58 protein-coding genes, 8 tRNA genes and 1 pseudogene are annotated in these 56,084 nt (G+C 36.6%); 16 read left to right on the forward strand and 51 right to left on the reverse strand.

Going from position 1 to position 56,084, the window contains the following annotated elements; genetic code table 11:
- The 9 genes from V1L66_RS22030 to V1L66_RS22070 form a co-directional block, all read right to left on the reverse strand.
- The coding region (locus V1L66_RS22030; RefSeq protein WP_333006329.1) for a tail fiber protein at positions 1-297 on the reverse strand (297 nt) is incomplete at its 3' end.
- Between the two features lie 142 nt (positions 298-439).
- Positions 440-961 carry a GNAT family N-acetyltransferase gene (locus V1L66_RS22035; RefSeq protein WP_333006328.1) on the reverse strand — a complete coding sequence of 174 codons (522 nt, stop codon included), beginning with the start codon at positions 959-961 and terminating at the stop codon, positions 440-442.
- Positions 958-2,076 carry a hypothetical protein gene (locus V1L66_RS22040; protein WP_333006327.1) on the reverse strand — a complete coding sequence of 373 codons (1,119 nt, stop codon included), beginning with the start codon at positions 2,074-2,076 and terminating at the stop codon, positions 958-960. The genes V1L66_RS22035 and V1L66_RS22040 overlap by 4 nt, the downstream gene beginning before the upstream one ends.
- A gap of 27 nt (positions 2,077-2,103) precedes the next feature.
- On the reverse strand, positions 2,104-3,216 hold the full coding sequence (locus V1L66_RS22045) for a hypothetical protein (RefSeq protein ID WP_333006326.1): 1,113 nt from the start codon (positions 3,214-3,216) through the stop codon (positions 2,104-2,106).
- Positions 3,217-3,235: 19 nt separating this feature from the next.
- A complete protein-coding gene (locus V1L66_RS22050) occupies positions 3,236-4,300 on the reverse strand; it encodes a hypothetical protein (RefSeq protein ID WP_333006325.1) in 1,065 nt (354 codons plus the stop codon).
- A gap of 65 nt (positions 4,301-4,365) precedes the next feature.
- Positions 4,366-4,599 (reverse strand): N-acetyltransferase, encoded by a 234-nt coding sequence (locus V1L66_RS22055; RefSeq protein ID WP_016992394.1) that lies wholly within the window; start codon positions 4,597-4,599, stop codon positions 4,366-4,368.
- A 606-nt stretch (positions 4,600-5,205) separates the two neighbouring features.
- The gene (locus tag V1L66_RS22060) at positions 5,206-5,928 is read right to left on the reverse strand and encodes an amino acid ABC transporter ATP-binding protein (protein WP_312124587.1); all 723 of its coding nucleotides are present in this window, start codon (positions 5,926-5,928) and stop codon (positions 5,206-5,208) included.
- Positions 5,921-6,580, reverse strand: a complete 660-nt coding sequence (locus tag V1L66_RS22065; RefSeq protein ID WP_036075291.1) for an amino acid ABC transporter permease — start codon at positions 6,578-6,580, stop codon at positions 5,921-5,923. Before V1L66_RS22065 ends, V1L66_RS22060 begins: the two co-directional genes overlap by 8 nt.
- A 131-nt stretch (positions 6,581-6,711) precedes the next feature.
- A complete protein-coding gene (locus V1L66_RS22070; RefSeq protein WP_036075293.1) occupies positions 6,712-7,506 on the reverse strand; it encodes a transporter substrate-binding domain-containing protein in 795 nt (264 codons plus the stop codon).
- Between the two features lie 423 nt (positions 7,507-7,929).
- Here V1L66_RS22070 and V1L66_RS22075 point away from each other — a divergent pair, with 423 nt between their 5' ends.
- The 3 genes from V1L66_RS22075 to V1L66_RS22085 are packed head-to-tail and all read left to right on the forward strand — an operon-like array spanning position 7,930 to position 11,665.
- A complete protein-coding gene (locus V1L66_RS22075; RefSeq protein WP_333006324.1) occupies positions 7,930-9,747 on the forward strand; it encodes a sensor histidine kinase in 1,818 nt (605 codons plus the stop codon).
- A 50-nt stretch (positions 9,748-9,797) separates the two neighbouring features.
- Positions 9,798-10,937, forward strand: coding sequence for a response regulator (locus tag V1L66_RS22080; protein ID WP_333006323.1), 1,140 nt, complete (start codon positions 9,798-9,800; stop codon positions 10,935-10,937).
- 5 nt (positions 10,938-10,942) lie between these two features.
- Complete coding sequence (locus V1L66_RS22085; protein WP_409072238.1) at positions 10,943-11,665, forward strand: response regulator; 723 nt, start codon at positions 10,943-10,945, stop codon at positions 11,663-11,665.
- Between the two features lie 231 nt (positions 11,666-11,896).
- Here V1L66_RS22085 and V1L66_RS22090 read toward each other — a convergent pair whose 3' ends face one another.
- Genes V1L66_RS22090 through V1L66_RS22120 form a run of 7 tightly spaced genes read right to left on the reverse strand, consistent with a single transcriptional unit; the run spans position 11,897 to position 17,672 of the window.
- Positions 11,897-12,265, reverse strand: a complete 369-nt coding sequence (locus V1L66_RS22090) for a Na+/H+ antiporter subunit G (RefSeq protein ID WP_016992397.1) — start codon at positions 12,263-12,265, stop codon at positions 11,897-11,899.
- Positions 12,243-12,527, reverse strand: a complete 285-nt coding sequence (locus V1L66_RS22095) for a Na(+)/H(+) antiporter subunit F1 (RefSeq protein ID WP_313870890.1) — start codon at positions 12,525-12,527, stop codon at positions 12,243-12,245. The genes V1L66_RS22090 and V1L66_RS22095 overlap by 23 nt, the downstream gene beginning before the upstream one ends.
- The gene (locus V1L66_RS22100) at positions 12,527-13,009 is read right to left on the reverse strand and encodes a Na+/H+ antiporter subunit E (protein WP_016992398.1); all 483 of its coding nucleotides are present in this window, start codon (positions 13,007-13,009) and stop codon (positions 12,527-12,529) included. Before V1L66_RS22100 ends, V1L66_RS22095 begins: the two co-directional genes overlap by 1 nt.
- On the reverse strand, positions 13,009-14,514 hold the full coding sequence (locus V1L66_RS22105; RefSeq protein WP_312124582.1) for a Na+/H+ antiporter subunit D: 1,506 nt from the start codon (positions 14,512-14,514) through the stop codon (positions 13,009-13,011). The genes V1L66_RS22100 and V1L66_RS22105 overlap by 1 nt, the downstream gene beginning before the upstream one ends.
- The gene (locus V1L66_RS22110; RefSeq protein ID WP_004233143.1) at positions 14,507-14,845 is read right to left on the reverse strand and encodes a Na(+)/H(+) antiporter subunit C; all 339 of its coding nucleotides are present in this window, start codon (positions 14,843-14,845) and stop codon (positions 14,507-14,509) included. Before V1L66_RS22110 ends, V1L66_RS22105 begins: the two co-directional genes overlap by 8 nt.
- Before the next feature lie 3 nt (positions 14,846-14,848).
- Positions 14,849-15,271, reverse strand: a complete 423-nt coding sequence (locus V1L66_RS22115) for a Na(+)/H(+) antiporter subunit B (RefSeq protein ID WP_016992399.1) — start codon at positions 15,269-15,271, stop codon at positions 14,849-14,851.
- Entirely contained in the window at positions 15,261-17,672 is a 2,412-nt protein-coding gene (locus V1L66_RS22120) for a Na+/H+ antiporter subunit A (protein ID WP_333006321.1), read from the reverse strand. Before V1L66_RS22120 ends, V1L66_RS22115 begins: the two co-directional genes overlap by 11 nt.
- 564 nt (positions 17,673-18,236) lie before the next feature.
- Here V1L66_RS22120 and V1L66_RS22125 point away from each other — a divergent pair.
- The gene (locus tag V1L66_RS22125) at positions 18,237-18,923 is read left to right on the forward strand and encodes a histidine kinase (protein WP_333006320.1); all 687 of its coding nucleotides are present in this window, start codon (positions 18,237-18,239) and stop codon (positions 18,921-18,923) included.
- A gap of 28 nt (positions 18,924-18,951) precedes the next feature.
- Here V1L66_RS22125 and V1L66_RS22130 read toward each other — a convergent pair whose 3' ends face one another.
- Positions 18,952-20,157, reverse strand: coding sequence for an MFS transporter (locus V1L66_RS22130; protein ID WP_036075309.1), 1,206 nt, complete (start codon positions 20,155-20,157; stop codon positions 18,952-18,954).
- A gap of 101 nt (positions 20,158-20,258) precedes the next feature.
- On the opposite strand from V1L66_RS22130, the gene V1L66_RS22135 reads away from it, so the two are divergent.
- Positions 20,259-20,978: a DUF421 domain-containing protein gene (locus V1L66_RS22135; protein WP_016992400.1), complete on the forward strand. Its 720-nt coding sequence runs from the start codon at positions 20,259-20,261 to the stop codon at positions 20,976-20,978.
- Between the two features lie 25 nt (positions 20,979-21,003).
- Here V1L66_RS22135 and V1L66_RS22140 read toward each other — a convergent pair whose 3' ends face one another.
- The gene (locus tag V1L66_RS22140) at positions 21,004-21,708 is read right to left on the reverse strand and encodes a CBS domain-containing protein (RefSeq protein WP_016992401.1); all 705 of its coding nucleotides are present in this window, start codon (positions 21,706-21,708) and stop codon (positions 21,004-21,006) included.
- 174 nt (positions 21,709-21,882) lie between these two features.
- Between V1L66_RS22140 and V1L66_RS22145 the strand changes: the two genes are divergently transcribed.
- Positions 21,883-22,653 (forward strand): MerR family transcriptional regulator, encoded by a 771-nt coding sequence (locus V1L66_RS22145; protein WP_409072239.1) that lies wholly within the window; start codon positions 21,883-21,885, stop codon positions 22,651-22,653.
- On the forward strand, positions 22,650-23,303 hold the full coding sequence (locus V1L66_RS22150) for a GAP family protein (protein ID WP_333006317.1): 654 nt from the start codon (positions 22,650-22,652) through the stop codon (positions 23,301-23,303). Before V1L66_RS22145 ends, V1L66_RS22150 begins: the two co-directional genes overlap by 4 nt.
- 50 nt (positions 23,304-23,353) lie before the next feature.
- Here the strand turns inward: V1L66_RS22150 and V1L66_RS22155 are convergent, their stop codons facing one another.
- From V1L66_RS22155 to V1L66_RS22175, 5 genes are all read right to left on the reverse strand, one after another.
- The gene (locus V1L66_RS22155) at positions 23,354-24,136 is read right to left on the reverse strand and encodes an ABC transporter permease subunit (protein WP_312124577.1); all 783 of its coding nucleotides are present in this window, start codon (positions 24,134-24,136) and stop codon (positions 23,354-23,356) included.
- A complete protein-coding gene (locus tag V1L66_RS22160; RefSeq protein WP_312124576.1) occupies positions 24,133-25,017 on the reverse strand; it encodes an ABC transporter ATP-binding protein in 885 nt (294 codons plus the stop codon). The genes V1L66_RS22155 and V1L66_RS22160 overlap by 4 nt, the downstream gene beginning before the upstream one ends.
- Positions 25,014-25,217, reverse strand: a complete 204-nt coding sequence (locus V1L66_RS22165) for a PLDc N-terminal domain-containing protein (protein ID WP_016992404.1) — start codon at positions 25,215-25,217, stop codon at positions 25,014-25,016. The genes V1L66_RS22160 and V1L66_RS22165 overlap by 4 nt, the downstream gene beginning before the upstream one ends.
- A 117-nt stretch (positions 25,218-25,334) precedes the next feature.
- Complete coding sequence (locus V1L66_RS22170; RefSeq protein ID WP_333006316.1) at positions 25,335-25,766, reverse strand: dual specificity protein phosphatase family protein; 432 nt, start codon at positions 25,764-25,766, stop codon at positions 25,335-25,337.
- A gap of 20 nt (positions 25,767-25,786) precedes the next feature.
- The gene (locus V1L66_RS22175; RefSeq protein WP_016992406.1) at positions 25,787-26,734 is read right to left on the reverse strand and encodes a carbohydrate kinase; all 948 of its coding nucleotides are present in this window, start codon (positions 26,732-26,734) and stop codon (positions 25,787-25,789) included.
- 156 nt (positions 26,735-26,890) lie between these two features.
- Here V1L66_RS22175 and V1L66_RS22180 point away from each other — a divergent pair, with 156 nt between their 5' ends.
- The 7 genes from V1L66_RS22180 to V1L66_RS22210 all read left to right on the forward strand — a co-directional run bounded on the left by V1L66_RS22180 (position 26,891) and on the right by V1L66_RS22210 (position 35,056).
- Positions 26,891-27,454, forward strand: a complete 564-nt coding sequence (locus V1L66_RS22180; protein WP_036075326.1) for a GNAT family N-acetyltransferase — start codon at positions 26,891-26,893, stop codon at positions 27,452-27,454.
- Positions 27,455-27,477: 23 nt separating this feature from the next.
- The gene (locus V1L66_RS22185; RefSeq protein ID WP_016992408.1) at positions 27,478-28,392 is read left to right on the forward strand and encodes a DMT family transporter; all 915 of its coding nucleotides are present in this window, start codon (positions 27,478-27,480) and stop codon (positions 28,390-28,392) included.
- Between the two features lie 198 nt (positions 28,393-28,590).
- The gene (locus V1L66_RS22190) at positions 28,591-29,697 is read left to right on the forward strand and encodes an extracellular solute-binding protein (protein WP_036075329.1); all 1,107 of its coding nucleotides are present in this window, start codon (positions 28,591-28,593) and stop codon (positions 29,695-29,697) included.
- Between the two features lie 83 nt (positions 29,698-29,780).
- Positions 29,781-30,851, forward strand: a complete 1,071-nt coding sequence (locus V1L66_RS22195) for an ABC transporter ATP-binding protein (RefSeq protein ID WP_036075331.1) — start codon at positions 29,781-29,783, stop codon at positions 30,849-30,851.
- 12 nt (positions 30,852-30,863) lie between these two features.
- Positions 30,864-32,570, forward strand: a complete 1,707-nt coding sequence (locus tag V1L66_RS22200; protein ID WP_036075333.1) for an iron ABC transporter permease — start codon at positions 30,864-30,866, stop codon at positions 32,568-32,570.
- A 27-nt stretch (positions 32,571-32,597) separates the two neighbouring features.
- Positions 32,598-34,112 carry an argininosuccinate lyase gene (argH, locus tag V1L66_RS22205; RefSeq protein WP_333006315.1) on the forward strand — a complete coding sequence of 505 codons (1,515 nt, stop codon included), beginning with the start codon at positions 32,598-32,600 and terminating at the stop codon, positions 34,110-34,112.
- Positions 34,109-35,056: a BadF/BadG/BcrA/BcrD ATPase family protein gene (locus V1L66_RS22210; RefSeq protein ID WP_333006314.1), complete on the forward strand. Its 948-nt coding sequence runs from the start codon at positions 34,109-34,111 to the stop codon at positions 35,054-35,056. The genes argH and V1L66_RS22210 overlap by 4 nt, the downstream gene beginning before the upstream one ends.
- Before the next feature lie 20 nt (positions 35,057-35,076).
- Here V1L66_RS22210 and V1L66_RS22215 read toward each other — a convergent pair whose 3' ends face one another.
- The 18 genes and pseudogenes from V1L66_RS22215 to V1L66_RS22300 form a co-directional block, all read right to left on the reverse strand.
- On the reverse strand, positions 35,077-36,372 hold the full coding sequence (locus V1L66_RS22215; RefSeq protein WP_409072240.1) for a transglutaminase domain-containing protein: 1,296 nt from the start codon (positions 36,370-36,372) through the stop codon (positions 35,077-35,079).
- A gap of 153 nt (positions 36,373-36,525) precedes the next feature.
- On the reverse strand, positions 36,526-36,786 hold the full coding sequence (locus V1L66_RS22220; RefSeq protein WP_004233098.1) for a metal-sensitive transcriptional regulator: 261 nt from the start codon (positions 36,784-36,786) through the stop codon (positions 36,526-36,528).
- Between the two features lie 84 nt (positions 36,787-36,870).
- Positions 36,871-37,584 carry a glycosyltransferase family 2 protein gene (locus V1L66_RS22225; RefSeq protein ID WP_333006312.1) on the reverse strand — a complete coding sequence of 238 codons (714 nt, stop codon included), beginning with the start codon at positions 37,582-37,584 and terminating at the stop codon, positions 36,871-36,873.
- Positions 37,585-38,335: 751 nt separating this feature from the next.
- Entirely contained in the window at positions 38,336-38,581 is a 246-nt protein-coding gene (locus V1L66_RS22230) for a glutaredoxin family protein (protein ID WP_016992415.1), read from the reverse strand.
- 291 nt (positions 38,582-38,872) lie between these two features.
- Positions 38,873-38,943, reverse strand: a tRNA-Cys gene (locus tag V1L66_RS22235).
- A 104-nt stretch (positions 38,944-39,047) separates the two neighbouring features.
- Positions 39,048-39,305, reverse strand: coding sequence for a helix-turn-helix domain-containing protein (locus V1L66_RS22240; protein ID WP_016992416.1), 258 nt, complete (start codon positions 39,303-39,305; stop codon positions 39,048-39,050).
- A gap of 6 nt (positions 39,306-39,311) precedes the next feature.
- A complete protein-coding gene (locus tag V1L66_RS22245) occupies positions 39,312-39,473 on the reverse strand; it encodes a YvrJ family protein (RefSeq protein ID WP_016992417.1) in 162 nt (53 codons plus the stop codon).
- 26 nt (positions 39,474-39,499) lie between these two features.
- Positions 39,500-40,114, reverse strand: a complete 615-nt coding sequence (locus tag V1L66_RS22250) for a sigma-70 family RNA polymerase sigma factor (RefSeq protein ID WP_128568246.1) — start codon at positions 40,112-40,114, stop codon at positions 39,500-39,502.
- Positions 40,115-40,501: 387 nt separating this feature from the next.
- Positions 40,502-41,434: pseudogene (locus tag V1L66_RS22255) on the reverse strand (S8 family peptidase); the annotation flags it as partial.
- Positions 41,435-41,697: 263 nt separating this feature from the next.
- A complete protein-coding gene (locus V1L66_RS22260) occupies positions 41,698-42,540 on the reverse strand; it encodes a hypothetical protein (RefSeq protein ID WP_312124568.1) in 843 nt (280 codons plus the stop codon).
- Between the two features lie 83 nt (positions 42,541-42,623).
- Positions 42,624-43,022: a hypothetical protein gene (locus V1L66_RS22265; protein ID WP_312124567.1), complete on the reverse strand. Its 399-nt coding sequence runs from the start codon at positions 43,020-43,022 to the stop codon at positions 42,624-42,626.
- A gap of 23 nt (positions 43,023-43,045) precedes the next feature.
- Positions 43,046-43,264 carry a helix-turn-helix transcriptional regulator gene (locus tag V1L66_RS22270; RefSeq protein ID WP_409072241.1) on the reverse strand — a complete coding sequence of 73 codons (219 nt, stop codon included), beginning with the start codon at positions 43,262-43,264 and terminating at the stop codon, positions 43,046-43,048.
- A 249-nt stretch (positions 43,265-43,513) separates the two neighbouring features.
- A complete protein-coding gene (locus V1L66_RS22275; RefSeq protein ID WP_016992424.1) occupies positions 43,514-43,918 on the reverse strand; it encodes a hypothetical protein in 405 nt (134 codons plus the stop codon).
- A 73-nt stretch (positions 43,919-43,991) separates the two neighbouring features.
- Positions 43,992-45,365, reverse strand: a complete 1,374-nt coding sequence (locus V1L66_RS22280; protein ID WP_333006309.1) for a HAMP domain-containing sensor histidine kinase — start codon at positions 45,363-45,365, stop codon at positions 43,992-43,994.
- Positions 45,362-46,033, reverse strand: coding sequence for a response regulator transcription factor (locus V1L66_RS22285; RefSeq protein ID WP_036075344.1), 672 nt, complete (start codon positions 46,031-46,033; stop codon positions 45,362-45,364). Before V1L66_RS22285 ends, V1L66_RS22280 begins: the two co-directional genes overlap by 4 nt.
- A gap of 73 nt (positions 46,034-46,106) precedes the next feature.
- Positions 46,107-47,204 (reverse strand): DUF5808 domain-containing protein, encoded by a 1,098-nt coding sequence (locus V1L66_RS22290; RefSeq protein ID WP_333006308.1) that lies wholly within the window; start codon positions 47,202-47,204, stop codon positions 46,107-46,109.
- Between the two features lie 4 nt (positions 47,205-47,208).
- The gene (locus V1L66_RS22295; RefSeq protein WP_036075346.1) at positions 47,209-47,604 is read right to left on the reverse strand and encodes a GntR family transcriptional regulator; all 396 of its coding nucleotides are present in this window, start codon (positions 47,602-47,604) and stop codon (positions 47,209-47,211) included.
- A gap of 72 nt (positions 47,605-47,676) precedes the next feature.
- Positions 47,677-48,570, reverse strand: coding sequence for a LysR family transcriptional regulator (locus tag V1L66_RS22300; RefSeq protein WP_016992427.1), 894 nt, complete (start codon positions 48,568-48,570; stop codon positions 47,677-47,679).
- A 128-nt stretch (positions 48,571-48,698) separates the two neighbouring features.
- On the opposite strand from V1L66_RS22300, the gene V1L66_RS22305 reads away from it, so the two are divergent.
- The gene (locus V1L66_RS22305; protein WP_333006307.1) at positions 48,699-49,364 is read left to right on the forward strand and encodes an O-methyltransferase; all 666 of its coding nucleotides are present in this window, start codon (positions 48,699-48,701) and stop codon (positions 49,362-49,364) included.
- Positions 49,365-49,638: 274 nt separating this feature from the next.
- Here the strand turns inward: V1L66_RS22305 and aceB are convergent, their stop codons facing one another.
- Entirely contained in the window at positions 49,639-51,237 is a 1,599-nt protein-coding gene (gene aceB, locus V1L66_RS22310) for a malate synthase A (protein WP_258859470.1), read from the reverse strand.
- Between the two features lie 112 nt (positions 51,238-51,349).
- The gene (aceA, locus tag V1L66_RS22315; protein ID WP_004233046.1) at positions 51,350-52,633 is read right to left on the reverse strand and encodes an isocitrate lyase; all 1,284 of its coding nucleotides are present in this window, start codon (positions 52,631-52,633) and stop codon (positions 51,350-51,352) included.
- 214 nt (positions 52,634-52,847) lie between these two features.
- Here aceA and V1L66_RS22320 point away from each other — a divergent pair, with 214 nt between their 5' ends.
- Positions 52,848-53,519 carry a LytTR family DNA-binding domain-containing protein gene (locus V1L66_RS22320; protein ID WP_036075349.1) on the forward strand — a complete coding sequence of 224 codons (672 nt, stop codon included), beginning with the start codon at positions 52,848-52,850 and terminating at the stop codon, positions 53,517-53,519.
- 147 nt (positions 53,520-53,666) lie between these two features.
- Here V1L66_RS22320 and V1L66_RS22325 read toward each other — a convergent pair whose 3' ends face one another.
- The 8 genes from V1L66_RS22325 to V1L66_RS22360 all read right to left on the reverse strand — a co-directional run bounded on the left by V1L66_RS22325 (position 53,667) and on the right by V1L66_RS22360 (position 56,079).
- Positions 53,667-55,235 carry an IS1182 family transposase gene (locus V1L66_RS22325; protein ID WP_333006306.1) on the reverse strand — a complete coding sequence of 523 codons (1,569 nt, stop codon included), beginning with the start codon at positions 55,233-55,235 and terminating at the stop codon, positions 53,667-53,669.
- Positions 55,236-55,450: 215 nt separating this feature from the next.
- A tRNA-Arg gene (locus tag V1L66_RS22330) sits at positions 55,451-55,527 on the reverse strand.
- Between the two features lie 8 nt (positions 55,528-55,535).
- Positions 55,536-55,624: transfer RNA gene (locus V1L66_RS22335), tRNA-Leu, on the reverse strand.
- A gap of 5 nt (positions 55,625-55,629) precedes the next feature.
- A tRNA-Gly gene (locus V1L66_RS22340) sits at positions 55,630-55,704 on the reverse strand.
- Between the two features lie 35 nt (positions 55,705-55,739).
- Positions 55,740-55,824, reverse strand: a tRNA-Leu gene (locus tag V1L66_RS22345).
- A gap of 17 nt (positions 55,825-55,841) precedes the next feature.
- Positions 55,842-55,917 (reverse strand) — tRNA-Lys (locus V1L66_RS22350).
- 7 nt (positions 55,918-55,924) lie between these two features.
- A tRNA-Thr gene (locus V1L66_RS22355) sits at positions 55,925-56,000 on the reverse strand.
- 3 nt (positions 56,001-56,003) lie between these two features.
- Positions 56,004-56,079: transfer RNA gene (locus tag V1L66_RS22360), tRNA-Val, on the reverse strand.
- Positions 56,080-56,084: the final 5 nt, after the last annotated feature.

Raw genomic sequence — 56,084 nt, forward strand, 5'->3', positions numbered from 1 at the left:
CAATGGAGAAAGTGTTACTTTCTCCACACCGCCAGTCTGTACTAAATTATATGGCGTGACCCCTTGTGGTATAGTTCCTCCCATTCCCCATTTCCCACAAGCACCTACTGGTACACGTCCATTCAGGTTTGGTAAGCAAAAAGTATTCTGTCCGTCTCCACCATATCGATTTCCTAATACAGCAAATAAAGCTTGATTCTGTTGAATTGGAAGTTCTTGACCATTGCAAAACGCCCAGTACTTTGGAGCAAATGGTGCTGACCATGCCACAATAGATCCTATATACATTTCGGCCATAATTTATACCTCACTTTAATTTTATTTATTATTACAGTGGGAAAGTTCCTTTAATTCAAATATGCTTGAAAAGGTTCTCCGACACTCACTTTAACTCCAATGCTAAAACTACTTAACAAGTTCAAATTCAAAAAACCATTTATTAATTCCTATGCCACGCCATCATCACATGCGGCACTATCTCTCCGGTAACAACAAACCCACATCTCTCATACAACCTCTGTGCAGGATTTCCCATCAACACATTAAGTTCTATAGGCAACCTCAATTCAGCAGCTACATGCTGAAATTCCCTCAATAGCGCTGTACAGATTCCTCTCCCTCTATATTCGGGAATTATAAAAATATCAATCAGACGTATTGCTTCTTGCTGTATCTCGGTGATCAATCTACCAATTCCTAAACCTTCGTACATTATGATTTCATATTTAGCATTAGGAAATTGTTGCTGATAAAAAGCTTTTTGAGCATCGTATTGCATGCGTAATAAACCTTCTATTTGTTGCTCATCCCATTCTAATATGGCAAATTCACTTTTTCTTGTAGATACAAATAATGAATAAAGGGTATCTTCCTCTTCAGGTAATGCCACTCTCAATTTCACTTTATCTTTCATTTTTGCTAAGCTACTCACCCCTTTTTCCGAAATTTCAATCAATTTCAAGCAACACTCGCTAAAATATCCTTATTTTCTTCTTTTATAGATTCGACTTCGTGGACTTCCATTTCTAAAACTCTTGCTATCTCGGATGGTGTGTGCTTCGTAAATAACATGTACATAGCCTTTATTTTCTTTGCTTGATCTCCAGAAACTTTTAAAGTATTTGAGATTTCAGCTAAATCCGTATGGTTCTCAATCAAATACGAGCCTAATAAAGTATTAGTGACTTTTTGTAGCTCATTTTGGTCCACAGCGTTTTTACATAATGCTTCTGCAGCTATACTCGCTGCCACAGATAAATCCATCCCTTTTTCATGCATCCGTTTCATAGCACTAAATTGATCCGACCATTTGCGTAAAGTATAGTTTTGCTCCTTTACTAAGAAAACTAGCTCTCGATGATTTACATCCCTATCGTGTAAAAGTCCTGTCTCCTTAAAAGTCTTTGCAAGATCTTTAAAGAAAGCATTAACTTGGCTTTGCCCACGATTAATCTCTTCTTTTGTCTTAGTTAAATCCTCTTTTGCCTTATTTGTTTCTGCTTGAATATTTTCAAAATACTCTTTCCGTAATTCCCCTTGAATAATACCTGTAATAAGATAAAGGACAGCGGCTATTGCACCAACCGTACCAAGTTTTGCAACTAAGCTATCCAGCACTTTTATTTTTCCAATCCATTGATTAACTACAAATAATGTAAGCGCGACGTATTTATCTAAAGTGATTTTTTTATAAGAAGGCACAACGATTGATAAGGAAATTAGTGGCAGCGTATTTTTAAAGCACTTTCGCCATTCTAGAAATTCCATTAGCAAACTATTTAAATCATCTTGGATATCATGCTTTAAAATATTTAAGTCAATTGCTGTTCCGCTTAACTCACTTTTCAGCTCTTTTAAAAGCTTAATTGCTTGTGCCTTTCGCTCTGGGTTATCTGTACGAAATATATGGTCACCAATCCAAGCACTAATCTCTAAATCCTCGTCCAATAGCTTAGAAATGATACTATCAATTCCCTCCTTACATTCAGCCAGCTTGTCTTCTACCTCATAAATATTTTTTAGGGAAGGTTGTAATTCTTCTACATAGGTTGCTAATGTCGCTTCTGTAATCGCCATATTATCCATCCATTCTAAAATTATTTTTTAACTAACAATTGCTATTAAATCGCTATTCGTCTCTTGAATTGTCATGACTTCGTTTACATCCATTTCCAAGACTTGTGCAATTTCAGCTGGCGTATGCATTTTAAATAACATGTAGGTTGCTTTTACTTTTTTAATTCTTTCTAGGGACATATCAAGCTTTTGAGAAACAACACTATTTTGCTCTCCCATTTCAATAAGGTAGGCACCCATTAACAGTTTGCTGTAATTGTCTAATTCATTTTCATCATCTTGTTTATTTACTAGATTTGCAGCAACAACTTCTGCTGAAAATTCAATATCTAAGCCTTTATTAATCATTCGCTTCATCGAATCATATTGATCCGACCAACGTCTTAATGTGCCAGCCTGTTGTTTAACGAACGATACTAGCTCCTGATGGTTTGTATATGGCTTTGTTAACAAGCCTGTTTCTTGAAAGCTCTTTGCCACATCTTCAAAAAAGGCATTTACTTGCACCTGCACATCATTGATATCCTGTCTTAACTTTTTAACATCCTCCATCGCAGCTTTTGTTTCTTTTTGGATATTTTCAAATAGCTCCATTCTTTTTTCGCCTTGAATTATTCCATCTATTAACACCACCACAACAATAAGACCTACAACACCTAACCCTAATACCTCGAATATAGGTAGTAATATATCTTTCAATACGACGGTTAATACGAACCCTAGCATTAATCGATGAAAGGGATTAAAAGCCTGGAATTTAGGTACAGCTATGGAAAACGCAATAAATGGTAACCTATTATCAAAGTAAGTTTTCCAGTCCCCATACTCTTTTAATAAAGTATTTAATTCATCTTGGATATCATGCTTTAAAATATTTAAATCAATTTTTGCATTACTTAATTCATTGTTTAAGTCATTTAACAGTTGAATAGCTGTTTCTTTCCTTTTCGGGTTATCTGTCCGAAATAGATTGTCACCAAGCCATGCACCTAGGTCAAATCCTTCATCTTTTAATTTAGATAAAATATTGTCTATATCTCCACCGGCTTTTCCAAGCTTGTCTTCTAGTTCAATTATATTTTTAATACTGGGTTGAAGTTCCTTTACATAGTTGTCTAATTGATATTCCGAAATTGGCATAGCATTTTCTCCTTTCTGATTAGGAAATAATTAAAGAAAATAATTCTTTATTTTCATTATAAAAAGCTTCAATCTCCATAAATTCTAAATTCACTTGTTCAGCAACTACTGCTATGCTCTCTTGGTTTAGCAATAAGTATGCTGCTACTAACAGCTTTGCCTGTTGTTCTGATAGCTTTACATCTTGTGCTAGTGTCATATAGTTCGCACCTGTTTCGAGTAGATAAGCTCCTTGTAAAACTCTCTGGTTTTGATAGATTTGTGCTGGTTCCTCTAAACTTTCGCTTAATACTTTTGCCGTTAGATGTAAAGCTTCTTGGAATTCCATATCTTTTTCAAACATTGTATGAAGCATTTGATAATGGTCCGCCCATATTTTCAACTGCTCTCCCTTGCTCTTAATCTCAGTAATGACATCCTGTTGCGTATAGGGCGATTCTGACAACTTATCACTTTGATTTAAATTAGAGACGACATCGCCAAATAGTTTGTCCAATTCATTTTCAGTATCCGTTATGATTGACATTAATTTAGCAACACTGCTTTTGGCTTCATTTATTTGCTCTTTAATGTTCACATCAAAATTTTCTAGGGTTACTATTATTTCATTCACTTGACTCGATTCAATTGTTGCAGTTAGGAGGGGTAATTTTGTTACTATCTCTTTTTCAATTAAGAGGGACAGCAATATGTTGAATTGAACATTTGAAGAAAGACTTGTCTTCAAAGGAAAGCTTGATACTGCAAATGGAAGTAAGGGAAGCATCTCCTTAAATGTTTGCTGTAATTCTCTGTTATTTTTTAGCAAAGTGTTTATTTCATTGACTAGTAGCTGTTTGACATGCGCTATACCAATTAAGGATTTTTGTAAATCCGATTGTAGTATTCTTAATTCTTCGAGATGTTTTTCTTTCTTTTTACTTGCTAATAAAAATCTTCTTTCTTTTTTTTGAATATATTTTTTGATATTGCTGTCAATGTGTACAATGACACTTTCGACTTGTCCCTCTAAATTGAAAAAGCACTGAATCGTTTGCCGTAAATTTTCTTCATATGTCTGTAAAGCCGTATTTGATATTGGCAATTCACATTCACCTCACTTTAGATTTTAATAATGGACGGGAATCAGCTTCAAAAGACTTGATACGTTTATTGCCACCTCATTTTTAAATAGAGTTCATCAGTTGACACTACATGAAATCCTAGTCTCTCATATAGATTTCTTGCAGGATTTGTATGAAGAACTTGCAATATCACTGGTTTATTTTCTTCTTTTGCCTTTTGCTGAAGATTGCTAATTAGATAAGTTCCTCCTCCATTACCTTGGAAACCTGGCAAAATCCTTTTATTGAAAATCTTAATGATTATAGAATCATAAACCATGTGTGGCATATCTCCATCACTTCATTTATCTAAAAATTCAGATTTTATAAACCCTATTAATAACTAATCCTTAATACCCAAGTAAAAAGACTATTATTGCATTTATTTGGTGACTTTTAGCCTTTTTTTCATTATATTATAGGTCAATAGATTTCACTATGAAATCATTCCATTTTTTAGGTTAATTTTTCTTAACCTTTTATTATGATTAGTGAAGCTAGGAGCATTCTTTTTTAACTTCAACAATGTTCAAATACAAGTTTGCTATTGGCGAAGCTCCATGCTTTATAAAGGAATAAGCGAGAAGTAGGGTGGGTTTGCGACAATTCTCCCCAATTTAAAACACATATGATTGACGCTTTAGTCGCTTTTAAGAGAGAAACTACTAAATGAAAAATAGGAATAGCTAATCATCGGGGCTATGATGAGGTGGGTGGGGAAATTGCAAAGTTATTGTTACAAATTTATCCCAATATAATATGAATTGCCGGAAGACTCCTTAACAATAAACTTCCTGCAGGAGCCTATTTCTATTTGAAATGTTCTTTTAAATAAAAATGGCATTTAGCTCTCGTCTAAACAGGGAAGCTAAATGCCTTTTGTATTTTATAAAACTTTCTCTAAAAAATCCTTTGCACGCTGTGTTGATGGCGCTGTAAAAAACTGATCTGGTGAAGCATCTTCTATTAGCTTGCCGCCATCTAAGAAAAGGATACGATCAGCAACCTCTCGAGCAAAGCCCATTTCATGTGTCACAATCAACATGGTCATACCAGAATCGGCGAGGTTTTTCATAACGGCTAATACCTCTTTAACCATTTCAGGGTCAAGTGCCGATGTAGGCTCATCAAATAATATAACTTTAGGGTCCATGGCAAGTGCTCGCGCAATGGCAACACGCTGCTTTTGTCCCCCCGATAAGCGATTTGGATATTCTTGACGCTTCTCAAACAGACCTACTTTCTTTAGTAATTCTTCTGCTTTGTTGATAGCAGTTGCCTTATCCATACCCTTCACATTGATTGGCGCATAGGTTAAATTTTCAAGCACCGTTTTATGTGGGAAAAGATGGAAATGCTGAAATACCATACCTACTTCTTCACGTATTTTCATTATATTTGTCCCTTTATCTGTAAGGACATCCCCTGCAATCGTTACTTTTCCACTTGTAGGAGTTTCCAATAAGTTTAAGCAACGAAGAAATGTCGATTTACCTGATCCAGAGGGTCCAATAATCGCAATTACTTCTTTTTCTTTAACTTCAGTTGATATACCCTTTAATACTTCATTCTGTCCAAAGGATTTGTGTAAATCTTCAATTTTAATCACTTTTTCTCATTCCTTTCTCGATTCGTTTACCAAGGAACGTTAAAACAAGCGTCATGATGTAATAGATTACCCCTGCAAAAAGTAATGGCTCAAGATAACGATATGTCGAACCCCCTACAATGTAGGCACGGCGCATAATATCTAATGCACTAATTACTGTCACAACTGCCGTTTCTTTATTTAATGTAATAAATTCATTTACTAAGGATGGTAAAATATTTTTTACTGCTTGGGGAATAATAATATCCTTCATCATTTTTGCATATGGAATCCCCAGTGCTTGTGCCGCTTCCATTTGTCCTTTATCAACTGCATTGATACCAGCACGGATAATCTCTGAAATATATGCACCTGAGTTTAAACCAAAAGCAATAATAGCTGTTGGAATAGGCTCAATTTGGATATCTAGTAATTGTGGTACTGCATAATAAATAATTAATAATTGTAATACAAGTGGTGTACCGCGGAAAATCGACGTATAGAAATCGGCAAACCAACGTAAAAAATTCACTTTACCAATTTTACATAATGCTAAAAGTATACCTACGATAAAACCGATGATGGATGCACCGATTGCAATTTGAAGTGTAACACCTATCCCTTTTAAAATATAAGGAATAGAGGGAACGATAGCTGTAAAATCTAAATTCACAGCGCTCCCTCCTTTCTTTTCATCATGATGTAGCTGTGTTTTTGTACCCAACACAAATTTGATAGAGGCTTAAAGGATAATAATGAAAAGCACAAGCGATAGCCCAAAAGTAGAGCTATCGCACGCGATTATTATTCAACTTTTTCTAACCATTTTTCTTCTAGCTCTTGGATTTTGCCTTCTTCAGCTAGCTCTTTTAAAGCTTGGTTAATTTTATCTTTCAAATCGCTTCCCTTTGGAACAGCGATTGCTTTGAAATCTTCAGGCTGTTCTTCTACAGGGAAAGCTTCTAATTGATCATTCGTTTTTAAATACCCTTTCGCCACGCCACCCTCTAAAATACCTGCGTCTAAACGTTTAGACATCATATCTTGAACGATCTCAGGGATACGTGTACGTCCTTCTACTGCTACATCAACCTTTTTCGCAATTTCATTACCTAAGTTTTCCTGGATAGATGCTGTTTGTACACCTATTTTTTTACCAGCTAAGTCCGCTTCTTTTTTAATACCGCTATCCTTTTTAACAAGGATTACTTGCTCTGTTTCATTATATTTATCTGAGAAATCAACTACTTTTTCACGCTCTGGGTTCGGTGTCATACCAGAAATAACGACATCGATTTTTCCTGCTTGTAGTGCTGGCACTAAACTGTTAAAGTCCATATCTTGTACTTGCATATCAACGCCTATTTTTTCTCCAACTAATTTGATTAAATCAATATCAAATCCGATAATTTCTTCACCTTTAGCTGCATCCACATATTCGAATGGCGCATAATCGGCTGATGTACCAACTTTTAATACTTGCTTACCCTCTGTATCCGTAGTAGATCCTGTATTGCTTGCATTATTGTCTTTAGTACCACATGCTGCAAGTACACCTATTACTAGTACTAGCATCATGATGAACAATTTGTTCTTCATATCCTGTAACTCCTTTTATTTATAATTTATTGTGTATGAGAATACATTTCTCTAAAATAATCGATTGGATATTTATTCATATTGAAGAATAAAAAATCTATCTGCTAATTAAGATATACTCTTTTGAAATAATAATCAAGATAAACTAAAAAATTTTCAGCCAAATATTATATACATAATTTTCTGATAAGTCAATTTATTTTTGTTTTCATTTATTTTATAAAGTAACTTTACTATTTTCCGTTTTATCGTTATTTATTCCTCCATTATAAAAACAACTTAATTTCAACAGTTCAGAGATAGAGATTGATCATCATCATTTAAGCTCACAATATTTAGATCTTATCGTTAGTAGGAATTTTATATTAATGGCGTAAGTTATCTTGTATAATCCATATAAATCATTTGAAAGGGATTTTTACGATGAAAAAATTATCGTTGTTGTTCGCAATTATTATTGGTTCAATGCTGATAGCAGGCATTACCTTTTTCTTAACTCAACCTAAGTCGCATGGGCCGCAAGCGATTAAAGGTGTGATGGATTTACGTCATCATACATTTCACGATAATACGCCTATCAAATTAGATGGGGAGTGGGCATTTATCCCGAATCAATTAGTGGATGGTGAAGCCTTTGATGCTTATCAAAGCTATCTTGTTGATGTCCCTTCAGCTTGGACAAAATATACAATTGATGGGAAACAAATACCTGTATTTGAAAGTGGAACTTATCGACTCAAGGTTTTAATCGATGATACCGAAGATATTTTAGGGATTAAAACGAGTAATATCCGAATGTCGAACGCATTGTATATTAACGGAAAGCGAGTTGGCCATAGTGGAGAGCCAGCTGAGGATAGCAGCTATATACCTCACAATACCCCGTATACTGCTTATTTTTCGCCTGATAAAAAAGAACTTGAATTGATTGTACATGTAGCAAATTTCGATTATGCACCGGGAGGAGGAATTATTAGCTCCATTTTTTTAGGGGATCAATCAAGTATTGCAAAGCTTCGAGAGGGTGCCCTCTTCTACGATTTAATTACCTTAGCAGGTTTTTTAACAATGTTTATCTACTTTTTTGGCTCTTATCTTTATTCAAAATTTGGGATAGAGCAGCTTTACTTCTCTTTATTTTGTTTCGCAAGTGGGCTCTACACTCTCACACACGGCGAAAAATTTTTACTAGCCTTGATAAATATGCCCTACGCTCCATTTCAGAAAATACAAATGATCTCTAGTATAGCTGTAGGTCTTTTTATATTGTTGTATTTTTACCGTGCTTTAATCAAATATATGAATCGTTTGGTTGTGAAAGTGTTTTGCGCAATAGGTACTCTTCTTATGCTTGTTGCATTGCTTCCAACATCAATTAATTCACTATTTCAAAATATCAATTCATTGTATGTATTCGCAAATATTGTTTATATTTTCTATGTGCAAATTATAGCAATTTACCGACGTGCAACTGGTGTAATGTATTTAACTTTAAGCTCCCTAGCCATTTTGCTTTATTTTATCGTTGCGACGTTAAATACAAATATTAATCTTGAACTGAGTGCTCTACCACCGTTGTTGCCATTTATTTGCCTAACAATGCTTTCCCTATATATTTCTCATCGTTTTGCAGATTCTTATTTAGAAAAAGGCAAGCTAACAGAGGCACTTATACGTGTAGATAAATTAAAGGATGAGTTTCTCGCTAAAACATCTCATGAATTCCAGACCCCTTTACATGGCATTATAGGCATTTCACAATCTATGCTGAAGGATAATAGTTTACCTATCTCAGCGGACGAACAAAAGGAAAAAGTATCCCTTATTTTTAATATTGCTGAACGTCTCTCCTATTTAGTCAATGATTTACTTGATTTTTCAAAGCTGAAGGAGAATGAATTAACATTGCGGATGACTTCTGTTGATTTATATGCCATTACACATATGACTGTAGAAGTACTCTCCTATACCATTAGCAAGAATGTCAAAATCTACAATCACATTGAGAGGGGAACCTTTGTCCAAGCAGATGAAAATCGTCTTCGCCAAATTTTATATAATTTAATTCATAATGCATTGAAGTATACAAATGAAGGAAAAATTGATATAACTTGTTATGAGAAACAGTCATTCTTAGTAATTGAAATTAAGGATACCGGCTGTGGAATCGCGCCAGAAAATTTAAAAACTATTTTTAATCATTCCAACAATTCAATTATTCAATCGGTGGCAGTGGATTAGGTTTACATATTACAAAGGAGCTTGTTGAGCGGCAGGGTGGGAAAATATTTGTGGATTCAATTGTCGGACAAGGTGCAACCTTTTCAATTAAATTACGAAAAGCACAGCCGACAAATGAGGAATTACCATCAATGCCAATCCAAACATACCAACATCCTTTCCTAACATTCCCACATATTGTTGAACAAATAGGAAAGAAAAAAATTCTTATTGTGGATGACGATGCTGTTAATTTAAAGGTGCTAATAGATATATTGACACAAGAAAACTATTCCATTATAGCAATTGATAATGGACACCATGTTTTTGAGTACCTTACACAGCAACCTAGTATTGATTTATTAATTTTGGATATTATGATGCCCACTATTTCTGGCTATGAGATTTGTCAACAGGTTAGACAAAATTACACGTCTACAGAGCTACCTATTCTAATGTTGACTGCGGCGATTCGCCCAGAGGATATGATTGCAGCCTTTCAATCTGGGGCAAATGATTTTTTACATAAACCTTTGGATGCTACCGAGCTTAAGACAAGGGTTCGCAATCTTCTTTTATTGAAGGAGTCCGCAGAAATAGCTGTGAAAATGGAAACCGCGTTTTTACAAGCACAAATTAAACCGCATTTTATTTATAATGTCTTAAATTCCATTCTATCCCTAAGCTATTTAGACTTAGACAAATCAAGGGCAATGATTACAGATTTTGCTACATTTTTACGTAACAGTTTTGCCTTTGAAAATGCCAACAGTCTTGTTCCTTTGGAAAAGGAGCTTAGTCTTATTGAGGCATATGTAAATATTCATCGCACTAGATATCCTGAGCAATTAGAATTTAATATTTGCATGGATGAGCCTATCCAATGCCTTATTCCTCCTTTACTACTTCAGCCTCTAGTAGAGAATGCTCTTCTTCATGGTTTGAAAGTAAGGAAAGAGCGTAGCAAGCTACAATTAGTTATAAGGCAGGAAGAGCATAAGGTGATTTTCCAACTGATAGACAACGGCATTGGTATATCTTCAGAGCTTTTAAGGCAAATTCAAAATGGTGAAAAAACAGCTAGTCAAGGCATTGGCATTCTAAATATTTCTAAAAGATTAAAAAAATTCGATAACGCTACTATCCATTTTGATAGCCTCGAAAACAAAGGAACGACTGTGGAAATAAGATTTCCAATAATCACTATTTAGAGGATGTGAGCAGCTTGTTAAAAGCAATTATTATAGATGATGAAATTTTAGCCATTCGTTTATTAGAATCCATGCTAAAGGCAAGTGGCTCTATTGAGATTATTGGAACCTTCCAGAATCCAAAGGATGGCCTCGTAAATATTGATATATTAAAACCTGATATTTTATTTTTAGACATTGAAATGGCTGAAATGACAGGTCTTGAATTTGCTTCTAAAATAGAAGATGTCTCAAGCTATATAGATATTGTCTTTGTTACAGCGTACGAAAATTATGCTTTAGAAGCCTTTAATGTACAGGCTATAGATTATATTTTAAAGCCCATTGACCAAAACCGACTCTTAAAAACAATTGAGCGACTACTTGAACGAAGGGAGCATAAAAAGTTGATACAACATGTTGATCATGCTTCTGTAAATGAAGGAACCAAAATTATTCATACATTACACTTTCATATACACTCAGGAAAGGTTTCAATCGGTGATACTGTATTAACTTTATCAACAAAGGAGTTCCAAATTTTATTCTTTTTAGCACAGCATTGCAATCAAGCCTTTCCAGCTGATGAGCTGTATCGACTTATTTGGGAAGAGGATAGCTTTGGGCAAACACAAGCCTTACGAGTTCATATCAGCAATTTAAGAAAAAAACTTGAAACCATTCCAGGTCACACAGCTAAAATAGTTATGGTAAGAGGCTCTGGGTATCAATTAGTTTTTCAAGCATAATTTGAAAGGGAAGTTGATTAAACCGCTCAACTTCCCTTTCACTTATTTAAACTCCACTTGAATGTTAAGACTTGTCCAATGTTTACTACCTTCAAGCCACTGCTCTCTCATCTCTCGTGCAGGGATTTCACCACTCTCTTTGAACAATCTATTGATCCATTTTGCAATTCAACTTTTTCATTTTTTTTTGCACTAAAAAGACTGTTTGCTTTCGGGCAAACAGTCCTCCTTCTATTTAACCGTATGTTCTTCAGGGAACAATTTTGATTTTAATTCATCTTCCCCAGAGCCCTTCGCTAATGGAACGCGAGAACGATAGGCTGCACGACAAATTAAATGCCCTGCGACTGGTGCTGTCACAAAGACAAAAAGAATACCTAAAATAAGCCGTACACTAACAAAACCGTCATGCACCCAGAAATAGATAAACGCTCCTAACAAACAGGTTAAAACGGATAATGTAGAGCTTTTCGTTGCAGCATGTGATCGTGTATAGACATCTGGTAAGCGAATCATTCCAAATGCGCTAATAACACTCACTATGGAACCTATAAGAATAAGGATAACTGCTGCCCATTCAATCATTTGATTTACGTTCAACAATCACACCTCTTTCTATATATTTTGTAAATGCAATCGTTCCGATAAACGCTAAAATACCTAAAATAAGGATAGCTTCTAAATATGCTTTAGTCTTCAATATAATAGAGACAATCGCAATAGCCGATAATAAATTAACACCAATTGTATCGAGAGCTATTGCTCGATCAGGCATTGATGGGCCGCAGATAACACGATATAACGACAGCGCAATTGAAATACTAAAGAAAGCAAGTGCAAGAAGTAAGATATTGTTAATCATTAGCGTGTCACCTCCATTATTGCTTGTTCAAATTTTCCAATCGATCGTATAACGGCATCCTTAGACTGCTCTATGTCCATAGCATGGATATAAAAGACATCTCCCTCTTCCGATACCTCCATGACGACAGAGCCAGGTGTTAATGTTAGCAGTAAAGCAAGAGCTGTAATCTCCCAATCACCCTTTAATACAGTTTTATAGGTGAAAATACCAGGTGTAATATTTAGCTTAGGTGTAGTGATTTGTCTTAATACACTATAGCTTGATAAAAATAGCTCCCAGTTAAACAGCCATAATAACTTGATGATGGAAAAGACTCTTCGCATGTAAAATTGAGTACCATAAAAGCGATGCATCGCATATAGAATACCCATACCTACAACAAAGCCCATTAAAAATGTTGAAAATTGTGGTGTCACTTCATCCTGTAGAAGTAACCAAAGTGCTGCGATAAATAAATTTAAAATAAACTGCATCGCCATTATTTATTCACCTCACCTTGCCATTGTTGGCCATCTAAAACTGCATCAATATAAATAGATGGTGTATAAAGTGTTTCAGCTGCATCTGTGACAAATGGTGCCAGTTTTTCTGCCCCAATACCTAAACCAATTGTGCAAACAGCCAGTAATGTTAATGGCAACAATATACGTTTAGGTAACGGTTTTTCATCCTCTAAGCTAATAATGGTTTCACCAAAAAAGGAAGAAAGAAATATCCGTAGTAGTGAATATAAAACAATTAAACTAGAGAAAAAACCTAGTCCTAATAGAACAAAATGGCCACCCTCTATCGCACCTTGCCCGATTAAAACCTTTCCTAAAAAGCCACTTAATGGTGGTATACCAGCTAGTGAACACATCGCTATAAAAAACAACCATCCAAAAAAGGGATAATTACGAATAAGTCCACTCATTTTATCAATTACTGTTTCCCCAGTGACATATATCATCATACCAACAGCTAAAAACAACATAGCCTTCGCTACCATATCGTGCATTAGATAATAGATAACACCTTGTAAGGCTGACTCAGTGCCTACCGCTAGCCCAATTATTATAAAACCAACGCCAATTAGCACATTGTAGGAGGCTATTGTTCTAACATCACGACCAGAAAGTGCACCGATACAACCTGCAATAATTGTAATTCCCGCCATGATGCCAAGTGCTGTGTGTGTGACTTCAGGATTATTAGGGAACAACAGCGTAAAAGTACGTACAAGTGCATACATCCCTACCTTTGTTAATAAAGCAGCAAATAAAGCTGCAATGGCAGTTGGTGGTACGCTGTACGAGCCTGGTAACCAGAAGAATAATAAAAGTCCAGCCTTCAAGCTAAAGACGATTAAGAAGATAAGCGCCACTGTTGTAATAAGCGGATTAGCTCCTGCCTCCATTACACGAATGGATATATGGGCCATATTTAATGTGCCTACTGTTCCATACAGAAAAGCGAGTGCCACCAAGAAAATCCAAGAGGCAACAATGTTGATGAGCACATATTTTAATGCTTCACGTAGCTGAATTTTTTCACCACCTAGACTGATCAGTGCGTAGGAAGCAAGCAACATTACTTCAAAACATACAAATAAGTTAAAAATATCGCCCGTCAAAAATGAGCCATTGACACCTGCTATCATCAGCAGCGTAAATGGATAAAAATACATTTTTTCATATCTTAGCTCCATTGTAAAAATTGCATATAGCATACAAATGAGGGCTACAATATTTGCAGCTAACACTAATAATGTCGCAAAGGAATCGGCTACAAATGAGATTCCAAATGGTGGTGCCCATCCACTAAAATCAATGCGCATCACTCCCTGCTCTTGAATCTCTACTAATAAAATGACGCTAATGATAATAATAAAGCTCAATGTCAATAAGCTGATGATGCGTTGTAGCGTCACATGCTCTTTTAAAAACACCAGTAAAATAGCCGTAATTACCGGTACAATTAATGGTAAAACAATCATATTACTCATCAGGTGTACCTCTCAATTCATCAAAATTCCCTGAACCATTTGTTTTGTACGCACGATACCCTAAAACGAGAACAAAGGCCGTGACAGCAAAGCTAATCACAATCGCTGTTAATATTAATGCTTGAGGTAATGCATCTGTATATGGTCCCTCTGATTCTCCTAATAACGGTACATCCCCTTTTTTTAGACCTCCCATAGTCAGAATCAATAAGTGGGCAGCATGAGATAAAACAGCAGTACCTAAAATAACACGCAGTAACTGCTTCGAGAGGATTAAGTACGTCGCAACAGCTACTAATATACCTACTAAAACAAGTATTAAAGACTCCATTGGCTACTCATCCTCACTTATACTTAAAATAATTGTTACAACAACCCCCACCACCGTTAAAGCAACACCCGCTTCAAAGATAGTGACAGTTGAAAAGCCCATTTTCCCAAAAATAGGAGCATCTATATACGTATGTGCTTGTGTTAAAAATGGCACATCGAAAAACAACGAGCCTATTGCAGTTCCAGTTGCAAGCAATACACCAAGAGCTGCAACTTTTTTAAAGTCGAAAGGCATCCCCTTATGCACAGTTTCTATATCGTAGGCTAGATATAATAAGACAACACCCGAGGCCAACACCAGACCACCTATAAAGCCACCACCAGGAGCGTGATGCCCAGCAAAGAACAAATACACACCGAGTGTTAAAATAATGAAAACGACAACCTTGGTGATGGTCCTTAAAATCACATCATTAATTTTCATGATCTGCTTCCTCCTTTCGTGGCTTAAGCTTTGTCAGAGCATAGACCCCTAAGCCAGCAATTAGAAGAACAACAACCTCAAGCATCGTATCAAAAGCACGGAAATCCCCTAGTATTGTATTAACGATGTTGGAACCGCCAGCCAATTCATAAGCATCATTGAAGTAAGTAGACACTGGTTCAAAGCGATCATAGTGTACTACTGCTAAGCCAACAATTGTTACAGTTGCACCAACAAAAATAGAAATCAATGCTTTTGACCATTGAACCCTTTTACGTGGTACCTCTGGCATTAAATCTGGTAAATATTTGAAACATAAAAGGAATAAAGCTGTTGTAACCGATTCAACAACTAATTGTGTTAAAGCTAAATCTGGCGCACGGAAAATAACAAAGAAGAAGGCAATAGAATAGCCTAATACACCATTTAGCAACATGGCTGTCACTCGACCCTTTGCAAAAATCATCCAAACAGCTGCAAAGATCATAACAAATACAAGAATTAACTCGTAGGATTCTATAGCGGAATCTTTGTCAAAATTAAAGGTCATGGCATCTGACCAAACAAAATAACCAGCTATAAGTGCAACAAAAAATACATATATATAGACAAAATAATGTGTTAAATTACCTGTCATATATTTATTTGTAAGCTTCTGTGAGCCATTTTCACTCATCTCTATCATTCGATTGTAATACGTATTAAACGTATACTTTTGTGAAAATAGACGATAAAGGGGCTTCCAGCTTTTTAATGTTTTAAATAAGATAATTCCAATAATAATGACACCTACTGTCATCAATAACTCTGCATTGACGCCATGCCATGCATGAATATGTGGTGTTAGCTCACTTGTAGTTGGGAATGTAGGATAAATACTTGCCATTGCAGGCTCTAAAATATAGTGACCTAATACATTAGGGAAGAAAAAGATACCAACTACCAACAAGCATAAAATAATCGGTGATAGTAACATGCCAAGTGGAGCTTCGTGTGGTTTTTTATCAATCTTCTCTGGCTGTAGTTTACCCAAAAATGTACGACTAATTAAAATCAAACTATAGACAAAGGTAAAAATACTTGCCACCCATGCTACGATTGGGAAAAATAACCCTATATCAGCAATAGAAAATGCTTCTACATCGCGAATAGCTAATACTGCTGCAAAAAACATTTCCTTACTTAAAAAGCCATTAAATGGTGGTAATCCTGCCATTGAGAAGCTACCAATCACTGCGATTGTAAAAGTGATAGGCATAAAAGACATTAAGCCACCTAGACGACGAATATCACGAGTACCTACTTCATGATCGACAATTCCAACCATCATGAATAAAGCACCTTTAAAGGTCGAATGATTCACAAGGTGAAATAATGCCGCAAAGCTTGCTTGGGTGTATAGAATTGAGTTTTTCTCATAGCCATAATAATGACCAACAGACCCAAGACCAAAGAGGCTCATTATTAAACCAAGCTGACTCACTGTTGAAAAGGCTAATAATGCTTTTAAATCCGTCTGACGGACAGCATTAAATGAGCCCCAGAATAATGTAACTAGGCCGATAACACTAACTAGCCAGAACCACACTGCCTCTCCACCAAAAACGGGTGAAAAACGAGCAACTAAATAAATGCCTGCCTTTACCATTGTTGCGGAATGTAAGTAAGCACTAACAGGTGTTGGGGCCTCCATAGCATCAGGCAACCAAATGTGGAATGGAAATTGTGCCGATTTTGTAAAAGCTCCTAGTAAAATTAGAATAAGCGCTGGGGTAAATAAGGCATGATCTCGTATAACCTCTACATTGGCTACAATTTCACGAATACTAAATGTATGAGAAGCTACATAGAGCATTAAGAAACCCGCAAGCATTGATAGTCCGCCAAAGACTGTAATCATCATCGCTTTTTTGGCCCCTGCCCGAGATGCCTTTCTATGATGCCAAAATGCGATTAATAGGAATGATGACACACTCGTTAATTCCCAAAATGTGTATAATACCATTAGGTTATCTGAAAAAACAACGCCAAGCATAGCGCCCATGAATAGTAATAAATAGCAGTAAAAATGATGAAGAGATTCTTTCGTTGATAAATAAAAAATAGAATATAAAATGACCAAACTACCTACACCTGTAATCAGCAGACCAAAAATCATACTGAGTCCATCTAGGTAAGTGGTGAAATTTATATTAAAAGAGGGAATCCACTCATATGTATGAATAAACGTTTTACCCTCGGCTAATTGAGGAATATAGCGAGCAAGTAAAAGAAACAAAATGAATGGAACAGATAAAACAAACCAGCCAAGATGTGTGACACGCCTTAGTCGCCTGTAAAGCAATGGAATTAGAGCAGCACAAACAAATGGCAAAAGTATCGCAATGAGAACTGTGACCAAATGAAAACCTCCTACTATCAAAATCATCTAGCAAATTTTTGTGGTGATTGACATGTAAAGTGCTAAGACTTTAGAAATTTGTTCAAGCTAAGTAACATATTAGATGTATTCTTGAAATTTTTTAATGGAATGTGGTGGGGTATCAAAGTGCCTAATTGTTTATAAAAATGGTTATTTTAGTTATTTAGTCACTTCTAACCCGATGCAAGCCTAAATAACTTGTGGAAAATCAGATAATTTATACAGTTATAACTCAGTTAATATCAGTACAATGAAGACACTTGACTATCTATTTAACTCACTGCATAATAGTGTGGCATATGAAAGCAAATTAACATAGATGCACAGAATGCATAAATTAAATAATCTCAAATTATTGATTTAAGCTTAATCCTTCAAGGGTTTTCCAATATATTTTCGTTAACTTTTATACATTTTTAAGTATACAATATAAATGAGCATAATGCACTGTAACAGCATTGATTTTAGCTGTTTTAGGATAATTTTTTCATAATCAACAGTGAAATTAACAAAATACCAACAGATAAGAGGTGTACATTTTTTATGAAGCATGTAAAAGGGCGTTTGGATGAAAGTATATTAGTTTGTGTTTACTACGGCTTAAATGGCGAACGTTTGATTCGTCGTGGTCATAAGATGGCCACAATGCTTGATTGCCCACTCTATATTCTTTCAGTCGATTCGCAACCCCTTGATGCATTTGACGCAGAAAAATCTAGTTATATAGAGCAATGGAAAAAGTTATCAGATGAGCTTGAGGTTGAAAAATTTATTTTGCAAGATAATGAAAAACGCCCCATACAAAAAGTTATTGCAGAGGTCGCAAAGAATTATAGTATTTCGCAAATTATCGTTGGGCAAAGCGCACAAAGCCGTTGGGAGGAAATCACGAAAGGTTCGTTCCTAAACGTACTGTTAAAAGAAGTTCCTTTTGTTGATTTTCATATTGTAGCTGTTCAACGCCCAACAGACGATGATGCAAAAGAAACCTATGAAAAAGGAGTACGTGCTTACTTAATTAAAGAACAGGAGAACTTTAAAGTAGCATTTACATGTCCTAAGTATGTATCGATTGAAGGTATATTCTTCAAAGAAATTGGCACAGATTTTGACAACGGCATCTTTAAATTTACTTACAACGATAAAATGCATGAAGTTCATATTTCAGAGGGCTATGTAATTGATCAGGAGAAACTACCAGCAGAATTTTTAGCTCCATTAAGACAATAAAAAAACGCGTATCTACGCGTTTTTTTTATTAGACAGCAGCTGAAGCAGGTTTATCCTTCGGTAAGAAGAAGGCAACTAGTAATAATAAAGGTAATAATGAAACGACAATCATTGTAAAATCAATGCCTTTATGATCCATTAAAACGCCGATAACCATTGCCCCTATTGCGCCCATACCAAATGCAAAGCCCGTAGTTAAACCAGCCATTGTGCCAATTTTTGTTGGGACTAACTCTTGCGCATAGACCACCGTTACGGAGAAGCTAATCATAATCAACGTACCGATAATAACTAAAAATAGCATAGCGGCCCATAATGGTACATATGGCAATGCTAAACAAAATGGCATAGGGCCTACTACAGAAAGAATAATGACATTTTTCCTACCAATACGGTCTGATAAAGAACCTCCAAAAAAGGTACCTACTACACCAAATGCCATGAAGGTGAATATTAATATTTGCCCTAGTCGCAGGCTGACATCATAGTGATCCATCAAATAAAACACATAAAAGCTCGTTATATTTGTTGTATAAAATGATCGTGCAAAAATAATTGTAAATAATAAAGTTAATGCAATTCCAACTTGTTTCTTTGTTAATGGAGGCAATGTTGAGACGAGTACTCTCTTTTTCTTAGTGGTACGCTCCTGCTCCAACTGTTTTTTATACCATGTAGCAATTTTACTTAATAAAATGATACCAAATGTTGCAATGACTAATATGATCGCAGCCCCACGTTGCCCAAGAATATCAAAGATGTAAGCACTAATTAATGGTGCAAGTGCTTGCCCTGAATTTCCCCCCACTTGATAAATAGACTGCGCAAGACCTCGTTTAGATCCAGCTGCCATAAAGGAAACTCTCGATCCCTCAGGGTGAAAGATAGCTGACCCAAAGCCTATAAATAATACCGCAATAATAATAATCCAATACTGCGTTGTGAATGCTATAATGGCAATCCCTATAAACGAACTAATCATACCGATGGGTAAAGCATAGGGCATTGGTTTTTTATCACTGATAAAGCCTACAGCAGGCTGTAATGCAGAAGCAAATATGTTTAATACGAAAGAAATCAGCCCAATTTGTGTAAAGGTCAATCCTAACTCACTCTTAAATATCGGAAACATCGCCGGGATAACAGCTTGCATCGTATCATTAATAAGGTGAGCAACACCGATAGCAATCATAATTGGATAGATTGGGTTTGTTACGTTTAATTGTTTATTCATGTTGCCACCTCACTCTTTTTTATTTACACATGATTGTCGCATACTATCGACCATTTTGCACAAGCTATAATTCGACAGCTGTAAAAGGAGTTGATATATGCATGGAAAGCTTTATTCATGCTCACTTTTGGGAAATGATTCTACGAACAACACTTTCGTTTTTTGCCTTACTAATTCTGGCACGTCTACTAGGTAAAAAACAATTAGGCCAGTTAACGTTTTTCCATTACATTACAGGTATTACATTTGGGTCGATCGCTTCAGAAATTGCCTCTCAGGAAGAAACACCCTTTTTGGATGGTATGATTTCCCTCGTTTGGTGGAGTGCTTTAACGTATTTAATGACCGTTATTACGATTAAATCTAAAAAGGCCCGCGTTCTCATTGATGATAAGCCAACGATTGTGATTCAAAAGGGTCTTATATTAGAATCAGCACTACAAAAAAATCGTCTTCATCTAGATGAGCTTACAATGATGCTTCGTGAACAAGCTATTTTCTCCGTACAGGACGTTGAGTATGCCTTACTAGAAACGAATGGGAAACTCAGTGTGCTACAAAAAACCTCCGAACAAGTGGCTACAAAGCAGGATGTTAAAGCAGATGTAACACCACCTACCTATCTTCCTACCGAAGTTATTTCTGATGGTCAACTTATTACCGAAAATATTGTTGAACTTGAGCTGACAGAAGACTGGGTAATGAAGAAATTGAAAAAGCAAAATGTGCAGTCTGTAGAAGAAGTTTATTTTGCTCAAGTCCAAACAAATGGTTCCTTGTACATCAGCTTAAAAGATAAAGCGAGACATTCAAGCCCTTAATTGCTTGTCTAGTCTCGTTTTTTTATCAATCAATTTTGACAATATCTAATGGTGTAATAATACCGAGTAATTTTTGATGTGGTTGACCATGCTCCGTTATTAATAATGCCTCAAAGCGTCTCCCTCTTTCGACTCCTTGTTTAAATATTTCCTCAGCCTCATAGATGGATATAGATCTACTGACAAATTTGTAATTCACGCTATTTTTCTCATGCAATAAGATATCATGCAGGGTTGGAATTCTTTTCGGTAGATGATCCCCACCCATCTTTGACGCAAGCCAATTTGTGATTCCTACTGTTGTGATTAGCCCCTTAAACTGCTTATTATAATAAACAGGAAATTGTGTATATTTGCGCTGACGTATCACTTTTAAAACATGTTTTAAAGAATCATTTTCTTGAAAAATCAATACTCTTTTACGGAACATTTGCCCTACAAGCGTCGGCTTAGCAAGGGTAGCATCTATGTATTCAATTCGTTCTACAACATCAGTATGTGGCTCTGCAATCACATAATGTAATGATGTACGATGATGCACAATCGCATTTCGTAAGTCTGCATATGAGCGGAGATCATCTTCATATTTCTTCACCAAGACATCCTTTTTCTTTGCTTGATCAATCAGCCGATAAAAAGGCATAAAATCCTTAGCACCTACAATATCTCGTAGTCTATGATCTATTCGATTAAACGCTGTCAGGAAACGATCGGAATTCTCAGTTCCCAATTTCATGTCCCCTCTTTCTATAGTAGTCTATATATTTTCCGAGTTATTTGACAAATTTCGAGTTACACACCCATTATATTCCTAATTTATAGAGATTCCAAGAAAGTAGTTTTACAATTCCGCTTGAAAGTGACGTTACGTCATTTAATATAATGTCATTAACAGAGAGGAGGAGTGATTACGTTGCTTACGATTCACAATGTATCAAAACAAACTGGCATTTCTGTTCGAACATTGCGTTATTACGAGGAGATCGGCTTGTTACTTCCAGTAGCAAAGACCGAGGGGGGACACAGAATTTATGGTGAGAATGAGCTCAAAATGTTACAACAAATTGTTTTTTTAAAGGCATTGGGCTTCAAGTTGAAGGAAATTCAGACACTTATCAATAACTCGTGGAATTGGGAAGCAAGTTTAGACCATCAGTTAGCTTTTCTAGCAGAAGAACAAAAGAAACTACAGCAGATGAAGAACGCCATCCTTGGATTAAAAAATGCCTCGTCTATCGAAGGTGGGCTAACAGAGTCCCTTATCCAAAAATACATTAAGCTTTCCAATCAAGAACGAGATAATAAGCAAGCCTTCCGCCAACAGATTTTTGTAGCTGCCGAAATGGAGCTTTTTCAGAAATTACCCAATTTAAATCAAAATGATCCTAATTCTTTAGAATGGATTGGTTTATTAGGTCAGTTAAAGCAGCTTCATAAGGAAAGCCCTGAAGCTGATTCTGTGCAGATTATTATCAAACGAATGATGGAAAAGACTGAAATAGAATATAACGGAAATGATGAGTTTTTAGAGAAGATGTGGACAATAAGAAAATCCGCACACAAATCTGAACAAATGGGTTTATATCCTTTAGAGGAAGAATTTCTACACTTTATAGAGCGGGCTTTTCATGTTTATGAAACAAAAAAACAGGTGTTAGGAAGGTCACAACCATGAACATAGAAATATTGCTAGTGATTGGTGCCTTAGCATTGTTAGACATGTTTAGTCCTTCTATTATTGGGGTATCCGTCTATGTATTGCTTGTGGCTAAAAAACAGCAAATCCGCCTTTTATTAACCTATTTAATGACTGTAGCCTTGTTTTACTTTAGTACTGGGATTTTTTTAATGTTAGGTCTAGGGGTCATATTCAACCCAATTTCTAATTTGCTAGATAGCTACTCAGCTCGATTTATCATGACCATTGTGGGGGCAGCTTTATTTATTGGCAGTTGGTTAGTACCAAAGAGAAAGACAAATGGAGCACCTAAACCAAAATCTTTACATGTGAGCTCTATGGTAGCTTTAGGTTTCACAACTTCTATTTTAGAAGTTGCAACCGCTCTTCCTTATTTCGCAGCAATAGGTATTTTAACGAGTAATCAAATAGAGTTTTATGAATGGTTACCAATATTAGCTGGTTACAATTTGATAATGATTGCACCAGGAATTATTCTTTTGTGCTTCCATTTATTATTCCGCCGATTTATGAATAAGCCTTTAAGAAAAATTCAAACGCTTTTTGATCAAAGAACAAGTTCAACCCTTTCTTGGGTTATGTTCTTTGTGGGATTGATTTTACTTATAAATGGTGGGATGATTTAAAACAAAAAACGGTAAAAATCCATTATAAGTTGGTTTTTACCGTTTTCTCTTCAAATTTTTATCATAGACGCATTTCTTTTCATCATCACGATACCAATGCCGATGCAGATAATTGTCAATGCTAGCGTAATTATTAAGCTCCACCAGTAATCTGACATCTCTATTGTTCCTCGAAATTTTGCAATTCCGTAGCTTGCTAGCTTCCAGGGTGATATCGTCCAAAAGATTCCTATAATCATATCGATGATTTGCCCAACAAAAATCACTGTAAATGCACATGTAGTAGCAATAACTGTTTTAAAACTGGCACTCATCATTAATGTAACAGCTATCACAAATAGCAACCAAATATAGTACGTAGAAAAGCTTACTAACAGTGCACCAATATCCAACGTTCCGTATAGAATACTTGTATAATAGACACTTGCAGCAAACCCAGCTAAAATACTAACAAAACAAATGGTGCTCATAACAACAAATTTACTTAAAAAATATGCGGCAAATGAAATGGGCCGAGCATATAATAATGTGGCCATACCATTAGCACGTTCTTTACTAATAGCTCCTACAAACGAAGCCATCATCACCAATAAGCCTATCGTTTGAAACTGCCCGATAGAAGCTTGAATTAAATCAAGTGGCATTAATTCTGGCATCAACATTTCGAAGCCCTCTGGTACATTCCCAACAGCATTTAAAATATCCATCATATAATAGTTTGTTAGTGGATCACTCATTCCAAGCAGAGCAAACACAAGAGGAATCCATAGAAACTTCCAACTCCGCCACGCTTCTCTAAATTCCTTTTGCAGAAGTACATTGAATCCTCTCATGCCTTTTTCGCCACCTTCATGAAAATTTCTTCCAAAGATGCTGTCTGTCGCTCTACCTTTCTAATTGTATACGGACATTCACTTAATCGTTGAAGCAACTTCTTCATCGTTGGCTCCTCATTCACTATCTCAATATAGACATAACAACCGATTACATGATTAGATGGATTTGCAAAAAGCTTAGCCTCTTCTTCACTACTAAACTCAATGACATAATTTTGCTTATCAAAACGTTGCCTTACCTCACGTAATGTTCCCTGTTCTACGAGTTTTCCATTTTGCAAGAATAATAGTTGGTCTGTCATTTCTTCAGCATCATTTAAGATATGAGTTGAGTATAAAATAGTCGTCTCTTGCTGTAGTCCTTTTAATAAATCAAGTACTTCTCTACGGCCAACTGGATCTAATGCTGAAACAGGTTCGTCTAATAGCAGTAATTTAGGCTTATGCACTATTGCTTGGGAAATACCAAGTCGTTGCTTCATCCCACCAGAAAAAGAGCCAATTTTTTTATGTTGGGCGGTCCCCAACCCTACGAATTCTAGGGTTTTTTGTGCTTCTAATTTAGCCTTTTTGGCTGCTACACCATTCAGCTTTGCAGCCATTTCTGTAAACTCTAGCGCAGTTAGCCAAGGATGAAACTGTGGATATTGCGGTAAAAAACCTATATTCGCACGTAAATCATTACCTAGCATCTTTACACTTCCAACAGTCGGTCTTAAGAGCCCCGTTAACATAGATAAAGTGGTTGTCTTGCCAGCTCCATTTGGACCGATTAAAGCTGTAGAAGTTTTTTCCTCCAAGTTGAAATGAATATCATCTACAACTTTGTGCTGTGCAAATTGCTTGGTCAAACCTGTAACTTGAAGTAAAGTTGTCATGACTGCTTTCTCCCCACTATAAAGTACGCAATTGACCCTAATAGATTAGCAAAGATAATGATAAATACCCAAAGAATTTTAGGCCCGTTTGTTGCATGAATTTTACGTAAATCAATAAGTGCTACGATCATCAAAATAATTTGAACGATGATGAGCGGTGCTATAACTGCCCATGGAACTTTTGCTAATTCCTCCATCATACAGATCACCTCATTATTTGTTATACACTAACTATAACAACTTTGTTCTAATATGTATAGAACAAAATATCTCCTATACCTAAAAAAAGATGTACCTCAATGAGTACATCTTCTCTATTACTTATAAAGTTTTTGCAGAGCATCTTCCATTTTAGGGCGTATTGTTACCTCTGGACGAGCTTTTTTGACAGCTGCCTCTGCTGCCTCTAATGATTCAGCCATTCCCAACTCCATTAATATAGCGGTAGCTGCAACGCCTGCACGTCCCCCACCACTTCCACAGTGAACATATACTTTCTGCCCTGTCTCATAGGCCATAGCAACTTCTTGCGCAACTCGTTGGATGGATGATGCTACCTCACTATCTTCATCTGCTATAGGCATATGTTTATAAGAATAAGGAACTGTCTCCTGGTCTTGAGGGGATAGCCCTTGAACACGAACATCTATCACAACATCAACGGATTCTTGTGTAAATGCAGCCTCTGCATCTTTTGCACCGCCAAAGAACAGTTGATCCTTTACTAAAACATCGTAGTCTTTCCCCATATTCTCCACGCCTCACATGTTTATTTTAGTAAATGCTTAATATCCTCATAATATGGTAGTGCCGTTAAAGCACCTGCTTTTGTTGCGGCAAAAGCGCCTAATTTGTTGCCAAAGCTTGTACAACGCACTAGTTCTTCTTTTGTTGTAGGTAAACCATTGTAATGGACATCACGTAGGACACCTGCCATAAATGCATCTCCCGCACCTGTAGTATCCACAGGCACTACTTTCTCAGTCGGTACATGGATAACCTCACCATTAAGAACGGCATAAGTACCATTCTCTCCTACGGTGATTAAAATAATAGGCACCAAATAGCTATTTAATTGCTCGATCCCTTCTTCTAAGCTACTTGTCTCTGTCAGGAAGAATAACTCATCATCCGTCACCTTTAAAATATCGACATCCTCGAAAAATGATGTAATCGTTTCTCGACAAATTTCTTCACTGCTCCAACGTAATGGGCGAATATTTGCATCCATTGCAATAATTGCCCCCTTGTCCTTAGCCATTTCTACTGCTGCTCGTGTTGTAGCAAGGGCTGTTGGATGGAACATCGTGCCTGAACACACCGTTAAAGCAGATGCATGCTTAAAGGCTGCTTCATTTAGCTGTGATGGTTCAACTTGTAAATCGGGTGTTTCATCAACGTAATCCTTAAAAATTCGTTCACATGCTTCTGTTAGATGCACATATACACCACTCACACGTTTTGCTGGATCAAATACGGCATAATCCAGTTTTACACCCTCTTGGGCAAGCCCATCTCGTACAAATTGCGAGCCCTCGTCATCCCCTGTAATTGTAATCAACGCTGAAGGCGCACCAATGCGGCTAATACCCGCTGCAACATTGACCGTTGCGCCACCCATATATTTAGTAAAAGATGTGTTTGTTACATCATCAGCAATATAGTCAATAAAAGCATCTCCATAGACTAATATAAAATCCTTCTCTTGCTTTGTCATGATAGTCCTCCTGAAAGTCTAGTCATTATAGATTAACACGAAAATTGTCATTCTATAAAGGTTTTTACTTTTGGCATTTATTCATAAGGGGATGGATAGCTTGAGTCATCCCCTATCTTTGTTATACTTGCCTATAGAAAGGTAGGGATTATCAAAATGAGTATTACAATTCGACAAGCGCAACCACAGGATGCCCATGCCGTTGTGCCTCTAATTATCGATGCCATTGGCGATATTGCTAATCGCTTAACTGGCGAGCATTCAGCGGAGGCTGTTATGCAAGAACTGACTGTTCTTTTTCAACGAGAAGACAATCGACATTCTTATTTAAATACTTTTGTCGCTACTGAAAATGAACAGATTTTAGGAATTCTCGTTTATTATCACGGCGCACAAGCCGTTCACATGGATGCTAACCTTGTTAAATGGCTTGATGCAAAAAATGCACCATCCGTTGTTATTGATCGAGAAGCACATGAAGATGAGGCTTACATTGATACAGTTTGCGTTGCACCAGCTGCACGTGGTAAAGGAATCGGAACATTGCTTTTACAATTTGCTGAAGAGCTGACAAAGCAGCGTGGCTATACAAAATTATCATTAAATGTCGAAACCCAAAAAGAAGATGCTCGCCGTCTTTATGAAAGACTAGGCTTTGTTATTACAGAGCCTTGGTCAATAATTGATGAGCCTTTTTACCATATGGTTAAACAGTTTTAGGAAGTGAAGTGAATAACTAATATATGAAAAACAATTTGCTTTACCCTCTTTTGATTGTCATTGCATCTAGTAGTTACGGGATCTTGTCGACTATTGTGAAAGTAGCTATGCAGCATGGCTTTACATCAGCGGAGGCTGTATCAAGCCAGTATATTATTGGCTTTATACTCGTAATATCGATCTTTATTTTTACAGACAGAAAATTACCAAGACCGTCCAAGAAGGGCTTACTTATTTTAATATGTGCGGGAATTTTTACTGGGACGACAGGTATCGTGTACGGAGAATCTTTGAAGTATCTTCCTGCTTCTCTTGCAGTTGTCATGTTATTCCAATTTACATGGATTGGTTTACTAATTGATTGTGCCCTCCATAAAAGATTACCAAGTAGGCCTGAAGTAATTTCAATCGTCATCTTATTTATAGGAACGATTCTAGCTGCTGGTGTATTAAATGTAGATTTAAGTGACATCCCTATTCAAGGGTGGCTATTTGGTTTTACAGCAGCCGTTACTTTTGCATGTTTTATTCAATTTAATTCTCGACCTGTAGAGGGTGTTACTACCACATCAAGGGTATTAATCGTTTCCTCTGTAGCCCTTATTATGATCAGTATTTTCCTAAGCCCTGAGGTTATTTGGAACGGCAAACTATTCCTGCAAGGCCTGTGGAAATATGGACTAGCACTAGGTCTCTTCGGTATCATTTTACCGATTTATCTATTTTCGATTGCTATTCCTAAAATCGGTGGTGCGCTTGCTTCTATTTTAAGCGCCATCGAATTACCAGTGGCCGTTACTGTTTCTGTTATTGTATTGCATGAACCTTTAACTTTCGTACAAATTATCGGGATTGTTCTGGTGATTGCTGGCATGATGCTGCCAACCATTGTTGCACAGCGTCAACAAAAAGATAGCCTATCAGAAGCACATTCATAAAACGACAAAAACTCCTTAAAAATGGAAGGATTCCTTTTTAAGGAGTTTTTTTGAACTTTATTAAAATGCCATTGCTTACCAGTATGCACTTCGTTATGATGAATGCAAATGTAATTTTTTAATAATTCTAACATTAATATTCCCCTTCGGTATTATACTGCAATATGCAAGTAACTTACTTTAAGAAAGGGGAAGTTGATGAAAAAAGCCTATATTCTTGGTTTTTTCCTTATGTTAATGCTTTTTGTTTTAACTGCTTGTAACGGCAAAGATCAGCAAAAATCCACAAATGATGCAGCAAATAACGACGAGGCATCTGATGGTAAAAAAACAGAAGTAGTAGCATCGTCGCCTTCAGGCAAGCTAGTAATTTACACTGGGCGTGACGAAGAAATGGTGCAAAATGTGATCGATCAGTTTAATGAAAAATATCCAGACATTGAAGTAGAATTTCTAACGATGGGTGCTCAACAAATTTTAGAACGTCTTCGTGGAGAGAAAGCCAATCCTCAAGCAGATTTTTGGTGGGGCGGAACGCAATCAGCTCTCATTGTTGGTGCAAATGAAGACTTATTACATGCTTGGCAGCCGAGCTTTATTGACTCAATTGATGGCGCACACAAAGATTTAGAAGGACGATGGTTCGGCGAGATGCTGTTACCAGAAGTAATTATGATTAATAGTGATTTACTAACAAAAGAAACTGGTCCACAGGACTGGGATGACTTATTAGATCCTAAATGGAAGGATCAAATTTTAATCAGAGGTGTACTTGCGTCAGGCACAATGCGTACGATTTATTCTTCGATGATTGTACGACAAGGTGCCGATTCACCTGATAAAGGCTATGAATGGTTACTACAATTAGATGCCAATACAAAGGAGTACACACAAGACCCAAATGCTTTGTATTTAAAGCTAACACGTCAAGAAGGCAGTGTCTCTCTATGGAATCTGCAAGATATTTTGTTAAAAAAATATACGACAGATTATCCCTTTGATTATATTTATCCAAAAAGTGGAGCCCCTATTTTAGTAGATGGTGTAGCAGTTGTAAACAATGCGAAAAATCTAGAAAATGCGAAACTATTTGTAGAGTTTTTATTTGAAAAAGAGATGGTAACACAATTAGCTAATGATTATTATCAAATTCCTACACGTTCTGATATCGATAAAGCCTCCATGCCAGAATGGTATCAAGAATTAGATTTAAAGACTTTCGATATTGATTGGCAGCTAATGTCTGACAAAGAAGCTGAATGGATGGAATACTGGGATAACAATATTAAAGGGCGAGGTAAATAGTAGAACGGGTAAAAATTCGGCTTATGTAGCGAATTTTTACCTTCCTGTATCATCTAGATTCTTTGTTGGAGAGGAGTTTATGATTGAGAAGTGTCAGAATCGAAAATGTCTCGAAGCAATTTGGTCAAGTGTATGGCGTGAAAGATTTAAATCTTGAAATAAAAGCTGGTGAATTTTTTACCTTTCTCGGTCCTAGCGGCTGTGGCAAAACAACCACTTTAAGGATGCTTGCAGGCTTTTATTACCCTACTAAAGGCAAAATTCTTTTCGATGATCGAGATGTCACTCGACTTCAGCCCAATAAGCGTAATATCGGCATGGTATTTCAAAACTATGCCCTTTTCCCCCATATGACGGTTGATGAGAATATTGCATTTGGTTTACAGGTTCGAAAATTTTCAAAGGCTGAGATTCAACACAGGGTTGATCGAATTAGAGGACAAGTGCATCTTGCTGCTTACGGCAACAGAAAAATAAATGAGCTATCTGGTGGGCAGCAGCAGCGGGTTGCTTTAGCTAGAGCACTCGTGATAGAGCCAGATATTTTACTGCTAGATGAACCTCTTTCGAATCTAGATGCAAAATTGCGTGAGGAAACACGTATTGAAATCAAACGCATCCAATCTGAGCTGGGAGTCACAACCATTTACGTTACACATGATCAAATGGAGGCCATGTCCATGTCTGATCGAATTATGGTCATGGAGGATGGAAATATTAAACAAGTTGGGACTCCTCAAGAAATTTATCATCAGCCCAAAGATCGTTTTGTGGCAAATTTTATTGGTGAAACTAATTTAATTGAAGGTTCAATCCAAGCTATTAAAGGGGAAAATGTACAAGTACGAACAGTAAATGGACATATTTTAACTGGGCGAAAGCAACAAAGCTCTCCCTCTTTAACGCATATGATTGGAGACAAAGTATTTATTTCTATTCGTCCAGAATCGATTCAACTTGGTACTGGGGAAAACACATTATCAGGAAAAATTACATTTGTTGAGTTTACAGGTATTAGCGTTAATTACATTGTAGATTTTACAGCGTTCTCACTTAAAGTAATGCTTATTAATTCTTATGACCAAATCAAAAAGATCGGTGAAGATATTACAATCCATATGGCACAAGATTCACTGTATTTTTTAGGGGAATAGGAGGAAGCCAATATGGAGAAACAGTCTGTAAGTGCGTGGACGCGAATATTTCATGCCAATTGGTTTGTCTATGTTTTAATTTCGCCATTATTTTTAGTGTTGTTCGCCTATGTGGTTTATCCCTTCTATCAAACCTTCATCCAAAGCTTTGCAGGTGATGAAGCATTCTTTCATTATAAGAAATTTTTTGATATCGCTAGTCCAGCAAATTTAGAAGCTTTGTGGACCAGTATTTATATTTCATTTGTCAGTGTTATTTGCTGTGCACTTGTCGGGGTAACAATGGCCTTTTTACTAGAACGCTATAATTTCCCTGGGAGACGCATATTGTCTGTTTTAGTTTTGGTTCCAATGGCACTTCCTCCTTTAGTGGGTGTGCTGTCCTTTTCATTTTTATATGGAGATAGCGGGATTTTCCCACGAATTTTTCAGCATCTATTTGGGTTGGATCACGTGCCTTTTGCCTTGAAGGGAATATGGGGAGTCATCGTCGTTCATACATTCACAATGTATACGTACTTCTATTTAACAGCCTCTGCTGCAATTAAGGGCCTTGATCCTGCTCTTGAAGAGGCAGCTACTAGTCTGGGGGCGGGGCGTATTCGCGTATGGACAAAGGTTATTTTACCAATGCTCACACCTTCTATTGTTGCCTCATCCTTATTGGTGTTTATGATTTCTATGGCTTCTTATACTGCACCTTTGATGTTTGGTGTGGAGCGCACTATGACGATGCAAATTTATTTATCACGGACAAATGGGAATCTTGAGATGGCTGCAACACAGTCGATGATATTATCCTTTGTATCTATCACTTTTTTAATCATTATGCGTTGGTATCAAAATCGCCGAAATTATCAAAACCTGAGTAAGGGCATTAGCGTTCATCGTTCAGAGGTATCCTCAAAAAAAGTAAAGATTCTAGCAACAATTGCCTCTTTTGCTGGCACATTAATATTGATACTGCCTATTTTAGTGTTGATATTGATCTCCTTTTCTGTGGATGGCGCTTGGAAAACGCAAATTCTCCCGACCGACTATACAATCGATCATTATATTGCCCTTTTTACGGATGAACGCACATGGCGACCAATTTGGAACTCCATTCAAATGGGTGTCATTGCAACACTGGGTAATATCATCTTTGGTGTCGCGGCTGCTTATGCTATGGTGCGCTTAAATTTTAAAGGGAAAACCTTGCTCGACATTTTGATAATGGTACCCTGGGCTTTGCCAGGAACAGTTGTTGCTGTTAATTTAATTGCTGCCTTTAGTACAGAAAGTATCTTTAGTTTTAATCAAGTATTGATCGGAACATTTTGGATTTTGCCATTAGCCTACTTTATTCGACATTTACCACTTGTTTTTCGATCAACATCCGCCTCTCTTGTACAGCTAGATCAATCGATTGAAGAGGCATCACGTGGCTTAGGGGCCAATTGGTGGTATACATTTAGACGTATTGTCGTGCCTTTAACATTCACCGGGATTTTAGCAGGGACACTCTTAGCCCTCGTGCAAAGCTTTGGTGAATTTGTTGCATCCATTCTAATTTACAGTACATCCACTATTCCATTGTCTGTAGCGATATTCCAAAAATTATATGCATTTAAATTTGGGACCGCCTGTGCTTATGGTGTCTTACAAATTTGTTTAATTTTAGTTGTCCTTATTATTTCTGAAAAACTATCAAAAGGCAGTGCTGGTACAGCCATCTAGCTGCCAATCTATTAGGGGGCCATGACAATGTTTGAAGATTTTCGCAACAAAACACAGCAGGAAGATGGGATGATATTCCCATCTAACATCTATCGAAAAATCGTTTTACAGCCAGCTTATGATGAGGCGAAGAAAAATTTTTTAACAATCATGCTACAAATCAATATTGCTCATTTAAAAATGTTAGAAGAACAAGGACTTGTAAAAAAAGATGAAGCAAAGCAAATTGGGATCGCTCTAAAAAAAATAGACTTAAATTATTATCGTTTAGAGGATTACAGTCCCCAATATGAGGATTTATTTTTCCGCATTGAAAATAAATTAATAGAGCTTGCTGGTGATATTGCTGGAAATCTTCACATTGGCAGAAGCCGAAATGATATGGGTATCGCCATTTATCGAATGACATTAAGAAAAAAACTATTATTATTAATGCGCGAATTACTTACATTACGCGATGATTTAATCGCTGCTGCAGAGGAACATATCGATACCATTATGATTGGCTACACACATACACAGCAGGCACAACCTACAACCTTCGCCCATTATTTAAAGGCTGTCATCGACCAACTAGAGCGTGATTTTGAACGCATGAAACATGTCTATAAAACAGTCAATCGTAGCAGTATGGGAGCCGCCGCCTTAACAACGACAGGCTTTAATATTAGTAGAGAGCGTATGCGTGACCTACTAGCCTTTGATGATATTATCGAAAATGCATGGGATGCAGTTGCAGGCGCAGATTATATAGCTGAGGCTGCAAGTATTGTACAGCTTGCTGCACTCAATCTTGGCCGAACTTCTCAAGACTTTTTATTATGGGCTACTCAGGAGTTTAATGCGTTTACACTCGCAAGTCCATATGTGCAAATAAGCTCTATTATGCCTCAAAAGCGTAATCCTGTTTCTATAGAACATACACGCTCATTACTATCTGCGGTTGTAGGAGATGCAAGTACAGTATTACAGATGGTACATAATACACCGTTTGGAGATATCGTAGACACCGAGGATGATATGCAGCCTTATTTATGGCGTGCCATTGACCGCTTAATTGGCATTTATAAGTTGTTTGGTTCGCTTGTTGTCACAATGGATGTCAATAAGAAGAAGTTGAAAAATCGCGCTGAAAATAGCTTTGCAAATGTCACTGAGCTCGCTGATACATTAGTCCGTTCAGAGGGTATTTCATTCCGTCAAGCACATAGTATTGTTAGTAAATGTATTAAAGTTCTGCTTGCTCACGGAGAAGAATCATTAGCTAGTCTTACATGGGGACTTGCAAATACACAATCGAAATTGATCACGGGTAAGGAATTAATTATTTCGGAAGAGGATTTCTATAAGACATTAAAACCAGAATCTTTTGTTGGTGTGCGAACATTACTAGGTGGTCCCGCTCCAGCCACTATGAAAGCTGCTCTTGAACGCTCCAAACTGAATGCACATGATTTTTATGAGTGGATTCGCTTAAAGGAAAGTTCCATTATGGAAGCAGAAAAAGAACTAGCCGCCTTTCTAGAGGAATGGAATCAATGAAGCAATGGTTATTAATTATTGATGGTGGGGCGACAAAAACAGCATGTGCAGTTGTTCATGCTGAATCTGGTGACGTTGAATATTCTACATCCGCTAAAGGCTCTAATTATCAAGCCATTGGTGTTGAATCAGCTACAGCAATATTACAAGAGCTTTTAGCAAATGTTGAAACATTTTTGCAAAAGTATCCTAATTCTCAAATTGCTGTAGCTACCTTTGCATTAGCTGGAATTGATTCGCCGAAGGATCATACAGCAGTAGTGGCCATTGTTCAAAACGCTCTTCAGACCACACAGCTACAAGTCGATACATTGATTATTGAAAATGATGCAGAGGCCACACTCTTAGGTGTGACTGCTGGACAGGCAGGTGCTCTGCTCATTGCTGGAACAGGAGCTATTGCCTATGCCTATGATGGACAACAAATTGTACGTGCAGGGGGCTGGGGACATCGGGCTGGCGATGAGGGAAGTGGATATTGGTTAGGGCAGGAGGTAGTAAGAGCTATATTTAAAATGGAGGATGGTCGTGGTAAACCAACAATCTTAAAGGAAGCTGTCTATCAATCTTTAGGTATACAGGATGTTACAGAGCTCGCCGAATGGCTATTCCACCCTTCCTATACAAATGCACAACTGGCCAAGATGGGCTCCATTGTGGCAAAGGCAGTCGAGCAAGAAGATGCTTGCGCCATCGAAATATCTCAACAAGCTGCACATGAACTAGTCCTTCTAGCAAGCGCTGTATTGAAAAAAATTGACTATCAGAATGGACCATTTACTTTTTATTGTAATGGTGGTGCCATCAAGCATAATCCACTCATTTTAAAGATTTTTACAGAGCAAATTACCTTCATGTATCCTCAAGTGGACATTTTACTTTGTCAGCATCAGCCTATTACTTATCTAATTGAACGTACAAAAAGGGCATATGACTGTTTATAAGTCATAGCCCTTTTCTTGTTTTAAAGTGCCATTCTCTTCAATTCATTTGTCGTAAAATAGAGATAGCCATCCTTTATAAATAAATCCTTCGTATCCTCCCTATTTAGTACCTCTTCGCCACTACCATCTGGGCGAATTTTTGTTAAATACGCCCCTCGGGAATAATTACTAAAGTAGAGCCAGCCATCCGAATACACGATATATTGTGCACGGGAATTTGTGACACGCTTCGTCTTACTAGTTTTCATATCTAGTACATATAACTTATTGTCATCTGCAATATTACTATAAAACAATTGATCACCAACTTGTGCTGGGAAGTCAATATCATGATAATAACTATACATTGTGCTTGTTGCCTTAGGATAGTCTTCAGCAATCCACGTGTGATCCTTCGCCATTGTACGATCATCTACTAAAAAGTATTGGTAGCGTATTGCGCCCTTACGATCGGGTACCGGATCATTCCATGTCGTATCAAGATGATACCACTGTCCATCAAGTTTGACGAGATTCCACGCATGTCCCTCTTGACCTACATAACCCACGATATATTTTGTTTCAATACCCAATTTTTGAAGCATGGAGTGAGCAAGTAAAGCATAGCCCTGGCATACTCCTCCATGCTCAGCAAGAACAGTATAGGCGCTGTGTGGGCTAGAATTCGTTTGATCTGTATAGGAAGTATTGGCAACAATATAGTCATTGACAGCTCGTACCTTTTCTACATCCGTCATAGATTTTTTACTGATCTTAGCGATAATTTCTTGAACATTCATCTCTACATATGCAGCCTGCTCTGGCGTCATTAAATAGCTCTGTTCTCCATAAATAGTTGCTTTATTTCGCCCATATTCATATCGAATTGAATGCTTACTTACATGGCCGTAAACATAGTCATCTCGTTTGATAGCATTGTTATAGGCCTCTTCTACAATTTGTTCAATTCGCTGTGTATTCCCTTTATATTGAATTTCAAACTTTGGTGAAAAGCTATTATAATACGCATACATCGCATCAGCCATTTCCTTGGCATTTGTCACGACTAACTTTGTTTCAGGTTTCTGAATGGGTGGAGCTGCAGGGGCTACCTCCGCTTCATGTATATCTTCAATAGGCAGGGCTGTTTCAATTGATGCATTATCTGAAAGTCTTGCCGTAACATCTACGATTTTCTCCTTTGTTGAAAGTAGCATAGTTTCTATTTCATCATTATTTGTCCAATCGATCACCTGCTGAACAGCAGCCTTACCAGCCGTATAAATGGGATCAATAAAAATAATAATAATGGCAATTATAGCTAATTTCTTCCACAAACTCCTCACCTCCAACCGTCTTCTTTACATTATATACAAAAAAAGCACAAAGAACTCATTTAAGGGTCCATTTGCGCTTGTTAATATTTGTTTGTTGATTTCCGAAAGTCTTTAATTACTCTACTTTATATTTTTGTTACGAATTCATAGCTTTTATCTACTTTTCACAACTAAATTAACTGCTTCCTGAATGGCTTCATTCATTTTTTCGCCATCCCCTTCAGCATTCTGAACACATTCCAATAGGTTTGTACTAACAATAACCCCAACTGTACGGTCTACAGCAGAGCGTACTGCTGATAATTGTGTAATGACTGCCTTACAGTCTTTTTCCTCCTCCATCATTTTCAAAATGCCACGTAGCTGTCCTTCCATCCGTTTCACACGATTTTTTACTTGATCTGAATATTCCATAACCATTGCTCCTTTTCTTATACTCGCTACGCTCTAATGAGTGATCGTTATTCTTTATCCTAGCTCGTTATTTTAAATTTAAACCTAGCCATTACTATTCCTTGGCTTTAAATAATTCATGAGCATTCTCGTAATAATGGTACCAGCGTTTGTTATTTCATCGTATTGGATTATTGAATTCTTCTTTATACGTAATTGTCCAATTTCTACCTCGAAAATTGGACACTTTCTTTTAAGTGCAGCAATTAACATATTTGTATCATAATCATAACGTTCACCTTTTACTTTTATTAGCCAAGGCAACTCATTTATCGAAATATAGCGCAAACCTGTTTGTGTATCCATTAATTTCTTGTGATACAGTAACTCAAAAAATAAGCTTGTTGCACGATTTCCCCAGTAAGAAAGAAATGTACTATCAGCTGAATGAAAGTTACGTACACCTAGCACAATCCCTTCAGAAAACACCTTTGTCATTGTTAAAACAAGCTTAACATCTTGTAAAGTATGTTGCCCATGTGCCCCAACTGTAAGGATACCATGGCACCTGGCTTGTTGTTCTCTTATATATGCAAAGGCGGTCTTAAGTGCGCCACCCTTCCCAATATTGCAATCATGCTGTAGTACTTGGCAGCGGTCAATTTTATTTAAGTTTTCAAAAATATCCTTATATTTTTGATCACTCCCATCATTGACAATGATGATTTGTGTAATAGTCGTTGCTAATAATTGATGTACATAGGTAATGAGTGATTGTTGTGGATTATATGCTGGTATAATAGCTGCAATATTTTTCATTTCGATCCCCCAACTAAAGGCTGACAGGTCCTCCGTAGCTACGAATCTCCCTTATATCAAATAGTATCATGTAACAGCAACAATTCAACTGATGAATCCCATTAAAACATATCAATAATATCGATTTTTCTCCGATATATGAACAAAGTGATTTTAGGAGAAGTATTTTAGCGGATTTGTAAGATTTGGTGCCATTTTATCTAGGTTAGAAGCATAGAGTCATTGGAAATGAAGCGAAGACATATTAAGAAGTGGGGGCTATTGTCATGCATAACATAATTATTGAAGACCAATGTCAGAACTTAATGTAGCAGTCCCTTACAAAATTAACTTAAAATTTACAGGATGCTAGTTTACTTGCTACTTTAATCTCAGTAGCATCTTTACAAAAGGCACTTTTTGTTTTAAAGGAAATTCTATATGAGACCTATCAGCTAGAAATGCATTCTGAGCAAAAAAGTACTTCTGTTTACACGTCATCCAGTCATGCATTTGTTATAACATTTGTTTTTTCGTTCACTACGCAACTGTTTACGCATAGCAATATCATCCGGACTCTTTTTTGTTGTTTCAGTTTTAGTACCATCAATCAAAATGGCCCCTTGGTCGATTTTGTTTTCTTTTATAAGTTGGTCATGGAAGTGCAGTAAACACTGGCGAATGAGATCTTTCTTACAGGATAAACCCGGAAACTCTGGTATGTAAGTAATTAGTGAAAGGTGGACAAGAATATTTCTCACCCACCTAGCATTTATTGTTGAATTAAGATCTTAGATAGTTCTTCCCTATTGAAACCAATAATTGTCGAAACAGTCTCTCCAGCTTCTTTCACAATCGTTAAAGGTACACCTAAACCACCTAATTCTTCGAATTCTTGAAAGTATTGTTCGTTAGTATTAACCTCCCTTTCCTCAAAAACAATCCCTTTCTCTTTTAAGAATTCCTTTTGTTTAGTACAAAATCCACAACCGTTACTAGAATATACTATTACTTCCATAAAAAATCCCCCTTATCTTGTTATAAGTAATAAAGAAACCCAGCAATACGAAATAACAACCATTTTATAAAATTTATTTTCCAAAGTTAAAAGACCAAAGACCCATAAAAAATACTCCCCTTAGATAAACAGATTTTATTTTTTAATCTGTCTACCTAATAGGGAGCATATCAGTCCGAACTCAGGTCTAAAAAGTTGTTTAACTAAATATGTCTAACTTTTCTGGGTCAGACCAACCTCATAAAGGTGTTTATAAAATGAAAGCCTCAGTTTAAGCTTAATAGTTACAAAAGGTGGCACTCGGATTTGAACCGAGGATAAAGGTTTTGCAGACCTTGGCCTTACCGCTTGGCTATGCCACCATGTAGGATATATTAATTAAAGAAGAAATACTACTTAAAATAACAACCTTTCAAAAATAAAACGATCAAAAAGATTTAATCACATCTTTTTGACCGTTTCGTAATCAATTGGATTTTTTTAAATTTTGTTTGTCACTAAAGCGTTGCTTCATATCCCAAAACCCAGGAACAGAATTGACATCATATTTTCTTATAGTATTAATGAGCTTAATAAGTAAATCCTGACGTAAATCTTCTCTATGATGTGGAGACGTTTGATAAAGACAATGTTTCAATTTAGGTTCAAAATAATTTAATATAGTTAATAAAGCTTTATCATCATGTTTTGATCTTTCTACAAGGGCAATTAATTCTTGTGACATTTATTTTCAGTCCCTTCTTAAATCCTTTATAACTTCTGATAATTGGTTAATACTTAGTTCAAGATTTTCTATTTTCTTTTCGAATCTAATAAACAGATATATTGTTATTGCAATAGGAAATCCAAAATTTCCGATGATCGTAAGCCATTCTGATGGTTCTATTATCATCAATAAGTCACCCCCTTTATTTATCCTTAACCTCCATTATTCTTTCGTTTTTCAATGTAAGTTAGCATATTTCCTAAAGCTTTCTTATGAGTTTTAGAGACCGCTTGCTGCGTTTTATTTAATATCAGTCCAATTTCTGTATCACTTAATCCTTCTGCATACGCTAAATTAATAATTTCCTTTTGCTTTTTGGTAAGTGAATTTAATGCATCATACAATACTGGACAGCTTATATGTTCATCGAGGTCATCGTTTATAACAACCTCCTCTAAAGGGTCGTATCCAGCTTGTTCGTCGGCTATTAAATCGAGAAATGTTTCTTGGTCTTCACTAAAATTAATTGGGGCATCTAAAGTAGTAGAAAATCTTGATTGTATAAGCCTCGTTCGTTTGTCGTAATTAATAGAATTAAATTTAAGTGTTGTAGATATATGGGAAATAAAGCGAATTTTAAAATAAAAATGTTTAAATAATATATCTAACTCTTTCATATTTTCGGGAGTAGGGTTTAATATTGTTTTCAAATACATTTCTTTGTTAATTGGTGTTTCGAGAAAAGAAATCACCAAATCATTTTTTAGTAACTCTGGATTTTCCGTTTCAAATTTTCTGATTTTTTCTTCATTCCATTCGTTTTCCAACAATTAAAGCACCCCTTTCTCGGAACATATGTTCTATTTTTTACTTCAAACAGATCATATGTTCCCTTTTATATTTAAAAAAAAAGAGTTTACATTCTTTTTTGAAAAAAGTTTTTGTAAATAAACCCATTTTTTACATCCCATAGTTATATTAACATTATAACTTTATCATTTAAATGATTTACATAAATTTTTAATATGACTCGCGGTATAAGCGGATTCCTGAATCAAAGATATTAAAAATTTCCGTTCATTCTCTGTCGAATTTTCGTTCAAGGATTGTGTAAATAATGCTTGTGATTTTCGAGCTTCACAGAAACATTTAAGTAGCAATGATAGATCTAATGGGGTTTCAGATGGTTCATTAGAACCACCTTCTATGCTAATGTCTTTTGATAGATTAAGAATAGAGATCGTTTCACCATAATCGCCTATTTGTACTTTGGTGGTGTGTTGCATTAAATACATAAACAATTCTGCTTCTGTAAGCTTTGATTTCTTCAAGTTTTTATATTTATTAATCAATAAAGCTAATGCCCCTGTTACATGTGGAGCCGCCATAGAAGTACCTGATAAATCTGCATAATCTTTATTTAAATAGGTTGATCTAATATCTACCCCTGGTGCATAAATATCTACCTCTTTATTAGTATTAGTAAAATTAGCAATTTTATTATTTTTATCCGTTGCACCAACTGCTATTACTTCCTCATACCCAGCTGGATATGAATATTCGTCAGTGGATAAATCACCATCACCTTCATTGCCAGATGCTACTACAACTGCAATATCGTTTGATACAGCTTGTTTTATGACATTATGAAGGTTTTCTTTAGAAGACGATAGGCCTAACGATAAAGATAGAACGTTTACTTTTTCATTATTTGGGCCTGTCCAATTTATAGCATAATCAATGGCTTTAACCAATGAAGCTAACGTACCGCTTCCTTTATAATCTAATACTTTCAAAATAAGTAGACTAGCTTCAGGCGCTACTCCTACGATTCCTATACCGTTAATTGAAGCTGCTATTGTTCCAGCTACATGCGTTCCATGACCATTAAAATCTTCAAAAATAGAAGAGTCACCATTAGATTCTTTTGTAAAATTATACCCACCAATAATGCGATCCTTTAAGTCTATATGATGATAGTTACAACCAGTATCTAATATAGCAACAACTACATCTTTACCTTTATATCCTTGATCCCAAAAGTGCTTTGCTCCAATAAGAGAGATATTATTTGTTACTTTCTCTTTTAGTTTCTCTTCATCAAAAGAGTTTGAACCTAATATTAGTTTAACTTGAGTATCACTCACTCTCTAACACCTCCACTAATATTCATAAGATATATAGAAAAAGCAATTTCAAATATCACAACCTTTTCTAAAAAAATGAAAGCGTCAAATAGCGCCCCTGTTTTTAGGGGGCGCTATTATTATGTTATCTATAGATTTTTGAGAATATGGGAGCTACTTGGCACACCTTCTAACCAAGGCTGGATCTTCCTATAATTATAAAATAGGAATAATCTTTTGCAGACAGAGTTGGAATCTAAATAATGGCATAAGGTAGTACACTTTTATTTAACCGGACATTCTTTTGGTCGTGCTGCATCAGGAACGCACATACGACAAGACCACGCAGCGTTAAATACATGAATTGCACAACCTACACATACAAGACAAGTAACGACACCTGCACAAGTACAACAAGCGGAGATACAAGTACCAAACAGAAGTAAACACGAAGACCAGTTACTACAACCTAATTCTTGTTGCATACAGTCAGCCCATTTTAAAGAACAACTATCTCCTGAGGCAAAGATTGTAATTATTTCTCCCTCTTCATTGATTGCAGTCATATCATTCCCAATGATTACAATGGGATTAGAGTTAATTTCATCAAAGACTAAATAACCGACAGCATTATCATCTTTGTAGATAGGAAGAGTATACATATTCGTTGCTTCAACAAAAGTTTCGATTGCATTTTCAAAAACTGCTTTTTGTGTTTGAATAACTACCTCATCACTGTCAATAAGCGTATATCCTTCTGCAACTACATGTTTTGCAAGTCGATCAAGTTTTTCATTAGCTTTAGCAAGATTGCGAAGTGGAATTAAAAGTTCCGGGTTTTTTGTTGGAGTAGTTACATTAAGCATATAAATGTCGTTTAACTCTGTATATTGGACCTGACCATTTAAACCCTCATATGTTTTTGTGGGAACAGTAAATTGTTTACCAATCGTGTTATCTAACTTTCGAATTTCGCCACGATTCATTAAAGAAAAATCGACTTGATTCCCATGTAATTTTGAGAAATCAACAGCAAGATTTAATTTACTAGTTACTCGGTCCTTAATCTTTTCCACTACTGCTTGTTGTTCTTGATTATTTAATGATAATGCGTTAATAATTGTCATAAAAAAATTCCCCCTAAAATGGTATTTTTGTACGTACACCATATTAAGAAGAATTAAAATGAAAAATAACAACCTTTTGTTTGTTACTTTATAAATTGTTGAACTATTTGAGAAATCATAAATACTAATAAGCTAAAAATAATGGCTGCAACAATCGTTTCAAATGAATCAAACATAAAGAAACCTTGACTAATTCCCAAAGCTCCAATTATTAAAAAAACAATTATAAATACATAGGATATTGCCAACGACAATTTAATCTTTCCAAAAATTCGTTGATCGGCTACTACATAACTGCTATTCCATCCATCTTTCTTTTTGTCAATTAAGAATCGAATGATTTGATAGCCTACAGACAAACTTGCAATTAACCATATAATCCAAATATTATCTTCCCTACCATACGCGGAATAACTCATATACCCCAATGATAAGAATAAATATAAGTAAAAAATTAAGATCATCCATTTCTTTGACCGCATATATATTTACCCCCTTAAATCCTTTATTCAACTTTATCATCAAAAAAGAATAGTTTTTCAATTGGCTCCTTCAAAACCGAAGAAATCATTAATACCACACCAATTGAAGGCTCATATTTTTGCTTCTCAATCGCAATAACGGTTTGTCTATGTACACCTATTTTTTCAGCAAATTCTTCTTGTGTTAGATTAAGTAATCGTCGAAAATGGCGCACATTGTTATTTACTTTGCTTTTTTTCAATTCACCCACCTCTAAATGTAGAGTATCATATACAAAATGTATTGTAAACTAGACATATTAGAATAGCGCGAAAATGGTACTTAAGTTATATTTTATCGTTATAAAGAGTAAAACCAAAAAACCCCAGCTTGTTATCGGGTTTGGTACACAAGAGTACCAAGAGGCTTCAAAATGGCTGAAAAATCTCTAGAAGTTATTCAATAAACATGAAAACCTACCGCTCCACAAATCGTGACACGGTAGGTTTCATTATTTTTTCATATCCACTTTTTGATTAATCATAAATGTTACAACAATAAATAAAGCAAAGCTAATTAATAGCGTAGTTCCTCCTACAATAAAGAAGACTAATGTAAAAGTACTACCGAAATTAAATGGATTTATATTGTAAAACCACATGCCTAATGTTAAGCCCAGAACACCCACAATAGCTGTCCAACCATGAATGGTTACTAATTTTTGTGATTTCACTTTGAAGGCTCGATAAAAAATACCCCAGGCAAACATACTAAGCCAGCCAACAAGTAAAATATGTGCATGTATCGGTCTATATTCATAACTACCTGATCCCGACATATGTGATCCTAAATATGTGCCAATTAAGGCAAAAATTGCCGCTAATCGAATAAGGCGTATGCTCCACTTTTGTTCCATACGATAACTCCCCCTATGTTTGTTTCAACTAAGTAGCAGTTTATCGCGTGAACATGAACTTTACATGAACTCCTTATGACAAAATTGGTAGATGGATATAAACCTTTGTGCCTGCATGCACTTTACTTTCCATCTGTATGGTCCCTCCATGTAGCTCAACAATTTGTTTGACAATCGCTAAGCCTAGCCCCGTCCCTTGCTTGGTTCTAGACGCATCGGCGCGATAAAAACGGTCATATACTTTTGCTAATTGATCCTCAGTCATTCCTATTCCACTGTCCTCAACAAGAATTTCAATTGAGGCAGATTTTCTTTGTACATGTAGACGTATTTGCCCACCCTCTACATTATATTTAATGGCATTTGTCAGTAAATTATCCCATACATTTTGTAAAAGCCCTGCATCGCCATCAAAAATAATTTGCTCTAGCTTATATGATACTTGAAGCTGTGACTCTTCCATTTGCCAACGATACTTTCGTACGGTTTCCTTTAGCTGTTCATCTAACCGATAAGACTCACGTTTTACGATTCTTGTCGATTGATCAAGCGATGTTAATAATAATAATTGCTTGGTCAATGTAGATAGGCGTTTTGTTTCTAGCTCAATGATTGCTGCATATTCCTGTCTTTCCTGCTCAGTAAGGGAAGGATTTTTCAGTAAATCAACATACCCTTGAATATTTAATAAAGGTGATTGGAAGTCATGTGATACATTACTGATAAATTCCTTCCTTGTACGATCATTTTCCTGTAGTCTCTCAGTCATCCTATTAAAGCTTGCCGCTAATTGACCAATTTCATCTGCACGATCAATATCTAGAACTGTATCAAATTTTTCATGTGCTAGCTGTTGAGTGGCTGCTGTTAGCTTTGTAATGGGGCGAATTAATGCTTTAGCAAATAATAGCATGGCAAGTAGGCTCAGTACCGTCATAACCAACATTAATCCTGCAAGTATTGTATGCACCTCAGAAAACAATAAACGAATATCAGGTCTTATGAATAAAGCATAGGGCTTGTTTTCATAGGTAAATGGCACACCAATTGTATTATTTAGTTCATTAGCAAAAAAGCCTGTTACAAAGGTTTCTTTAGGGAAATCTCGCATACCATGATAGGTTTCTCCGTTTAAAACATGCTCAATAACAGATGCTGACAATGTTTTATCACGATATGGGCCACCAAAAAAATGCCCCTCCTCACCAGTTGTTACATAAATTTGATAGCCAATCTCGCCCAATGTTGTCAAATAGCTATTTAAATCTTCTGGTTTGTCTGTCTCAATATAATGCACAATATCCTGTGCTATGCTAACGTTTTTCGTATCATTTTTTTCTTTTACAACTTGATGGTAATAGGTATTTGTTACTAAAAAGCCCAAACATAAGCTTCCAATCATTACTAGCATTGTTGTTACAACAAATTTACTATATAACGTTTTCATGTTGTTTCCTCTAGCTTATAGCCAACACCTCTTACTGTTGTAATTTCAACAGCCGTGTCATATCGATTTAATCTTTCACGAATCCGCTTCACATGCGTATTTAACGTTTGCTCATCTCCATCATAGTCATAGCCCCATACTTGTTCCATAATATAGCTACGAGTAAACACTTGATGGGGTCGTGATGCTAACAAAGCCAGTAATTCAAATTCCTTTAAAGGTAATATAAGTGTATTTCCCTCTATTACAACCTCAAAGCTTCGACGATCAATTACTAGTTTGCCTACTTGAATGGTTACTTGATTTTTTTTATCCAATCTCCTCAAAATCGCGGCTATACGAAATAATAACTCCTTTGGTTCAAAGGGCTTTACAACATAATCGTCAGATCCTGCTAAAAAGCCACGTTCTTTATCCTCTAGCTCCCCTTTTGCTGTTAATAATAAAACAGGAATATCATAATCTTGGGTTAAAGACTCTGTTAGTGTAAAACCATCCATTCCTGGCATCATTACATCGACCACAGCTAAATCAGGCAGACTCCCTTCAAGTAAGGCTAGTGCCTGCTGTGCATTTTCAGCAAGTAACACTTGATAACCTTCCCTTGTAAGATAAATATTTACTAGTTGTAAAATATGAACATCATCATCAACAACAAGGATCTTCATCTGCCCACCTCCAGTTAATAAGAAAAAATCCGATCACATAGAACGAATTTTTTCATCACAAATTACTATTATTTTATAACGAAAATATAGAAATCAACAGCAATAAGAGAAAAGGTAAACCAATAACAATATAGCCTCTAGGATTGGCAAGGTTCATAGTCCATCCTACCCCAAAGCGTTTCTCCACAAAAATGGAAGGGTCTTGTCGATTCATATAAATTAAGCCACCCTTCCAATAGCGATCCTCATCCACGTCCATTACCTGTGAATCTATATTTGCTTCATAGCGTACTTTGTGTTTATGTTTTTTCAAAACATATATAAGTAATGAGCCCAGCAAAACAACTAAGAACAAAATAAATACTGGTAATAGCTTATAGCCTACTGTCATAGAAGGATAGATATTGCTTAATTGCAAAATTGTTAATAAAGCTGTTAATGCATAACTTATCATTAATATTTGCCAACTCATGTATTTTCGCGTTTTGAGCTGATCCTCCAACGATTCCTCTTTGTGATTTACAGCTAATTTAATTGCAGAACGTTTAATGGAGTCGGTAATTCCCCACATCATACATTGCATCATTAGCATTATCAATGGCAGTGAAATAGCCGTAAAATAGGTCTTATCTCTCCAGTCATCTGCTTCTCCACTCGGCCCCCAATGTACTGCTATATCATTTGGCATTTGATCGTAATGTAGTACTGTGTAAATGATCAAAAATACTGATATTCCTAACGGTACAGCAAAAAAAGACCAAGGAAGCATTTCATCGCGGCTTCGTGCAGTTAAATCTACTGCCCGTACTTGTTTAATATTTGCGCCCCACTGCTCTTGTTTTTTCAAAGTAGATACCTTTTGATGATTTATCCAATACAGCACCATACTTACTGTAAGCATACTAAACAAACAACTTAATAATACAATACTTTGCATGGATTCAGAAGGCGCTAATTGATTGTAACTAATAATCATGATGATTAGAAATACTATCCCTGTGCCTCCTACGAATTGAACATACTGTTTTTTCAATTGAGCTAGGATGGGATGTTTAATCTTTTGTTCAGGCACAGTGACTCCAAAAACGATTGTCTCTCGTACAATATAAGGAACCACTATTTGCAAAGCTAATGTCATGATGTAAATGGTTGTAAAAACACCAAGTAGCATTTTGCTACACTCCCTCTGCTGGAATTTGCAAATCAGCGAATACTTTTTTCATCATGTGCTCAATTTGTTCAGCTGTTGCGCCGAGCACCATTCCTTCTGCCACAACAGGTTTCAAATTCTTTTCGATTTGTCGTAGTTGCTCAGGTGTTAAAGCTCTCTCCTCTGTAGAACATATAATAGCTCCAGATTTTGGTCGAATGGTAATAATCCCTTTTGCCTCTAATTCATGATAGCTCTTATTAACAGTATGCATATTAACACCTAGATCAGCAGCTAAACTTCGCACAGACGGTAAAGTATCACCTGGTTTCATTTCTCCTCTAGCAATTCCTTCAATAATTTGACGTGTCACCTGCTCATAAATAGGTACGTCTGATTGAAATTCTATTTGAATAAGCATGTTTATCAGCTCCATATTTGTTATACAACTAATATAACAAATTTCTCTCCACCTTGCATGAGATACAAATTTTTAAATGGGAGAATTTTTAATGGTTTCAATAAATCTTTGCACAAGTAAATTCTGCTTCTCATTATTCCTCGTACAAATCGCAATTTTATGTTTAATGGCATGTATATCCTTGACATAAACCCTCGCCAATTGCCCACTCTCTACATACTCTCTAACCGCAAGAGAAGAAATAAAATTTGCACCATAGCCTGCCATGACTGAGCGAATGGTTTCATGAATGCCATTAAATTGGAGTGCGATTTTTGGTGGTCTCACTTGGTATGTTTGACATAATGAGAAAAGATGCTCCCTCATCGAACTCCCTACTTCCCTCATAATAAAAGGCTCCTGAAACATTTCGACTAATGTAATAGATTGATGTGCATAACGATGATTTGGCGATACTACAAACCATAATTCATCCTCATATAATTCCTCCCACTCTATTTCCTTAGGTCTTTCAGACATTCCCCCACCATAAATAGCCATATCCGCTTTATAGTTTATTAACTGTTCAAAGGCATCCTTTGTATTGGTCGTTGTAATCATTAAATTCGCCTGTTCATTTGCAGCCTTGAAAGTAGCTGCCCATTTAGGAATTAAAAAATTAGCAGGTAAGTAGGTTGCAACAATGTGTAAATTTCCTGCTCTTGCAAGTCGATAATCTTCTATAAATGTTTCAATATGTTGTTCAAGAGCAATAAGATTTTGAGCTTTTTCTGCTAGTGCCACACCGAATTCAGTAAGTACTACACCACGTCCCTGTTGTTGAAATAGCTGGACGCCAATTTCATGCTCAAAACGTTTGATTTGACTTGAAACGGCAGGTTGACTGATACATAGCTTTTCTGCAGCTTTTGTAAAACTACCTGTAGCCGCAACTTGATAAAACAATTTTAAGCCATGACTATTCATGATTTAACCTCAATTCATAATCTTTAGTTATGTATAAATAATAATAATATATTTTTATTATGATTCATTCTATCATACACTTTATTGGCAAGCTTGCACTTTAAAAAATAGTGAAATGAGGCTGTATAATGACAGAATTAAATGTTTGGCATAATGTAGATGATTATTTCATGACTAAGCTCCTACCAGAAAACGAACACCTTAATAGTGTACTACAGGCTAATAAAGCTGCAGGTATTCCAGAAATTGATGTATCTCCTACTCAAGGGAAACTATTATATTTACTCGCTAAAATGAAAAGTGCGGTAAATATTTTAGAGATCGGTACACTTGGAGGCTATAGCAGTATTTGCTTAGCCCAAGCTCTTCCTCAAGCAGGAAAGGTAGTGACTTTAGAAATTAATGAAGATTACGCCAAAATCGCCAAGCAAAATATAGAGAATGCAGGCTATGAACAAATGATTGAGGTAATTGTAGGAAATGCCCTAGATACATTGCCAAACTTAAAAAAAGCTGGACTATTATTCGACTTTATCTTTATTGATGCTGATAAACCTAATAACCCTGCTTACTTAGAGTGGGCGTTAAAATTAGCACAGGCTGGGGCTGTTATCATCGCTGATAATGTTGTGCGTAACGGTGCGGTAACTGATGAAAATAGTGAGGATGAACGCGTTAGAGGCGTACAGGAATTTGTGGATTTACTAAAAGCAGACCCTAGAATTGAAGCAACAGCTATACAAACAGTTGGTGTGAAAGGGTATGATGGCTTTGTACTAGCCATAGTAAATTAGAATAGAAAAGCCGCGTAACTTTTAAAACAGTTACGCGGATGTACAATAAAAAGATGCCTTACCGCTCCCCATCTAAGCTAGTAAGACATCTTTAAACCCTTAAAATCTCTTAACTTTTATTTATAGACCCCTTTTAATTCAATCGTGCTCATCTCTTTAAACGGGGGAACAGACCCCGTCACGTTATGTTAGTGGAATAGGCTGGACTGTACCCGAGTGCAATCCATAGATAGTTATTAGGAAAGTTTGATATGTTGGATAGTAGATTTGTATTTTACGCTAATTTTTCATACCCTGGAAGTGTCAAGAATTCTGCAAATTCATCTTGTTCAATTAAGGATTTAAACAGTTCAGCAGCTTCTTCATAGCGACCACTGTTATAAGCTTGTTCCCCAACAGCCTCTTTAATCTTCACAAGTTCTTCTTCCAATATTTCTAAAACAAATGCTAATGTAATACCACGTCCATCATCTAAGATTCCTTTCGGATGACGGATCCATTGCCATACTTGTGTACGAGAGATTTCTGCTGTTGCAGCATCCTCCATCAAGTTATTAATTGGTGCAGCCCCGTTACCTCGAAGCCATGAAGCAATATATTGTACACCAACACTACAGTTAATACGTAGACCTTCAATTGTAATTGTTCCTTCTGGTACAGCTACTAAATCTTCGGCAGTTACATGTACATCCTCACGCTTTTTATGAATTTGGTTAGGCGTTGTCATAATAGCATCAAATTGCTCCATCGCTGTTGCAACCATACCAGGATGTGCTACCCATGTACCGTCATGCCCCTCTGTTGCCTCACGACGTTTATCTTCTGCCACTTTTGCAAAGGCTACTGCATTTGCCTCATCATCATTTTTAACTGGAATTTGTGCTGCCATTCCGCCCATTGCTGGTGCATTCCGCTTGTGACATGTTTGAATACATAAAGATGTATAGGCTTTCATGAAAGGTACTGTCATCGTTACTTGCCCACGATCTGGCAAAATAACGTCAGCTTGATTGCGTAGACGTTTAATATAGCTGAAAATATAATCCCAGCGACCACAATTCAAACCAGCTGAATGTTCACGTAGCTCATATAAAATTTCATCCATCTCAAACGCGGCTAAAATTGTTTCAATTAATACAGTAGCTTTTATTGTCCCCTGTGGAATACCAATATAATCTTGAGCAAACACAAAGACATCGTTCCATAGTCGAGCCTCTAAATGGCTTTCAAGCTTTGGTAGATAGAAGTATGGCCCTGTACCTTGTGCAAGTGCGTTTTTGGCATTGTGGAATAGATATAAACCGAAGTCAAAGAAACTGCCTGAAATCGGCTCTCCATCCACTAGTACATGCTTCTCAAGCAAGTGTAAACCTCGTGGACGTACTAACAGCACTGCTGTCTCATCATTTAATTTATATGTTTTGCCATTGGATGCTTGTGTAAATTCAATCGTCTTATTAATAGCATCACGCATATTAATTTGACCACCAATCATATTTTCCCATGTTGGGGAAGATGCATCCTCAAAGCATGCCATGAACATTTTTGCTCCAGAATTTAACGCATTAATAACCATCTTCCGATCAACTGGCCCTGTAATTTCAACACGGCGATCTTGCAAGTCTTTTGGAAGTGGTGCAATTACCCAATCACCTTCACGAATATGCTTCGTCTCTGGCAGGAAATCCAGCTTCTCTCCCGCATCAAGTCGTTTTTGGCGTTCTTGTCGAGCCTCCAACAGCTCCTTGCGGCGAGCATCAAATTTTTCGTGCAGGGCAAGAACAAATTCAAGAGCTTCAGGTGTCAAAATTTCATTAGTTTGCTCGTTTTGTTCTCCAACAATTTTAAGCTTACCTGTCGTTGCTTGTTCCATTAGCTGTTTACCCACCTTTGCCATTTTAGTTTCGTCATCCTCCGCTTTAGGAGGAGCGGAGGAGACTATTCTATGATTATGAATTTAGGAAAACACGTATTTAAACTAAGACTTATACAAACTGTTCTGTTTCAGTAGAACCTGCCATTGCAGTTGTAGAAGAAGTACCACCAGAGATAACTTGAGAGATTTCATCAAAGTAACCAGTACCTACTTCACGTTGGTGACGTGTAGCTGTATAGCCTTTAGACTCAGAAGCAAACTCTGCTTGCTGTAGCTTAGAATATGCAGCCATACCATTATCTTTATAGTCATGAGCAAGCTCAAACATAGAGTGGTTAAGTGCATGGAAACCTGCTAAAGTAACAAATTGGAATTTATAACCTAACTTACCAAGTTCACGTTGATACTCTGCAATTTCTTCTTCTGAAAGATTTGCCTTCCAGTTGAATGAAGGTGAGCAGTTGTATGCAAGCATTTTACCTGGGAACTCAGCATGAATAGCCTCAGCAAATTCTCTAGCTTCTTCAAGTGATGGTTTAGAAGTTTCACACCAAATTAAATCTGCATATGGCGCGTAAGCTAAACCACGAGCAATTGCTTGTTTGATTCCAGCTTTTGTACGGAAGAAGCCTTCGGGTGTGCGTTCACCAGTGATGAACTCTGCATCACGTGGATCAATATCTGATGTAACCATATCAGCAGCATCAGCATCTGTACGTGCAATTAAAATTGTATCTACACCCATAACATCCGTTGCTAAACGTGCAGCTACTAAGTTACGAACAGCATTTTGTGTTGGAAGTAATACTTTACCTCCAAGGTGTCCACATTTCTTTTCAGAAGCTAATTGATCTTCTAAGTGAACACCAGCTGCTCCAGCTTCAATCATACCTTTTACAAGCTCGAATACGTTTAGAGGCCCACCAAAACCTGCTTCTGCGTCTGCTACGATTGGCGCGAACCAATCAAATTGATCAACACGTCCTTCAGCATGATCAATTTGATCTGCACGTTGAAGTGCTTGATTAATTCGTTTTACTACTGCTGGTACAGAGTTAGCTGGATATAATGATTGGTCAGGATACATTTGACCAGACAGGTTTGCATCTGCAGCTACTTGCCAGCCTGATAGATAGATAGCCTTTAAGCCAGCTTTTACTTGTTGTACTGCCTGATTCCCCGTTAATGCCCCCAATGCATTGATAAACGGTTCCTCATGTAATGAATTCCAAAGTCGAGTAGCACCTTTTTGCGCTAGTGTTTGTTCAATTACTACTGTCCCCTGTAATTTAACAACCTCTTCAGCTGAATATGTGCGTTCAATACCAGCCCAACGTGGGTTTTCAGCCCATTGTTTTTCTAAAGCTTCGATTCTTTCTTGACGAGTTGACATATTGAAATTCCACCTTCCCCTTTGTGTACAATATACTCTGTTAAAAAACTTTTAATTATCTGTTCCATAACAGGTTTATTTGTTGTAAATTAATATATAACAGACTATTTGAATTTTCATTATTTTTCGATAAAAGATCAAATTTTAAGGATAAAACTACCTTTTTTAAGGATGAAATTTGGAAGACTGTTTACAAACAAGGGGGATATTCACAATGAACAATGAGTTAAATTCTTTCGTAAAAGATATTTCACAACAATATATTTTTATGTTAAAAGACTGGATACCTGCTGATTCATCCATTGCGATTGCTGTTGAACATTCTTATGTTTATTTTCACTCTGGTCACCAAAGTATTCATTTAGAGATAGGGCAACAAGTATTACCTGGGAGTATTGCGGACCAAGTGTTACAGACTCAAAAAAAAACAGATGCTATTTTAGATAATTCCCTATTCGATACGCCATATTACGGCATTGGTTATCCCATATACATTCAAAATAAGCCTGCTGCTCTTGTCATTGTCCTACCGTCATCATTTACAACAAAAAGAGCCGAACCATATCAATTTTTAACTGGAAAGCAAGAGGAGGAATGGAATCCTGTAGCAATTAATAAAATATCTCATATTGAAAGCCTACAGAAAAAAACATGGTTTTATGTAGAGGGTGATCAGTATAAAACGAGTATTACACTTAAAGAACTTCAATTACGATTACCATCATATTTTATTCGTATCCATAGATCTTACATTGTAAATATACATTTCATAAAAAAAATGGCACGCGATTTAACATCAAATTTTATTGTCACTTTAATTGATGGAAGTGAGTTACCAGTGAGTCAATCTTATCTAAATGATCTTCGGAATGCTCTTGAGTTTTAAGTATAAGGCTGTCCTTTTCCGGGAACAGCCTACTTTCTTAATTTCAGTACAACAAAAAGAGGCTGGGACATAACTAGCTTCAATTAGTGAGAAATCCTAATTTGAATTCATTCAAATTAGGATTTCTCTATTTTTTATGTTGTCTCCCTACCTAATGGCTGTGAATTTTCTTAAATTCACAGCCATTAATGCCAGACCTATTTCATTTTTAACCTTCGATTTTCCTCGAACAGAAAATCGAGTGAAACGCAAATTAGCTTTCAAGAATCCAAAAACTGGTTCCACGTCAATTTTGCGTTGACGATAAATGGTACTCGTTTTTTCTTCTGAAAGCTTTGTTCTTACATATTCTTTTTGCTGTTCCCACTTCTCATTCACTATTAACTTACGATTATTTCCTTCTTTTGCTTTTGTACATAATGAACGAAATGGGCATTCGGAACAGTCTTCACATTCGTATACCTTAAACTCGCGCGTGAAATCATATTGATCCGTTCTCGTGGTACGATATTTAAATACAAGCTGTTGTTGGTTTGGACATGTGTATTGATCATTTTCTTCATCATAATCCCAGTATGCTGTATTGAATTCGTTTTGTTTATACTTTTTCTTTTGTTCTTTTAAATACAAGTTATACGTAATTAAGGCTTCTCGTTTACGATTCGAAAGGATATCATCATAATTTTGTTCGCTACCATATCCAGCATCTGCGACGACGTGTTTTGGTAGCTCAAAATAATGTTGTTCGATTTCATCTAAAAACGGGATTAAGGTACGTGTATCCGTTGGGTTCGAATAGATACTGTAGGCAAGCACATATTGACCTTCTGTTGCGACTTGGATGTTATAACCTGCTTTCAATTGACCATTTTTCATATAGTCATCTTTCATTCGCATAAATGTGGCATCTGAGTCCGTCTTGGAATAACTATTTCGCATGCCAAAGATTTCAAAGTCTTTTTGATATTTTAGTTTACGTACAATATAGTCGATTAATTGTTTGCGTGCTTGCTTTGGGAATTTCCGTTCGGCTCTTAAAGCTTTTCGCGCAGCTACATCCGATGAATCCTCTATTTTTTGATCATATGTAGAAATCACTTCGTCTACTTTTTCTACCATCTGGGCGAGCTCTTCTACTGCTAATTCTTCTCCATTTTCTCGTTCAATTTCTGGTATGATTTCTTTCTCGAGTAGCTCATCGTATAACTGGTTTGATTTTTCAATTAATCCGTTATGATATTTCTCGATGGATTTTTTCCACACGAAAGTAAATTTGTTCGCATTGGCTTCGATCTTTGTTCCATCAATAAAAATAGCTTCCTGATCAATTAATTCTTCTTGGACCAACTGGCAACGGAATTGGACGAAACATTGGCGGATCAACTCTTTCATTTCTGGTTGAACACGAAAACGGTTGATCGTGCGGTAGCTTGGTTCATAGCCTTGAGCTAGCCACATCATCCGAAGACTATCTTTTAATAGGGCTTCAATTTTACGCCCTGAGAAGACAGATTGTGTATAAGCACATAAGATAATTTTAAGCATCATGCGTGGATGGTAGGCGGGACAGCCTTCATTTCGAAGGAATGGTTCAAACGCTTCAGGCGAGATACTTTCAACTAGATGGTGGACATGGAAGGCAATATCATTTTTTTGTAATGTTACTTCTAAATCTAAAGGCAAAACTAATTGATTCATGTTATAATTTTTAAACATAAGGATCCTTCTTTCTGTATAATTTTGTTGTGGTGACTTAATTTTATCAGAAGTGATCCTTATTTTTTTATGAAAAAATTTAAAGCCTGTGAAATTTTACTGATCGTAAAATTTCACAGGCTTTTTAATTTAGAGGTGGGTTTTGTCCCAGCCTCTTCATTTGCCTAGCGACGTCCTACTCTCACAGGGGGAAGCCCCCAACTACCATCGGCGCTTGGCGCGCCCGACAGGAGTCGAACCCATAACCTTCTGATCCGTAGTCAGACGCTCTATCCAATTGAGCTACGGGCGCATTTAAAATGGTGCCGAGGACCGGAATCGAACCGGTACGGTAGTCACCTACCGCAGGATTTTAAGTCCTGTGCGTCTGCCAGTTCCGCCACCCCGGCACATTTGGAGCGGAAGACGAGGTTCGAACTCGCGACCCCCACCTTGGCAAGGTGGTGTTCTACCACTGAACTACTTCCGCATGTGCATAAGTTTTTTATCTGGCAATGAAAATAATGGTGCGGGTGAAGGGAGTCGAACCCCCACGCCTTGCGGCGCTAGATCCTAAGTCTAGTGCGTCTGCCAATTCCGCCACACCCGCTTATTATTATTTCTAAATGGTGAGCCATGAAGGACTCGAACCTTCGACCCTCTGATTAAAAGTCAGATGCTCTACCAACTGAGCTAATGGCTCGAAAAAATGGTGCCGGCTATAGGAATCGAACCCACGACCTACTGATTACAAGTCAGTTGCTCTACCTGCTGAGCTAAACCGGCATATGGTGGAGGATGACGGGCTCGAACCGCCGACCCTCTGCTTGTAAGGCAGATGCTCTCCCAGCTGAGCTAATCCTCCTGGGT

The sequence above is a fragment of the Lysinibacillus sp. IITD104 genome, from assembly GCF_036698265.2.
In the GTDB taxonomy this organism is placed as follows: Bacteria; Bacillota; Bacilli; order Bacillales_A; family Planococcaceae; genus Lysinibacillus; species Lysinibacillus boronitolerans.

Coding starts and splice junctions, on each gene's coding strand:
- V1L66_RS22300 (WP_016992427.1), bottom strand. CDS start 48,570: ATGAATAGTCATGGCTTAAAATTGTTTTATCAAGTTGCGGCTACAGGT.
- V1L66_RS22210 (WP_333006314.1), top strand. CDS start 34,109: ATGAAGCAATGGTTATTAATTATTGATGGTGGGGCGACAAAAACAGCA.
- V1L66_RS22290 (WP_333006308.1), bottom strand. CDS start 47,204: ATGCTACTTGGTGTTTTTACAACCATTTACATCATGACATTAGCTTTG.
- V1L66_RS22185 (WP_016992408.1), top strand. CDS start 27,478: ATGAAAAACAATTTGCTTTACCCTCTTTTGATTGTCATTGCATCTAGT.
- V1L66_RS22265 (WP_312124567.1), bottom strand. CDS start 43,022: ATGCGGTCAAAGAAATGGATGATCTTAATTTTTTACTTATATTTATTC.
- V1L66_RS22160 (WP_312124576.1), bottom strand. CDS start 25,017: ATGACAACTTTACTTCAAGTTACAGGTTTGACCAAGCAATTTGCACAG.
- V1L66_RS22075 (WP_333006324.1), top strand. CDS start 7,930: ATGAAAAAATTATCGTTGTTGTTCGCAATTATTATTGGTTCAATGCTG.
- V1L66_RS22320 (WP_036075349.1), top strand. CDS start 52,848: ATGAACAATGAGTTAAATTCTTTCGTAAAAGATATTTCACAACAATAT.
- V1L66_RS22180 (WP_036075326.1), top strand. CDS start 26,891: ATGAGTATTACAATTCGACAAGCGCAACCACAGGATGCCCATGCCGTT.
- V1L66_RS22110 (WP_004233143.1), bottom strand. CDS start 14,845: ATGGAGTCTTTAATACTTGTTTTAGTAGGTATATTAGTAGCTGTTGCG.
- V1L66_RS22115 (WP_016992399.1), bottom strand. CDS start 15,271: ATGAAAATTAATGATGTGATTTTAAGGACCATCACCAAGGTTGTCGTT.
- V1L66_RS22105 (WP_312124582.1), bottom strand. CDS start 14,514: ATGAGTAATATGATTGTTTTACCATTAATTGTACCGGTAATTACGGCT.
- aceB (WP_258859470.1), bottom strand. CDS start 51,237: ATGGAACAAGCAACGACAGGTAAGCTTAAAATTGTTGGAGAACAAAAC.
- V1L66_RS22245 (WP_016992417.1), bottom strand. CDS start 39,473: ATGATAATAGAACCATCAGAATGGCTTACGATCATCGGAAATTTTGGA.
- aceA (WP_004233046.1), bottom strand. CDS start 52,633: ATGTCAACTCGTCAAGAAAGAATCGAAGCTTTAGAAAAACAATGGGCT.
- V1L66_RS22275 (WP_016992424.1), bottom strand. CDS start 43,918: ATGGAACAAAAGTGGAGCATACGCCTTATTCGATTAGCGGCAATTTTT.
- V1L66_RS22305 (WP_333006307.1), top strand. CDS start 48,699: ATGACAGAATTAAATGTTTGGCATAATGTAGATGATTATTTCATGACT.
- V1L66_RS22135 (WP_016992400.1), top strand. CDS start 20,259: ATGGAAAGCTTTATTCATGCTCACTTTTGGGAAATGATTCTACGAACA.
- V1L66_RS22230 (WP_016992415.1), bottom strand. CDS start 38,581: ATGGAAGTAATAGTATATTCTAGTAACGGTTGTGGATTTTGTACTAAA.
- V1L66_RS22170 (WP_333006316.1), bottom strand. CDS start 25,766: ATGGGGAAAGACTACGATGTTTTAGTAAAGGATCAACTGTTCTTTGGC.
- V1L66_RS22150 (WP_333006317.1), top strand. CDS start 22,650: ATGAACATAGAAATATTGCTAGTGATTGGTGCCTTAGCATTGTTAGAC.
- V1L66_RS22190 (WP_036075329.1), top strand. CDS start 28,591: ATGAAAAAAGCCTATATTCTTGGTTTTTTCCTTATGTTAATGCTTTTT.
- V1L66_RS22280 (WP_333006309.1), bottom strand. CDS start 45,365: ATGAAAACGTTATATAGTAAATTTGTTGTAACAACAATGCTAGTAATG.
- V1L66_RS22285 (WP_036075344.1), bottom strand. CDS start 46,033: ATGAAGATCCTTGTTGTTGATGATGATGTTCATATTTTACAACTAGTA.
- V1L66_RS22125 (WP_333006320.1), top strand. CDS start 18,237: ATGAAGCATGTAAAAGGGCGTTTGGATGAAAGTATATTAGTTTGTGTT.
- V1L66_RS22200 (WP_036075333.1), top strand. CDS start 30,864: ATGGAGAAACAGTCTGTAAGTGCGTGGACGCGAATATTTCATGCCAAT.
- argH (WP_333006315.1), top strand. CDS start 32,598: ATGTTTGAAGATTTTCGCAACAAAACACAGCAGGAAGATGGGATGATA.
- V1L66_RS22100 (WP_016992398.1), bottom strand. CDS start 13,009: ATGGCGATGCAGTTTATTTTAAATTTATTTATCGCAGCACTTTGGTTA.
- V1L66_RS22130 (WP_036075309.1), bottom strand. CDS start 20,157: ATGAATAAACAATTAAACGTAACAAACCCAATCTATCCAATTATGATT.
- V1L66_RS22225 (WP_333006312.1), bottom strand. CDS start 37,584: ATGAAAAATATTGCAGCTATTATACCAGCATATAATCCACAACAATCA.
- V1L66_RS22260 (WP_312124568.1), bottom strand. CDS start 42,540: ATGACAATTATTAACGCATTATCATTAAATAATCAAGAACAACAAGCA.
- V1L66_RS22220 (WP_004233098.1), bottom strand. CDS start 36,786: ATGGAATATTCAGATCAAGTAAAAAATCGTGTGAAACGGATGGAAGGA.
- V1L66_RS22155 (WP_312124577.1), bottom strand. CDS start 24,136: ATGAGAGGATTCAATGTACTTCTGCAAAAGGAATTTAGAGAAGCGTGG.
- V1L66_RS22040 (WP_333006327.1), bottom strand. CDS start 2,076: ATGGCGATTACAGAAGCGACATTAGCAACCTATGTAGAAGAATTACAA.
- V1L66_RS22095 (WP_313870890.1), bottom strand. CDS start 12,527: ATGATTAACAATATCTTACTTCTTGCACTTGCTTTCTTTAGTATTTCA.
- V1L66_RS22240 (WP_016992416.1), bottom strand. CDS start 39,305: ATGTCACAAGAATTAATTGCCCTTGTAGAAAGATCAAAACATGATGAT.
- V1L66_RS22165 (WP_016992404.1), bottom strand. CDS start 25,217: ATGATGGAGGAATTAGCAAAAGTTCCATGGGCAGTTATAGCACCGCTC.
- V1L66_RS22295 (WP_036075346.1), bottom strand. CDS start 47,604: ATGCTTATTCAAATAGAATTTCAATCAGACGTACCTATTTATGAGCAG.
- V1L66_RS22045 (WP_333006326.1), bottom strand. CDS start 3,216: ATGCCAATTTCGGAATATCAATTAGACAACTATGTAAAGGAACTTCAA.
- V1L66_RS22325 (WP_333006306.1), bottom strand. CDS start 55,235: ATGTTTAAAAATTATAACATGAATCAATTAGTTTTGCCTTTAGATTTA.
- V1L66_RS22070 (WP_036075293.1), bottom strand. CDS start 7,506: ATGAAGAACAAATTGTTCATCATGATGCTAGTACTAGTAATAGGTGTA.
- V1L66_RS22175 (WP_016992406.1), bottom strand. CDS start 26,734: ATGACAAAGCAAGAGAAGGATTTTATATTAGTCTATGGAGATGCTTTT.
- V1L66_RS22055 (WP_016992394.1), bottom strand. CDS start 4,599: ATGGTTTATGATTCTATAATCATTAAGATTTTCAATAAAAGGATTTTG.